Raw genomic sequence first — 57,212 nt, 5'->3', positions numbered from 1 at the left:
ATAAATGGTTTATCAAAATCTTCTTCTCGAACACCCGCTGCATGTAACAAACTCCGATGTGGTGCTCGATCAATACCTCGTTTAATCATATTGCTTCGCATGGGCTTAATCTCCTATCAACTCACTTTATTTTCTTCGTAAACTTTTTCACCATCCATAACAACTAGCTTACGGAATTCTTCTAATAAGCAGTTCGTATGATGACCAGGTTTTCCAATACCAATTTTTCTGCCATCAACATTGGTTACGGCAATTACTTCCGCTGCTGTACCTGTTAGAAACACTTCATCTGCCACATATACATCATGACGTGTAAATAACTCTTCTCGCACGTCATAGCCAAGTTTCTCACCAATTTCCATAATTGCATTTCGCGTAATTCCTTCTAACGCTCCAGCAGAACTTGGTGGTGTAATGAGTCTATTCCCTTTTATAATAAAGACATTATCACCAGATCCTTCAGCGACATATCCTTGTTCATTTAACATAAGCGCTTCTTGTACACCAGCTAACTTCGCTTCAATACGCACTAAAATGTTATTTAAATAATTTAAAGACTTCACTTGCGGTGGTAATACATCTGGACGATTTCGGCGCGTCGCAACTGTAATAATAGGAATACCTTTTTCATAATATTCAGCGGGAAATAGTGCTAACTGCTCTGCAATAATTACAACGTTTGGCTTTATACATGAGTCAGGATCTAATCCTAAGTTTCCAGCTCCTCGCGATACAACTAAACGAATATACCCATTCGTTAATTGGTTGCGGCGAATTGTTTCTAAGACAGTTGCGGTCACTTCTTCTAACGTATATGGAATTTCTAACAAAATGGATTTTGCTGACTCATATAAGCGAGTGAGATGTTCTTTTAAACGAAAAACATTGCCGCTATAGACACGAATTCCCTCAAACACCCCATCTCCATATAAAAAACCGTGATCATAAACAGAAACTTTTGCTTCATCTTTTCGGACAAATTCTCCATTTAAGAAAATCCATTGCTCGTTCACGGAAAAGCGCCTCCTATGTCCTGTAATTTTTTTATTGTTTCCTAGTTTACTATCCTTTGCAAATAAATCAAGGTAATTTTTAGAAAATTTATAATATTTAAACTTATAAACCTCCTTAAATATACTGATATATCAACAATGTTAGCGTTTACAAATTATAGAAAAAATATTTTCGACAAATTTTTTAACTAAAAATATTTGTGCAGGAGAAGGATTTGTAAAAAAAGATGCGAATCTATTGTATTCAAATAAACAGTCATTTTTATTCATATCTTGTCGTTTCATGCATTTGTCTTATTAACAAAATGAAACAACATAAATAAAATTGAATAAAAATAACAATCATATTTTTAACAAAGCAATCATATTTCTATTTTCAAAAAGCAAATTGTCAAACTAAGGAGGAGTTTTTATGGGATGCGTACAAATTAAAGGAACAAGAAAAGAAGTTATGGAGATGTTACAACTTTTCGATCAAATGGATACACAAGGTGCATCTAAATTTAAAAACCATGTGGAAGTACAAAAAGCAGATGAAACAACAAATGACGAATTCGTAGCTTCTTTTGATTTACAAGCATATGAATATGATGCACAAGATACATTTAATGACCAACTTGTTAGTCAAATGTTAACAGGTGTATATAACGACTAAACTATGCACTCATATAGAAAAGATCCGCCTTAAAAATACTTCCGTATTTTTCAAGGCGGATCTTTTCTATATCTCTTTTTACTTACATGCAAAACATAAATTACTCATTACACTTGTATAAAGTGACACTTCACTCAGTAGGGGTTTTCTTCATCCCCACTGAGTGTCAGCCCGACCAATCGGGCTTTTACGGGCTGTTTATCTCCCACCTAAACTTCTCTGAATCCTCTAAGTTTTGAGGTGGGAGTATTACAGCCCGCAAATAGCAAATAGCGGGATAAAAAAGAGCTGCCACATAGTCGGAATTCACCTTATGTGACAGCTCTTTTTCTATTCTTTATATTTACCAAACGGGAAGTAACATTACTGGATGAAAGCCCTGCCTCTCTCTCATCATTACGGTTCCGATGACCGCTCCTGATACACTAGTATGTGTACACACTTATAAACATAGATTATTCAGCACGATTCACTAAAGTTGCTGGCACTTACACCCGATCTTTAGCAAATAATTCGCTCTACGCTCAAAAGTAAGATTCAATCTATACTAGCTGTAACCGAGACACGAATTAGAATTCTATCACTTAATTATACATTTGTCAAATGTTTTTCTAGAAAATAAACAGACATGTAAAAAGTCTGTTTCCCTTTAGGACGCTTTGTCTTTTACAACATATACAACAAATCCGCTCACTAACATACATAAGCCAATAACAAAGTCTTTAATGTTAATCACAGTTTCCTCTCCCTTTGTTTTTCAAGATAGTATATATTCGTATATCCACCTTTTCCCTGTGGTGGAGTCTCTATTTTTGCTGTCTCATTATTCATTATGACGTATTCTCAAAAACACACTTTAACTAATATAGCATAATTTCCTTTAAATGCAAGTTTGCTGTCAAGAGCCGTTTGTTAATTTTTGAACAGCAACTGGAACTGTATCTAATGCTTTTTCCACAAGATGAGTTCCACTATGTAAATGCAGAACTTGCACGCCATTTGTCCCAACGACTAAAAACGCGATTGGATTAATCGAAACTCCTCCACCACTTCCCCCGCCAAATGGATGAGCTGATTGCACAACTTCTTTCTGATGTGTCTTCACTGCACTTGTATTTGACACTTCTCCTTTAAAATCACTACCACCTGCACCAAATCCAAATGCAACATTTGAAACTGTCAATATTACGTTTCCATCGGTTGTTGAAACAGGTTTTCCGACGATTTTATTGACATCAACCATTTCCTTTAAATTTGTCATTGCTGTTTTCATTAAATTTTCAATTGGATGTTGCGCCATCTTAAAACACCTCTTTTTCCTACTCAATTCTTTTTTATCGTATCCAAAAAAGAGGAAGTCATACCAAGTTTTACAACCTAATATTTTTATAAAAAAACAAAAAGACACCAATACTACTCATAAAACCTTGCATGAAAGGAGCACACCCTATGACAAACAAATATGACGAACAACCTATTAAAGAGAATACGTTTGATGAACAACCTAATAAAGAGAATGCTTTTGACGAAGAATATGCAGCAGAAATTTCACCTACACGTATGCATTTTGATAAGCGTTATGACGAGCGGAAAGAAGTAACAGCAAAAGCAGCCGGATCAACAGGTGGTTTCATTGCTCTTACACTTGCTGGCCTTTCTATCTTTGCATTTCCAACTGTATTTGGGCTTGTAGCTGTATTACTTGGTATTTACGCTTATAACAGAGGCGCTACCACAACTGGAAGCATCGCTGCCATTGTAGGAGGCATCACGGCGCTCTTTGCTTTATTATTCCGCATGTCTATTATCGCTGCATTTTTCTCTCTTTTTTCTTAAAGTGAAACCTCAATCAGTAAAGTGAAACTTCACTCAGTGGAGGTTTCTCCACTGAGTGTTAGCCCGACCAATCGGGCTGTTAATCTCCCCCCTAAACTTCTCTGAATCCTCTAAGTTTTGAGGGAGGGGTCTTACAGCCCGCAAATAGCGGGATAAAATATTACACCTCGTAAATAGCGAAAAAAAAGATATCTCGCTATTGCGAGATATCTTATCCTGTAAATACATCTTCCGATGGATAGCGAACTTTTTGTTTTCCCGGTCTTGAAAGTGAAAACACAAGAGTTAGCGGCCCAACTAATCCGCAAAACATAACAAACATAATAATGCATTTCCCAATATCTGATAGTTTCCCTGTAATCCCCATTGATAGACCAACCGTACCAAACGCTGAAACTGTTTCAAACAATAATTCCATAAAACTAAACTTTTCCGTAAGCATTAATATAAAAACTGCGCTAAAAATCAAGAATTGGCTCGCTACAAAAATTGCTAATGCTCGCGTAATTGTAGTCGTTTTGATAGTACGATGAAATAATACTACATTTTCTTTTTTCTTAAAAAACGCAATAACTGCTACCATCAAAATCACAAAAGTTGTTAACTTAATTCCACCACCTGTTGACACACTTCCTGCTCCAATAAACATAAGAATCATTGTAAATAACAATGTAGACTCTTCCATACTTCCGTAATCAAGTGTGTTAAATCCAGCTGTACGAGGTGTAATTCCTTGGAAAACAGCAGCCCATACTTTTTCTCCCAACGTTAAAGACCCCATCGTTTTCGCATTCCCATACTCTAATATAAACATAAAGATAATAGAGATAATTGTAATGACAATCGTACCAATAATCATAATTTTTGAATGAAGGGAAAGCTTTCGAAAACTTCTGCTATACCATATATCAATTAACACTGTAAATCCTAAACCACCAATAATAATTAAAGAACAAATACCGATGTTTATAATTGGATCCCCAACATAACGTGTTAAATTATCTGGCCAAAGTGCAAAACCCGCGTTGTTGTAAGCTGCAACAACATGAAAAATACTATAATGTAATCCTTTCGCAACCCCAAACTCCGGGATAAAACGAATTGCTAGAAAGATAACCCCAATTAATTCAATACATAATGAAAAAATAAACACACGTTTTACTAATTTTATTAAACCACCAATATGCGTCTGATTTAATGCTTCTCCAATTAAAAGACGATGACGTAATCCTATTTTTTTCCCGAGTATCCAAACGATTAAAATAGCAATTGTCATAAGACCAAGTCCACCTGTTTGAATAAGTAGCATAATGACAATTTGACCAAAGATTGTAAATGTACTTCCCGTATCAACAACTCCTAATCCAGTAACAGTTGCAGCTGAAGTAGCTGTAAAAAATGCATCAACCCAAGTAATTGATTCTTTTGTAGCAAATGGTAACTTTAATAATAACCCACCAACAACAATTAAACAGAAAAATCCCACCGCTAATATTTGAGGCGGACTTAATTTTATAAAACGATAATTCAAATCTCGTTCCTTTGTTGTTTTCATACTAGTAGCTCCTTGACTATATCATTCATATTATAACAATGTTGAGCATAATCCTTTTTCTATGTAATTTCAACTTTTTCTAAAAAGAAAACTAAGTAAAAAATTCATGCGCCCCTATTTCTATATCATCCACTTAAAATTTAGCCACATGTAACGAAACAAATCTATAAAAAAGAAAAATTCCTTACACTTTCACTTGAAGTTCACACTGATTTCACACAGTACGTTTATATTATAACTATCAAAGCTGTTCCTCCCTAATAACTGAGACACCCCCAATGTCTCGAACAGCTTTCTATCCCTAACTTACATTGACATATATTGTCCCCCCCTTCCTAGCCACCTTGCCGAAAAGGTGGCTATTTTTTTATGCTTTACGCTTTTATGAAACAATAAACGTATAGGATTTTCGCCAACTTCAAAAACTGAATATTAAGAAAATTTTTTATAAATTTTCAGAAAACATTGATAAATCTCTTTTCCATTTAGTACAATTAACAGATAACTATCATCTTACTAAGGAGGGAATATAGTGAAACAAACGAAAGCAATTCTACTTGCGCTTCTTCTCGGATTAGTTGTCGGCCTTGTTTTAAATGGAACTTCTATTTTCACACCGTTAAATGAATATTTTCTGTATCCGCTTGGGCAATTATTTATTCGCCTTATTAAAATGCTTGTAGTGCCTGTCGTATTCATTTCTATCGCTCTAGGGGCTGCTAGCCTCGGCGATCCGAAACAACTCGGTCGCATCGGTGTGAAAGCGATTTCTTTTTTCTTAGTAACAACAGCTATCGCCATTTCAATTGCTATTACACTCGCACTCATTTTCAAACCTGGTGAAGGCGGAGGATTTAAAACAGAAGGACTTAAATACGAAGGACCAAAATCAGAAACTACCATTGTTGATACACTCTTAAACATCGTACCTGACAACCCAGCTAATGCATTTGCGAGCGGTAACATGCTCCAAATCATCGCATTCGCGGTTTTCATCGGACTTGGTATAGCAATTCTTGGAAAACGCGTTCAAGGTATTCATTCATTGCTAGAGCAAGGTAATGAACTGATGATGTATCTTGTAAATCTTGTGATGAAATTAGCTCCAGTTGGCGCATTTGCTTTACTTGCATCTTCTGTTGGAACAATGGGAATGAAAAGTATTGAACTCATGTTCAAATATATGCTTCTCGTTATAGGAGCACTTCTTATTCATGGTATCTTTGTATACGGCGGTTTACTAAAACTATTAGCGAAGGAAAGTCTCTTCCGTTTTCTAAAATTATTTGGCCCTGTTATGGCAATCGCTTTTAGTACATCCAGTTCAAACGCAACACTTCCATTCGCTATGAAAACAGCACAGGAAAAGCTAGGTGTTTCCAAATCTATCAGCTCTTTCGTTCAACCACTTGGTGCAACTATTAACATGGATGGTACTGCTATTATGCAAGGTGTTGCAACCGTATTTATTGCACAAGTATACGGCGTTGACTTAACAATTACGCAATTAGCAATGGTTGTTTTAACAGCTGTATTAGCAAGTATTGGAACAGCAGGTGTTCCAGGTGTTGGGCTTGTTATGTTAACAATGGTGTTAAATCAAGTAAATCTTCCTGTTGAAGGAATTGCACTCATTATCGGTATTGACCGCATTCTTGATATGTCACGAACAGCCGTTAACATTTGTGGTGATGCGGTATGTGCAATGATTATTTCAAAATCAGAGGAGAAACATAATGCAGAAAGTTCAGCTGCTTCATAAAGTGAAACTTCACTCAATAGGGGTTTTCTTCATCCCCACTGAGTGTTATCTCGACCAATCGGGCTTTTACGGGATAAATCATCTATACTCTGTAGTCAAAAAAGGAGTGAGGGTCCCCCTCACTCCTTTTTTGATTTACTTCCTTTTTTAGAACGATACTCTTTTCCTTTATTATCATTACCAACTGTAATCTCCGCACCAAATTCTTGTTGATATTGCCCTTTTTTCGGTGCTCCTTGATTTCCGCTTCCTCTACTACCATTACGATTTGTCATATAGAACGCTCCTTATTAATGATTTTATCCCGCTATTTGTAGACTATAAGACCTTTACCAATCGAAATAAAGTGAAACTTCTCATAGTCTCTAGAAACCCACTTCATTAGTAGTATGTACTTCTTTCCTATAAATACGCAAAAAGCCTTCGCTTATGAAAGCGAAGACTTCTCCTTAACAGGCTCTTCTTTTATCGTTGTTCTAAGTGGAATTTCCTTTAAAAACACTGTAAGTATAACAGCAACAAACATAACGATACACCCTGTCCAAAACACACCAGAAATTGCATAATTCATCGCATCACGTAAATCCGTAATAATTGTTGTAAAAACTTCTTGTAACTCTGGTGGGAAGCTACGGTGAATCGCATCTAATTCTTTCGAATCCAGCAAAATTTGTGGGTTTTTCAACTCAGCAAATTGTGCTGCATACTCGGATGGAACTTGGAATGAGCCACTTGCCTTTTGCGAAAATTCTTCCATACGAGATGCCATATTTGTATTTAATACTGTGCTCATAATAGAAACTCCAACTGTACCACCTAATGAGCGAAACAGCTGAGACGAAGCAGTTGCTACACCTAACACACTGTAATCTACCGCATTTTGTACTGTGAGCGTAAATATAGACATCGCCACACCAAGACCAAAACCAACTGCTATTAAATAAACAACTAATACATATTGACTCGTCGTTACTTCTAAATGACTTAAAAATAACATTCCAATTGTTGAAATGATTAAACCAACAAGAGCTAAGTGTTTATATTTCCCGGTTCTTGAAGTAATTTGTCCGCTAATAATACTACCTACCACTAAACTTAACGTCAATGTCATTGTAAGAAAACTAGAATGCGTAGCTGAAAATCCAAGTACACCTTGAATAAAGAATGGTACGTACATTGCCGCACCAAACATTCCAACTCCAATTGTAAAACCGACAAGATTTGAAATTGCAAATGCACTATTTTCAAATAAATGTAGCGGGATAATTGGCGCTTTCACTTTTCGTTCAATCAAAATAAAAACAATAAGAGATGCAATCGCTCCGCTAAATAAACTGATAATCTCCACCGAGGCCCAATCATATTTTGTGCCAGCCCATGAAAACGCAAGTAACATAGGAACAATTGCACCTGTTAAGAACAGTGCACCAAAGTAATCAATAGACTGTTTCTCATTGTTCTGTACTTTCGGAAATAACATCCAAATTAATAAAAAGGCAACGATTCCAAGCGGCAAGAACACCCAAAATACCCAGTGCCAATCAAAATGATCAACAATATATCCACCCATCGTTGGACCAAACACACTAGATAAACCAAATACAGAAGCCATCAAACCGTTCCATTTTCCACGCTCCCTTGGAGAAAATAAATCTCCTACTGCTGAGAACGAAGAAGACATAATCATCCCTGCACCTAGTCCTTGAATACCACGGTATGTAATCAGTTGAAAAATATCTTGTGACATTCCTGATAAAAAGGCACCAACTGTAAAGATTAAAATACCAGTAAGTAAAAACGGTTTCCTTCCATACATATCAGAAAGACGCCCAACTAAAATCGTTGTCACAGCTGACGTTAACATATAAATAGTAAATACCCAGCTATAATAATCCATCCCGCCAAGTTCTGAAATAATACGCGGTAAAGCATTCCCAACAATTGTTTGATTTACAGAGGCGAAAAACATGGCCGCCATAATGGAAATCATAATAATTATTTTTTTTCTCTTATCTAAATGTTCCATACGATGCCCCCTCTACTTTCTAAAACAATCTGTTCTTTCATTTACATTAGCTTACTAGAAATAGAAATCATCGCCTCAATTTCAGAATCAGATAAAGTAGAAAATTTTTGTTTCAAATATATTTTCTTTTGCCTCTCCATTTCTGCTACTAATTCTTTTCCTTTTTCAGTAATCTCTAAATATACAACGCGGCGATCCGTTGTAGAACGTGAACGTGTTACAAATTCTTTCTTTATTAACTTCTCCGAAACAGCTGTAATATGACTATTCGATACGTGCAATTCACTTGCAACGCGAGATACCATTTCCTTTTCATTTTTTCCTAACACACGTAATACTAGAAACTCATTTAACGGGATATAATCCTCAAAAATTTTCCCTAAGTCGTTACGCAGTGTACGAAACATCGCAAAAAAGTTGATTGATAAATCTTCCATTAATTGTTCACGATTATTGGACATTGTTACATCCTCCATTTAGTTAATAAAGTTAAATAAAAACATTATAAATAATTTTAACGCACTTTTTCTATTTTGTCACTTTCTTATTTTCAACATGTATGCTTATCTTTGTATTTGGAAATGAATGATAAAGGTTGTTTTCAAATGTGCTGAAATTCACTTCAGCAATAAAAAGAGTGCAAAGATTATGCACTCTTTTTTTATTGGATAGAGCACCTGGCCATACATTGTAACGGTCAGGGCCTTTGACTGCCACGCGCAATGTTTCAACAAAAGAACGATGTGAGTTCATTTTTCGATTTTTATAACTATCGCCTCAAGCTTTCCAAATATCAAAATACCTTCGTATGTGTTAAAATATATAGAGAAAAAACACAAAATGAGGTGTTCAATATGACATTGCAACAATGGTTTGAAAAAGGCATGTCCTTTAATACATATGTCGAGAAAATGACGGTAAATCAATATGAATTACTTCACATTTATAACAATTTTCTAATTCCAAATGAGCTTCTTCCTGTTTTAGAAGAACGCCAAAGTGATAACTGGCGTGTTATCGTTTTAACAGCAGATTGGTGCGGTGATGCACTTCTTTGCGTTCCGGTTATGAAACGCATTTGTGAAGTTGCCAATATTGAAATGAGCCTCCTTATTCGTGATGAGAATTTAGAGCTGATGGATCAATATTTAACGAACGGTACAGCGCGCGCAATTCCAATTTTTATTTTTATTGATGAAAATGGAAAGGAACAAGCTGTTTGGGGACCACGTGCTCCGCAAGTACAAGAACTTGTCACATCATTACGTGCTACACTTCCTGAGAAAGATGATTCCGAGTTTGAGGAAAAGCAAAAGGCGATGTATGCAAGCTTCCGTCAAACATTAGCTTCTGATTCTTCTATTTGGGAACATGTCATGGAAAACATGCTTGAAAAGATTGTAAAATAAAAAAACTGCCGATTGGCAGTTTTTTTGCTTAATTCATAACAAAGAAATAAAATAACGCTGCAAGCGCGAAACGATAGTATGCAAATGGTGTTAGCTTTACACGTGCTAACAATTTTAAGAATGAAACAATTGCAAGCATCGCAACAACAAATGCTGTAATAAATCCAGTTGCAAATAACGGTATATCAGCTGAACTTAATATATCCCAGTTTTTAATTAAATCTAAACCTGTTGCGCCAAGCATCATCGGCACTGCCAGAATAAATGTATATTCAGCTGCTGCTTTATGTGATACACGAGCTAATAAGCCACCACTAATTGTAGAACCTGAACGTGAAAAACCAGGCCATAGTGCTAAACATTGGAACATGCCAATTGCAAATGCTTGTTTATACGTAATGTCATCTAATGTTTGTGCTGTACTCGGCTTTGAAAACTTCTCTGCAATGATCATTAAAATACCACCAGCAACTAAACTAATAACAACTGGCCCTGGACCAAATAAAATTTCTTTAATCTGATCATGGAATAAAAATCCAAGTATACTAGCAGGAATCATTCCAATAATAATGTGTAATAAATTTAAAGAAGGTCCTTCTGTTACTTTCCCAATACCTACTAATGACCATAATCGTTTCCAAAATAAAACGACTACCGCTAAAATAGATCCTAATTGTACGAAAACCTCAAATGTTTTCGCTTTTTCTCCTTCAAATCCAATTAAATGTCCTGTTAAAATCATATGTCCTGTTGATGATACTGGTAAAAACTCAGTCAATCCTTCAACAGCTCCCATGATTAAACCGATTAACCAATCAGCCATAGTGCTGCCTCCTCAATACTTTCAATACATTTTACTTTCTTATCATACAGCATTCTTCAAAAATCCGCATCGTATTTTCGAAAACTTTACATAAAGTGAAACTTCACTCAGTGGGGGCTTCATCCCCCACTGAGTGTTAGTTGAACGAATCGGGCTTTTACAGGCTGTTACTCTCCCACCTAAACTTCTTCGCTTTTTCTCAAATTTTAAGGTGGGAGTCTTACAGCCCGGCAAATAGCGGGATAAATAACATAATACGTATGCCTCTTTTTTAATTTGTCATTCAATAGTATGATGAATAAGTTCGCATTTGTATTCGGAAAGGAGTAAACATGAAAGAAACAACATCACTTTCGCAAAAGATTAAGCAATTTATACAACTTTTCTTCCCAATTTTTGTTACACAAATGTCCTTATTTGCTATGAGCTTCTTTGATACAACAATGTCAGGACACGCAAGTTCAATTGATTTGGCAGGAGTTGCAATTGGCACAAGCATTTGGATTCCAGTTAGCACAGGTCTAACAGGAATTTTAATGGCAACGACACCCATTGTTGCTCAGCTCGTTGGTTCCATGCAAAAAGAAAAGGTACCAAATATCGTAACGCAAGCTGTATATTTAGCAGTTTTTGTAAGTATAATCGTTATTGGCATTGGATTTTTAGTCGTATCGCCAATTTTACACTTTATGAATTTAGAACAACCAGTAGAGCAAATCGCTTCTCAATTTTTAAGTGTGATCGCCCTTGGTATCATTCCGTTATTTGTATACACTGTTTTACGTTGTTTTATCGATGCATTAGGAAAAACAAGAACAACGATGATTATTACATTACTCTCTTTACCCATTAATATCATCTTAAATTACATCTTTATTTTCGGTAATTTAGGATTTCCAAAGCTTGGCGGAGTTGGAGCAGCAATCGCTTCTACCGCAACATATTGGTGCATTTTATTCATCACGATATTCATTATCCGTACGAAAGAACCATTTTCTTCTTACGGTGTCTTTCAGCGTCTATACAAAATTTCTATTACAAGCTGGAAAAGCTTATTAAAACTCGGCATTCCTATTGGATTCGCTATCTTTTTTGAAACGAGTATTTTTGCTGCAGTTACATTAATGATGAGTAATTTTGATACAACAACAATTGCCGCTCATCAAGTTGCCTTAAACTTCGCTTCCCTTTTATATATGACACCGCTTAGTTTAGCGATGGCAATGACGATTGCCGTTGGGTTTGAGGTTGGTGCCTCTCGTTATGAAGCAGCAAAGCAATATAGCTTTATCGGAATTAGTATCGCTCTAGTATTTGCACTATTATATTCCGTTTTACTATTCTTCTTTGATGATTATATCGCTTCTATTTATACAAAAGATGAAGCAGTGCATCACTTGGCAAAGCAATTTTTAGTGTTTGCAATTTTATTTCAAATTTCTGATGCCATCGCAACACCAGTCCAAGGTGCGCTTCGTGGTTATAAAGATGTAAATGTAGCGCTAATTGCAACCCTTATCGCCTACTGGATAATTGGTTTACCACTTGGATACATCTTCGCTACGTATACAGATTTTGCTGCAAAAGGTTATTGGATTGGCCTTATTTTAGGATTAGCATTTGGTGCGTTTTTCCTTCTTATGCGCCTATTGAAAGTTCAAAAAACATACCAAATAGAAAAAACAAATTAGTTTACGTTATAAAAAATCTCTCTCTTAATCTTGTACAAGAGGGGGATTTTTAGAATTCCTTCCTTTTACATAAATCATTTGATGTATAATAACAAGGAAGAGATTGGATGTTTTACTAAAGAAAGGGGAAAGATATGAATTTATTTTTAAACTTCTTCACGTATGCAGGAACTGGTCTTGCTTTATTATGTATCGGTTTTCTTCTATTTGATTGGACAACAAAAACAAAAGAATTTCAATTAATCGCCAAAGGGAACCAAGCTGCTGCAATGTCAATAGGTGGAAAGTTACTCGGCCTTGCATTTGTACTTGGATCATCAATTGCTAACTCTGTTTCCCTTTTAGATATGGTCATTTGGGGTGCTATCGGGATTGTTACCCAAATTATTGCATTTTATATTGCGGAGCTTGTTACAATTCGCTTTAGCATTAAGCAAGCAATTGAAGAAGATAATCGTGCAGTTGGCCTTATTATTCTATTATTATCCGTTTCTATCGGATGGGTACTAGCGCAATGCCTAACATACTAAACGTATAGTTTCAGCTTTTATAGCACACGCTACATCATAGACGCACATCATGCAGTCTATACTAAGCAAAGGAGACGCACGTATGGACAAAGAGAAAAAACAACAATCATATGAAGAAGAATTTGCACCGGAAATTTCACCAAATTATCGGCAAGATGTACATAAACCACCGCGTTATACACACTCAGCATTTCTCTTTGGCATTGTTATTTTTGCCATTGCGCTGCTTATACTTATTACTTTCGTCTATTTTTAAAAAAGGAATTCCATTTCAAAGGAATTCCTTTTTTTATAAAGTGAAACTTCAATCGGTGGGGGTTTTCTTCATCCCCCACTGATTGTTAGCCCGACCAATCGGGCTTTTACGGGCTGTTAATCTCCCACCTAAACTTCTTTGCTTTCCCTCAAGTTTTGAGCTGGGAGTCTTACAGCCCGTTAATGCGGGATAAAGTGAAGCTTCAATCAGTTGTTCTGTTATAAAAATGTTTTATACCGAACATTTTTGGTCTAATTAGATTTCCCTATTCTTATTTTTCTACATTTGTAAAATAAAGATTTAGACTAATGACTAAGTTTCATTTCGTGAAGAAAGTTTTTATTAAAATAAAGTATTAGACTATATGGCAACTTCACATGTATACGGTATACAGGATTTCATAACTCAATATAGAACATTAAAAGAGTGTTGATATACTAAAAAAGGGGAAATATACATGAAACTCACAAATGATGTCAAAGCTATTGTCTTAGATCTCGATGGAACTTTATTAAATTCACAAAAAGAAGTGTCTGAAAGAAGTAAAAAAGCCATTTTGACAGCTCATGAAAAAGGTCTTGCTATTATTTTTGCAACAGCAAGACCACCAAGATCTGTTAATGACTTTTTATGTAGAGAGCTTCAGGAAATAGCATCTGTTGTTTATTATAACGGTGCTTTATCCGTAGATAATCAGTTAGGCAGAAAACATTACCCAATTGAACAGATATTGACGGAAGAAATTCTAAACTATATACATACAAATCAGCCAGATGCTTATATTTCTATAGAGTCTGAAGACGTTTGGTACAGCAGCCAAACTTTAGACTATAAGCAGGTCATGAAAGTTACAACAAACCCTACAGTAATAACCATTGATGAACTAAGAAAGACACAAGCTTCCAAAATACTGATTTCTCAATGCTATGACTATAAAAATTTACAGGCACTCTTTGCAGATAAAGTTAACATCATATGTACTGACTCGGGAAGCTTGATTCAAATTATGGATAAAGATGTGTCGAAAGAGCGTGCTGTTATTGATATCTGTGCAGCTAAGAGAATACCTATGGATTGTGTTATGCCTTTTGGGGACGACTGGAATGATTTTAACTTATTTAGGGAAACTGGATTACCAGTAGCAATGGGTAATGCTATTCCTGAGTTAAAAGAAATTGCATTTTTTGTTACCGGAAACAATGATGAAGAAGGTGTGGCACAGGTGTTAGAACAAATAATCTTTGCTGCCAATCCAAGTAAAAACTAATGTGAATGGAAAGTCCCTTCAGTTCTTCTAAAGGGACTTTTAAAGGTTTTGCGATACTTTGATTTTATGTTAATAAAAGGTGTTTTCATATCTAAAAAACATTTTCAGTCTACAACTATTTTTTAACAGTCTAATACTTTATTCTATAGTCTAAAACATTTTTTTAATAAGGCATCAGTGCGGTGTTCTCCATCCCCCCTTGATTGTTAGCCCGACCAATTGGGCTTTTACGAACTGTTAATCTCCCGCCTAAACTTCTGCGTGTGTTCTCAAGTTTTAATATAGGAATCTTATATCCCGCAAATGGAGAGATAAATCAGCTCTGTCATATTTACAAGAAAATCCTATATTTCTTCCTGCGTTTTCTTTTCTAACTCCATTATTTTTTTATCCATCTCAACTACGAGTTGATACATTTGAAATGCTTGGAAAATGTGTAATCGTACTGAAAAAGGAGCCTTCTGGTCATCTAACCACTGAAACACTTCTCGTTCACCATACATAAAAAATTCCTCCTCTTCATTTACTTTTTGCACAAGTATCGTAATCGATGAAACGCTTTTCATGTCAACAACAAAAAAAGGCGCAATTCCGCGCCTTTTTTAATGTAATATATTATTATTTTCCCGATCATTTGATTCACATTCTTTTCGAAACGCACATTCTATACATTGAGAGCCAAATGTACGCTTCGTATAATACCCCGGTTCCTCTAACATTTCTTTCATCATTTGCAAATCTTTCATTCCACTTAACACATCTTCTTGTTTTGGAATGACCATACGTTTCGTTCCTTCGATAATATCAATCATTTCAATTCTTTCCGGTAAGCTGCCAAAGGCTTTATAGCAAAATACAGTTGTTAACTTTTGAAATAAACCCCATACTGCTTCATCTGCATCCACTACATATTTTTTAATTACAAAAGATTGTTCCGACCACTTCCCAACTTCGAAAGTTAGCGAAATGTGAACACCTAGCTCTTCCATATATGTTTGTAATTTTTCATACAAAAATAATGGTGGCTCAGTTCCGTCATCTTCTTTTATATACTGAAGCAGATGATCCGTCACCTTCGCAAGTACAATATAATACTCTGCCTTAGAAGAAAAATGACGAATACTTACTTTTTTCCAATGTTTTTCTAAAACTTCAAGCAAAAAAACTGCTGTGTGCTTTTTTACAGGTGCTGTATAATATTCACTTACAACTCGATTTACAATAATTTGAACAATTTGCTTCCACTGCAAAGATGATTGTTCTCTTCCCTTTATATACCGAAAATAAAACTTATAAGGACAACGTATAAAATCATGCAAATGATAATCCGTCATCGTTTTAATTTGAATTTTCTCCTGCACCCCGTCCTCATCCCCTTGTTGCCATTAAGAAAGATGCTTTACAAACTCAGCGCCAAAACGAAGGCACTGTTCAACATCTTCATCTTCTGGCGTTAATTCTACTTTTAATCCTTCTAACACAACTTCTGCTCCGCGCTCTTGTAACTTTTTCACTAAAATATCAACAGCTTCACAATACTTTGGATATGCTGTATCACCAGAACCAAACACCGCTGCCTTTTTTCCTGTTAAATCAACGTTATCCATTTCATCATAAAAATCTAAAAAATCGTCTGGTAAGTCTCCGTCACCCCACGTATAAGCCCCAAGTAAAATGCCATCATACTCTTCTAAAATAGATGCTTCTGGTGCATCCATAATATCAATTACTTCAATTTCTTTTCCTGCTTCACGAATGGATCCAGCAATATGATCTGCCATTTCCTCTGTATTTCCACTCATACTTGCAAAAATCATTACTAATTTACTCATGTAATTCTCTCCTCTATTATGTACATCTCTTTCTATATGAAGCGATGCAATGTGATGCTTGCTCCGCTATTTTACATAACACCTTACTGATAATTGTTATCAATTATTGTCATACAACTAGATTAATTGATAGTGATTATCAAAGTCAATAACTTTTTTTTAAAATTAATGAAAAGGTACAAGCTTGTCCGGTAAAACTTCATATATTATAAATGAGCATAGTTCTTTCTTAACCCTCTCTGACGGAAAGAAATAGAAGCAACTGCGATATTTCGCAGTTGCCTTTTTTTATCCCGCATTAACGAGCTAACACTCAGTGGAGGATGGAGACCTTCCCACTGCGTGAAGTTTCACTTTATGCTTTTAATAGTTTCATTGTCGCTTGAAGAAATAGTTGTGCCCCGCGAACTAATGCTGTTTCATCTACATCAAACTTAGGATGATGGTGCGGGTAACCCGTTCTTGTTTCTTCATTCTTTGTGCCTAATTTCCAAAAGCATCCCGGTGCCTTTTGTAAATACGCTGAAAAATCTTCACCTCCCATGGAAGGTGATAGAAATACAATTTCCGCATCTCCAAATAATTCCCTCGCACTTTCTTCTACTACTCTTGTTACATATGTATCGTTAATGACAGGGTTATAGCCGTAACGATACGTATAAGAATACGTTGCATCATGAGCTGTCGTAATTCCTTTTACAATTTGTTCAATCATTTTTTCTGATTCCTGGCGAAGTGAATGATCAAAACAACGTACTGTCCCCATAATATGGGCTGTTTCTGGAATAATATTATCAGCTGTTCCAGAATGAAATTGTGTTACTGAGACAACACGTTGTTCAAAGGCATCTGTTCTTCTAGATACAAGATGCTGTAAATTTGTAACAACTTGTGCACCAATCAAAACGGGATCCACCGCTGATTTTGGATGAGCAGCATGCCCCCCTTTCCCTTTTACTTCAATCGTAAATACATCTGGGGAAGCCATCATTGGACCATAAGTAATTCCCACTTTTCCACTTTCAAGCCCAGACATCACATGCAATCCAATTACATAATCAACTCCATCCATTACACCCGCTGCAACCATCTCTTGTCCGCCACCTGGATATTGCTCTTCAGCATGTTGAAAAAAGAGACGAATTTCTCCTGGAAAATCATCATCGTATTTCGCTAACGCTTCAGCTACACCTAACAAAATTGCTGTATGTGCATCATGACCGCAAGCATGCATCACTCCCGGGACAACCGAAGAATATGACTGACCTGTTTCTTCTTGAATTGGCAATGCATCCATATCTGCCCGAATTGCAATCGTCTTACCTGCTCTATTTCCTTTTCGTACTGCCATTACACTATATTTCGTTGGCTTTACCACATGAAAATACGAAAAAGAACAAAGAGTTTCGTATACAAATTTTGACGTATGTTCCTCTTGAAAGGATAGTTCGGGATGCTGATGTAAATATCTTCGCCACTGTTGAATGTTTTCTTCTGAAATATATGACTTCCATTCAAATTGTGATCTGTCCATTCCCCCCTCAACTCCTTTACAATTTGTAACAATCTTATTCTGTTATTCTCAATATATGTGTTCATAAAAAAAACAACGATATAAATCTCTATGAAAAGACAACAGAAACACTTTTAGATGAAATGAACAAGGATTGAAGAATGAAAGTTAGAATATATTTGAGGGTAGGAGGTGTATGATGCAAATTCCAGCTTCTTTACAAAACGGCGATACCGTCATGATTATCGCTCCAGCTGGTCCACCAACGCAATCTCATATTATTACTGCAAAACAGAAGCTAGAGAAACTTGGCCTTTCTGTTATTCTTGGTAAAAGTGTTCAAACAACACATGGTTATTTAGCTGGGGAAGATTCCATTCGTCTTCTCGATTTACACGAGGCTTTTTGTAACCCTAATGTAAAAGCAATCTTTTGCGCAAGAGGTGGATATGGAAGCGGTCGTCTTCTCGATTATATTGATTATGACCTCATTCAAAGCAATCCTAAAATTTTTTGGGGATATAGTGATATTACCGCATTGCATATTGCATTTGGACAACACGGAAATCTTGTAACCTTCCACGGTCCAATGATGGAAGAACTCGGAAAAGGACTCGATTCTTTATCGCTTTCTTCATTTGAACAACTTTTTCACCCTTATTCCATGATCATTCGAGCAGATGAATGTATAAGTAACGTTTATCCCTCTATTACAGCGGTCCTTACTGGCGGAAACTTGAGTGTCATCACGAGCACACTAGGTACTCCATATGAAATTGATACAAACGGAAAAGTTTTATTATTAGAAGACATCGGTGAAGAACCGTATCGCATCGATCGCATGCTTAATCAACTACGCTTAGCAGGAAAATTTTCACATTGCCGAGGTGTATTTTTTACAAGTTGTTATAAATGCACAAGCTCGAAATCATCTTTATCACTGCAACATATATTGTATGATTATATCGTGCCATACAATATTCCACTGTTGATTGGCGCCCCAATCGGTCATGTAAAACCAAATATCGGTATTCCGTTACATGTTCCCGTCACACTGCATAGCAAAAATAAGACAATGACAATTCAAGCTGGCATAGATATAAACTAAAAAAGAGAAGTGGTATTTTCACTTCTCCTTCTTTATTATCTATCGCTTTTTTTTCTTGTTATTGTTTACTTTTGGTTGCTGCTGCTTATTTTTATTATTGTTTGTTGTTGCCTTTTTCTTCGTGTTTTTGTTCTTCGCCATATTGCCCCATCCTTCCTTGGTCAAACTACTAATACTATATGACTCATCAGAAAAACGGCGACAACTTTTTATCCCGCATTAACGGGCTGTAAAAGTCCGATTGGTTCAACTAATACTCAGTGGAGGATGGAAAAAACCACTGAGTGAAGTTTCACTTTATTTATAGTAATTAAAAATTCTTCCAGAGGCGATATCTGCAATTTCTGGTGGTGAAAATGTTTTCGTAAATTCTGTTTCAATGTTTAATACCGCTGTTGCTTCTTTATCTATGCTCTGAAACAGTTCTTTACCACGAATTGAAATAATCGGAGTACCTTCAGGTAATACACCTTGTATGAACTTCATTTGCGTAAAGAACGGTAAAATCCATCGTCCTTCTCCTTGAAAATGGCGTAAATGAACGATTCCTTCTTTTTTATTTTCTTGTACATCTACCGAGCCTGGGGCATAAAACTTTGTTGTTAATAATGCCTCATAAAATTCCTTTTGTTTTTGTTTATTATCTTGTGCTAACAATACTAACGTCTCTACTTTTTTTACTGGAATATGTCCCATCCACTGCCACCCCTACTTTTTAAATGTTGTAATACACATTATACAAAATATTCTTACTTTTTTCTATAAAATTATTTTCCTTTTTTTATTAATATAATACTTCTCATAAATGTTTCTCGCTCAAAACCTTATCCATCAAAAGATATTTTCTATTTAAAAATAACAATTGTACCTTGAGTTATTTTTGAAACATACTAAAATTCGTTCTTTATGATTCAGGTTGTAATTGAAACAAATAACCCATTTGCTGAGATGCCGTAATAAAGCAAACATATGTACAAAGCTCTATAATTTCAGCTTCGCTCCAATGCTTTTGTAACGTTCGAAAAACATTATCGTCTATCATAGAACGATTTTGAACGAATAACTGTGCAAATGTTACTGCAATACTTATCTCTTCTGCTTGCTGCACATCATCTGGTTTTCCTTTTGCCATACAATATGGACATTCATTTCCAAAAGCAAGTGTTCTTCTAACTTGCTCCTTTAGTTCGGGAGATAGCGTCCCCTTCTGGTGAAAAGTCGCTTCTAACTCACTCCAGCTTTTCAATATATGCGGACTATGTCCAAGTAATCTCTCAAACTTTGTTGCTCCAACATTTGATAATGAAATTCTCTCCATTGTATCCTCTCCTTCTTTTTTATTGTAAAATAAAATTACAATTTATCACATTCCATATACATGTAATTTCATTTATATTATTTTCATATGTAATAGTTTTAAAGAAAGAAGGGTTGCAAATGCAATTAGACCGTATTGACCGTAAAATTTTAAACGAATTATATAATGATAGTCGCTTATCAATGCGTGAATTATCAAAACGTGTAAATTTATCAGCTCCGTCTGTAACAGAACGCGTTCGTAAATTAGAAAACGAAGGTGTCATTCAAAAATACACAATTGATATTAACTACAAAAAAGCTGGACTGGTTTTAGATTGCATTTTAGAAATCACATTAAAAAACGGTGATAATTCCCGCTTACAACAATTTATTCAATCGTATCCAACCGCTAGTTTTTGTTATCGCGTCACCGGTAGCCTTTGTTACATCGTCAAAATCTCCGTTCCATCATTAGTTGAGTTAGAAGAGTTTATTAACGATGTTTTACTATACGCAACAACCGTTTCTCATATTGTATTGTCTGAAGTATCACTTACCCCAAATATTGAAGATGCATTTTCACAACAACCAAATTAATTTTTATTCAAAAACACAGGCAAAAACCTTTTACAAATAGCATAAAAATGTTTTATGATGTATTAAAATACAAATATTAAAAGAGGTGCTTAGTCGTGAAAATTTGGTTTTATGAAAAGACAAAAAAATATGATGACTTACTTGGCATTTGGGATAATGTTCCTACAATCCCCCGTATTGGGGAAAAGGTAGAAATTTCAAAACAAGTTCGTACTGTCAGTGACATTACGTATGTGAAAAACGGAAATAAATTTCATGTCGAAATCGTAATCAACTAAAAAACTCTCCCTTACACAAAAGGAGAGTTCTTTTTTATTCTATTTTTGTTATAACTACTTTCTCACCATCTAATTGTATGTCTACATAATCATTTTCTTCTAATTGTAAGTGATTCACAATTTCATCAGGCAATTCAATTGCCATGTGTCGTTCTGTTAAGACAACGCGATTATATATACTTCCCTTTGATTCGTGTTGTTCTCCATCAATTAAACGTAACGACGGTAGCCCTGATTCCTTTACAGTGCGCCAATGACGTCTAATAAACGGAATCATCCATATTAAACTAATTATAATAAGAATGGCACCAACCCATAAATTACTTTCCGCTTGGAAATCCTTTATGTTAATTGCTTCACTTTCTCCTGAACTAGTAAATTGTATAATTGTAACAATTGTATTATTTAGCGCATGTACGATAATAGCCGTCCATAAACTTTTCGTCTTTATGTACAACAAACACATAATAACACCAAATAAAAACGCACCAATTACATCGATATGACCGAAACCAAAAATGAGAGAAGAAACGATAATTGCTGGCTTAATTCCCCACTTATACGCCATTCGATTTAAGAAAAATCCACGGAAGATTACTTCTTCCATAATCGGTGCAAATATACAAACTGAAATTACACCTAACACTTTAGAAAATGTAGAAGTTGTATCAATGATGTCACCTTCTGTTAAAAGCTCTACTAAAAAATCAGGAATTAACTGAGCCAATATGTAAAATTGAATCATTGATATCCCAAATGCAAACACCATTCCCATTGCAGTTGCAATTAAAATAAGTTTCCAAGAATATGAACTTGGTTGATCAAAAAAACTTGTAAATCTGACATTATGCTTACGTGTTTTATAAAATAACCATAGTAGTGGAAAAGCAAAAAAGATTAAAACTTGTAGCACAAACTCAAACGCATTATCTCCTGCACCTGCAATTGATAATGGAATAAGTGTCATAATTACCCCTAACATCATCCATCCAAAAAAGCTGCGTAAGCGAATACTCGCAAATGCCATATTAATAACAAACACCTCCAAGCTAACTATAACTATATTGTATTATGAATGACTAAAAATTACTTCCTATTTTTCACTGTTTCTTTTCATAGTACTTTCTTTTAAACTATATGATACAAATCCTACTTTTTTACAATTTCCTCTTTACAAGTTTTTCTGCTATAATGTTAAATGTCGCTTTTTATACTTAAAATTAGAAAACATATTATCTCTATACGAATAAGGAGGATTGAATACATGGATTTCATTCAAGATGTAATTACTCCCATTCATACATTGATTACAACAACTAACGAATATTTATGGGGTTATATTTTAATTGCTCTATTAATTACAGTAGGATGCTATTTCACATTCCGAGCAGGGTTTGTGCAATTTCGTTACATCGGTGAGATGATTCGCTTACTCGGCGATGGAGCTAGCTCTTCTACACGTAAAGCCCAAAAAGAAAAACATGGTATTTCTTCATTTCAAGCATTTTGCATGAGTACAGCATCTCGCGTTGGTACAGGAAACTTAGCCGGCGTTGCGATTGCCATCTCAATGGGTGGACCAGGTGCAGTCTTCTGGATGTGGCTGATCGCCATGATTGGTGGTGCTTCTGCTTTCGTAGAAAGTACACTTGCTCAAATTTACAAAACAAAAGATGGAAAAGAATTCCGCGGTGGACCAGCGTATTATATGGAAAAAGGTTTAAATAAACGCTGGATGGGAGTTATTTTCTCCATTTTAATTACAGTTAGTTTTGGCCTTGTATTTAATGCTGTACAAGCAAATACTGTAACATCTGCATTTGAAGGTGCTTTTGATGTGAATCCAAAAATAGTTGGATTAGCACTTTCTGCCTTACTTGCAATCGTTATCTTCGGCGGTGTAAAACGCATTGCACGCGTGGTTGAAATGATTGTACCAATTATGGCACTTATTTATGTAGGTGTAGCACTGTTTGTTGTTATTACAAATATTACGTTAATCCCAGAGCTATTTAAAGAAATTATGTTACACGCGTTTGGTTTTAAAGAAGTTGCAGGTGGAAGCCTTGGTGCCGCAATCTTACTTGGTGTAAAACGCGGACTATTCTCAAATGAAGCTGGTATGGGTAGTGCACCAAATGCCGCTGCTTCTGCAAACGTAACACACCCAGTTAAGCAAGGATTTATTCAAACACTTGGTGTATTTACAGATACATTATTAATATGTAGCTGTACAGCGTTTATTATCCTTCTATCTGATGTACATCATGCAACAGATTTAAATGGTATTCAATTAACACAAGAAGCATTAAAAATGCATATCGGAGCATGGGCTCCTACATTTATCGCTGTTGCTATCTTCCTATTTGCTTTTAGTTCCTTAATTGGTAACTACTACTACGGTGAAACAAACATCGAATTTTTAAAAGGAAGCAAAACAGCACTTACGTTATACCGCATTGCTGTACTCGCTATGGTCTTCTTAGGTTCTGTCGCAACCATTCAAGTTGTATGGGATTTAGCTGACTTATTCATGGGTGTTATGGCAATCATTAACTTAATTGCGATCATATTCTTAAGCAAATACGCATTTGCTGCTCTAAAAGATTACACGAAACAGAAAAAAGCTGGACAAGATCCTGTCTTCTACGCTGATAGCATTCCTGGTTTACAAAATACAGAGTGCTGGGAACGTGATGAAAAACAAGAACAAGCGAATTAATAAGAAACTCCCTGTTAATTAAGCAGGGAGTTTCTTATTATATTATAGTACATCTCGTTTTTGGAACAGAACGCCTGAAGCAATCAGTAACAATGCAAAATGCACAAGTACAAACAGTAGTGAAGTTGTAAAATCAAACTGCGGAAACGGCGGCTCGAACCCACCACTTAGAAGTGGATTGCTACTATACACACTAAAATCTAAGTGAGAGAACACAAAGAATTTCGCATATTTTTCTGCAAACACTGAGAGAAACATACTAATCGTTCCATGCAAAAAGAATATAAATAATGTAATAACAAGTGGTAAAACAGATTTTCTAAAAATATTAGCTAAGAAAAAGGCAATCGTTACAAAGAAAAAAGGTGATACAAGTTGATATAACATCTCTTGTAATACTATTCCTAACGTTAACTCTGTTTTCCCACCATCCATGATAATTACTCCTGCTATCATGGAAAAAATCGTCCCTATTACAACAATTAACACAACTGTTAATAATACCGTAATGTACTTCGAAAACAAAACAGTCATTCGCTTACGTGGACGAATTAATAATTGTTTTACCGTTCCATGCTGAAACTCTTCTGTAATTGTGCGGGCTGCGATTGTAATTCCAAAAACTGTCGCGAGTAAAGTGATTAACGAAAGCTCTCCAAATGTATGATCTAAAGCGGATCCTATTTTTGCTTTTGAATCCCCAAATTTTAAAATTAGAAACACACCAAGCCCTTCTAATAAAGCAAGTACACCAAGCAAAATATATAAACCTTTTTTCGCATGTAACTTTAAAAATTCATTTTGAATTAAATTGATCATTACGCTTCTTCTCCCTTAGTAATTGCTAAAAATTCATCTTCTAACGTTTTATTTTGAACCGTTACACCATATACAAGTGACTCGTTGCGAACAAGCTCTTGCACAAGATGAGGAATTTCTTCTTTCATTACTGACGTCACAATTGTATGTCCTTCGATTTTTCCATTAATGACTTTACCAGCCTTCTCAGCATCATCTACCTCAAATACAACTGTAACCGTTTCATTACGCTCCGCTTGCTTACGTAAGCTATACTCTTGTACAAATTGACCATCTTGAATAATAACAACGCGGTCACACATTAATTCCACTTCACTTAATAAGTGACTCGATACGATAACCGCGATATTTCCTTCCTTCGCTAAACGCTGTAAGTAATCACGAATTTGACGGATACCAGCTGGGTCTAACCCGTTCGTTGGTTCATCTAAAATTAACACTTTCGGGTTGTGTAACAATGCTTGCGCAATACCAAGGCGCTGTTTCATTCCTAACGAGTACGTCTTTACTTTCTTATGAATCGCGTGCTCTAAATCAACAAGCTTCACGATTTCACTCACACGCTCCTTTGAAACACGTGTTACAGCCATATTTGCAAAATGCTTTAAATTTTGCATACCAGTCATATACTCATACAATTCTGGGTTTTCAACAATCGCACCGATATTCTCTAACGCTTTTTCACGTTCTGTACGAATGCTATGACCACAAACTGTAATCTCACCTTCTGTTACCGAAATCAGGCCGGTAATCATACGAATTGTTGTCGTCTTCCCGCTTCCATTTGGTCCAAGGAAGCCGTATACTTCCCCTTCTTTCACCTCAAACGAAAGACCTTTTACGATTTCTGTGCGTCCAATTTTTTTATGGACGTTTTGTAATGTTACTACTACATTTCCCAACTGTTGTTCCTCCTTCTAATTCTGTAGTTGCTAATTTTATCCCGCTATTTGCGGGCTGAAACTCAGTGGGGGATGAAGCCCTCCACTGAGTGAATCTTCACTTTATACTTCTATTTTTTTATCGATTATTCGAGCTGTTATGTGGATTAAAAATAACGATAACACAATAACAAAGAGTAGATTGTATACATTTATCTCTCCATGTTTATATATAGTGAAAAAGAATGTTTCATTTGTAGCCACTTTTTCATTTGCCAAAATTACAATCTTTCCTGACGAAAACAGATTAAATATTGATGAAAATAATGAGCAAATTTGATTAAAAATTAAAAATCCTACTACAATAAAAAGAACTTGCAACTTGCGTCTTCCAATCAAAATTTTACCAATTGTGATAAACAATATAAGCTGTAACATAACACATATTGACTCCATAAAGTCAACTACCACTACTACAATTCCCTCTATTGTTGTGCTCGTTTGCCAAATTTCTTTTATGATTGCACCTACTCCTGATTGCGGAATTGCTATAGAACTAGCAATATAACATACTCCCATTAGTATAACTTGTCCAATTATACTGATAAGACTTAAAAGGAAAACCGTCGCATAAATGTATTGTTTTCCCCGCATCGGCGTCAGACGTAACAGTGGATTTTTTAATGATTTTCCATAAGCTTGAATAATTTGTAGACTTAGTAAAAAATAAGATATCACACCAACCGTCAATGCGATAATAAATAAAACTTCTTGTTTCACTGCCGCTGCACTACTTAGCTTTACATTCATTTGCCAAAGTAAAAACGCTTCTATAATTAAAAACACAAGGAATGTAATCATTAGCTTTCGTTTACTTATATCCCACAAATACAACATAATTGGCTTCACGTACGAAACACCTCCTTAAACAGCTCGTGCACTGCTTTCCCTTGCTCAAAACGAAGGTCTTCTACAATTTCATGAAGAACAACTTCACCTTTTTTTAAGAAGATGACTTCATCAAATATGTTTTCAATTTCACCAATTAAATGAGTTGAAATTAAAATGGTGCAATCCTCTCGATAAAACTGAAGAATAAGCTGTAATACATGTTCTCTTGCAACGAGATCAATTCCGCCAAGCGGTTCATCTAATACATATAATTTCGCATTTCTTGAAAATGTTAAAATAAGCTGTAACTTTTCTACCATTCCCTTTGATAACGTACTGATGTTTTCTTCAAGTGGAATTTTAAATTCAGCGACTGTATCTACTGCTTTTTGAATATCAAAGTCATCGTAAAAATTACGATAAAAAAATAGCGCATCTTTCACTGTCATCCACTCATCAAATGGAGGACGATCCGACATGTAAGACACGATTTTTTTCGTTTCTAGTCCTACTTTATGACCAGCAATGAAAATTTCACCTTCTGACGGGTGTTGTAAACCTGCAATCATTTTAAGCAATGTTGTTTTCCCGCTACCATTATCACCAACAAGACCAACAATTTTTCCTTCTGTAATTGTCAAGTTCACATCACGCACCGCTGCTTTTATATCGTAACGTTTCCACAAGTTTTCAATTTTCAAAAGTTCCATTACTCCTCCCCCTCTCGTTCTTGTAAGGATGAGCGAAGAATTGAAATAATTTCTTCTTCTGTAAATCCTAAGTTTCCCATTCCATGAATGAAAGAATGAAGCAGCTCCTTCGCCATTTCTTTGCGCAGTTCCATAATTTTCTCCCCTTCACTCGTTACATATCGTCCCATTCCTCTACGTGTCACAACGATACTTTCTCGTTCTAACTCTTGAAATGTACGCTGAATTGTATTTGGATTGACTTGTAATTCACTCGCAAGTTCACGTACGGAAGGAATTTTATCCCCTGGTAATAACCGACCGGTTACAATTTCTTTTTTTATGTATTCCATCACTTGAATGTAAATGGGTATGTTAGCCGCAAACTCCAGTTTCATCTCCGTCCTCCTATCGTCTTAGTGTATTAGTTAAATAGTACACCGTTACATAAAAGTTGTAAACCCATAATTGGAAATTTGTTTCCTTTAGCATGCATTTTCAAACGAGATAACAACATTATGTAAACTTGTTCCCATGCAAAAAAGATGTCCTATTACGCATAGGACACCTTCACTTATTATTAAAACTCAAATACAAAGTCATTATCTGATAATTTCTCAACATTTGTTGCTTTTACATAACCGTTTCCTTTTACGGAGAAGAAATCATGGTTTTTCGTATCTGTACGTAATCCATTTAATACGATCGGGTTAATTTCTTCCTCTTCAAAGTGTGGCTCTAATCCTAAGTTCATCAGTCCTTTATTCGCATTGTAACGAACAAAGCGATTTACATCTTCCACAAGACCGATTGATGTGTAAATTTCTTCTGTATACGCTGTTTCAATTTCATATAACTTCAGTAACAGCTCTTTCGTTTCTACTTGTACTTCTTGCTGCTCTTCTTGGGAAAGCTCTGCAAAAATTTGCTGCGCTAAAATACCAACGAAGACACCGTGAATTGATTCATCTCTAATGATCAAGTTAATAATTTCTCCACTCGCAGTTAACTTTCCTTGTCCTGCTAAGTAAAGCGGATAGAAGAAACCACTATAGAATAAGTAGCTTTCTAAAAATACGCTCGCTACCATTGCCATATATAACTCTTTCTTCGTTACTTCTGGCTTTAATAAGCGGCGGTAGTAAGATGTAATCATACCTGCTTTTTTCTCAAGCAGCGGGTGTTTATCAACCCACTCGAAGATTTCATCAATTTCCTCTTCACTTGCAAGCGTCGTAAAAATGTGGCTATAACTTTTCGCATGCACTTCTTCCATCGCACCCATAAACGCAAGTACACTTTTCGCTTGTAAATTCTCTAAATGTACAAGTACAAGTGGCATCCCTTCGCCGCCCTGCTTCGTATCTAAAAGTGTTAATCCACCTAGTACACGCTTATACGCAATTTGCTCTTCTTTTGATAATTGTACCCACGTATTTTTGTCAGAAGATACGGCGATCTCTTCTTCTGTCCAAAACTGAGCGATATTTTGCTTCCAAAACATTAAACTAAAATCATCTTCTTTTTTATTCCAGTTTACCGCGCGCATTGAACCGCTCCTTTATTCATAGAATTGCACCGTCCTACCGTGCGGTAAAATTCCCATATCATAATGAAAATCTTACCGCACGGTAGGACGGCAATATATGAGCAGGGTCAGAAACCCTGCTCATGATGTGAAATCTCTTATCGCAAATGTATTACTACATCAGTATTTAAATCGATAAAGTGAAACTGCACTCAGTGGTGGTTTTCTTTATCCCCCACTGAGTGTTAGCCCGACCAATCGGGTTTTTACGGGCTGTTTATCTCTCACCTGAAAAAGAAAGGTTTTTCAGTATTTTATATACTTATACCGTACAAGCAACGCACTCTTCCACGCTAAGCTTACGTGTTCTCGTATAATACAAACTCTTTAACCCTTTTTTATGAGCATAAATATAATAACGCGCTAACTCACGTGTTGAAATATCGCTATTTACATATAAAATCGTACTAATTCCTTGATCAATATGCTCTTGAATTTCCGCAATTAAATCAATGAGCTTAAATTGATTCATATCATAAGAAGATTTATAGTACCAGAACGTATCTTTCGATAAGTACGGCATTGGATAATATGTCGTTGCATTCGCATACGTTCTTGATTCGATTTGACTTACAATCGGCATCACGCTTGAAGTCGCATTCTGGACATATGAAATTGATTGTGTTGGAGCGATAGCTAAACGATCCTGTTATACCCTCTCTTTCGAGATACTTTGACACTTCATACGCGAAGTGGGAGTAGACTATTCCATACTCTTAATTGAACCATTAAGAATCGGCTATGGTAGTCGTTGAGGGTTTGCCTTGTCCATTTGATTTAGGCACTTCCCTGCAGATCACCCAATTTCTTTCCTTTTTACCATACCTTAGGCATTACCCTTCGCCATACATACATTTCTATATGTACTTGGTAGAAAGAACTCTCAGGGCTTTCCTGCATATAAGCCGTTTTCCTCTAAACATCACTATCTAGGGGCGCTAATTGTTAACGCATTGTATAAACCATGCTCCATTACTTGTTGTTTCAATTGACTCCAATCTTCTTTTGTTGGAATATGAATTCCTTCAAATAACTGTATTACTTTCTCAGTGACTGGACTGTAGCCATTTTCTTCATACTTCTCAAAGTATGTGCCGTTTGCATAATCAGACTTATCAAAGTCTTTAAATGTCTCATTCTTCTCTTTCGCAAGTTCCATACTCTTTTCAATGGAGTAGTAATTTAACATCATAAAGAATGTACGGACAAATTCTTTTGCTTCTGCACTTTCATAAGCAATTTTATTTTTAGATAAATACCCATGTAAGTTCATTGCCCCAAGCCCAACAGAATGAAGCTCTTCGTTCGCTTTTTTAACCGTTGGTGCATTTGGAATTACCGTCATATCAGAAACTGCTGTTAAAGCTTCCATACCAGCATGAACTGCTTCACGAATCTCTTTATTTTCCATCACGTTTACGATATTTAAAGAACCTAAGTTACAGTTAATATCACGACGAATGATGTCGCCTTTTCCGTAATCGTTAATTTCGGATGTTTCTTGCAGTTGAAAAATCTCTGTGCACAAATTCGACATCTTCACAGTTCCAATATCTTTTAACGGATGCTCCTTGTTTGCATTTGACTTAAACATTAAATATGGATAACCAGACTCAAGCTGAATCATTGCGATTTTAATCAGCATATCTCGGGCACTTAAATCCAATGCCTTTTTCTTTACTTTCGGGTTGTCCATCAATTCGTCATACATTTCATCAATATCAATATCATCTAAATGTTTTCCGTACTCTTTATACACTGTATATGGTGCGAAAACATGAAGTGGTTCATTTTTCTCAGCAAGCTCAAAGAACTTACTTGGAACGATAATTCCGATAGAAAGAGACTGGATACGGCTCTTCTCATCGGCATTTATTTTTTTTGTATCGAGGAACTCGATAATATCCCAGTGGAAAATATTTAAATATACTGCTCCTGCACCTTTTCGTTGCCCCAACTGATTCGCATACGAAAACGAATCTTCAAGCAATTTCATAACCGGTACAACACCACTTGCTGCATTATCGATTCCTTTAATTTGTTCACCGCGTGCGCGCAGTTTTGACAAGTTCAAAGCGACGCCTCCGCCAATTTTACTTAACTGCATCGCAGTGTTAATGTTAAAACCGATGGAATTTAAGCTGTCGTCCATCTCTAACAAGAAACAAGACACCATTTCCCCTCTTCTGCTTCGGCCGGCATTTAAAAAGGTTGGTGTCGCTGGTTGGTAGTTTTGTTTGACAATCATACTTGCAAATTGCTTCGCTTTCTCCGCGTTACCACGCCCTAAGTATAACGATACAATTGCTACACGGTCTTCGTAATGTTCTAAGTATTGTTTTTGATCATCCGTTTTTAACGCATAGTCTTTATAAAACTTAGATGCAGCCATGTACGATTGGAATTCAAATTTTTCGCTATATGCTGCGTCGTATACAGCTTCAATTTCCTCCATCGTATATTCGCCTAGAACGTCATAGTAGTAGTCATGATTCAACATGTACTGAATGCGTTCTGCCACGCTATGAAAATGAACGGTATTCTCTCTCGCCTCTTCCATAAAAACAGCTAATGCTTCTTTGTCTTTATGCAGCTGATAGAAACCGTCCTGCATTTGCGTGATTTCATTATTCAATTCAATATGTCGCAATCTCCAGCACCCTCTCTTTAAAGTATTCCACATCTTTATTTGTTCCAGATAACTCAAATTTTGATACAACCGGCACTTCATACTGTGATGAAATTTTATCCGCACTTGCACCAAACATAGCTCCCCAGTTGCGATTGCCACTAGCAGAGACTCCTTTAAGGCTTGTGTGATTACGCTCTAAAAACTTTGAAACACGTTCTGGCACACTTCCAAAGCCTGTTGTATACGTAATAAGAACATATTCTTCGTCCATTACAATATCTTCATCAATTTGGACGGCCGGCATATTTAATTTTTGAATAAAACGCTTGACGTTTCCTGTCATAGAATCATATGCAACTAACATTCTCCGACCCCTCCCTTTTTTAACATCTTGTTGTATGTCTTTTTATTTTCTCTACATATTGTATTATGTTTAAAGGAAGGACACAAGATATATGTACGAATTCTTTATTTTTAAATTTCGACATAACCGTCAACTTTTTTAAAGTACAAAGAATATGAAACAACATTCTAAAACTCTCGTCAATAAAGTGTATTTCAAAAAAGTTGTCAACGGATTTAACTACATTTCAAAAAAAGTTAATTGCATATTTTTGTAAAAAAAGCGAAAATGCCGTAGAAATTTTCCCGCGAATGCAACAACAAAAAGAACAGATTCCAATATGAAAACTGTCCGTAATTTGTTACATAATTTATAAGAACATGATATATCCTAACTGTATACATCTTCACCAAACTAATTATGCAACAACAAAAAACCTCAATTTGCGAAAAGAGGCTTTTCTCATGAACGATACTCGATACGCAACACGTGCTCAATAAAAATATGATGAATATGATCGTCCATGCCTTGTAAAGTAAACACCGGTGCATCTTCATCAAAATGCACAATTTTTCCTTCTATTTTCCGAAATGTATGTTTATACTTTACAGATAAAATCAATTCAAGCTCTCTCTCGTATGCTTTTTGTAATTGCGCTATTGTTTTTTTCACTTGTACATGTTTTTCTGTATGTAATACCATACCAACAAGTCGTTTACCAGATTTATCTTTCCACATATAGTCCCAGTGTGGTAAAATCCCTTGTTTAAAATCTCCCATAACGCTCCTCTCCTTTCCTTTTTTATTAAGAACGTGCCTCTTCTATATAAGTATAAATGATTTTTCCACTATGCTGTGCATTTCCACGAAAATGCTTAAAGTCTTCATGGTTTACTACTACTTCACGAAATATATAAAAATCTTCTTTCTCTAAAACATACTCCTCAAGTTCACCATTTTTCAATTGCGCTAAAATAGCATTTGCTCTTTCTTTGTCCACGTTCCTCACCTCTTTAAAATATTTTATATGAACTTTTCAATGACTACAACGTTATTTTCAAAATGTAACGAAAGAAATATAGTAAACTCATGTTACAATAAGAGAGACTTACAAGAACGGCTAGGAGGCTTACTATGATTCGAAAAGCAAAACAAACGGACGCAAAAGCAATTGCACCGTTACTATACAACGCCCTTCATGAAATTGCAGAAAAATTAACAGGAAAAACTATAAAGCATGAAGTACTAGAAGGACTTGAGTATTGGTTTACAAAAGAAGGAAACCGCCTTAGTTATGAAAACTGTCTTGTAAAAGAACAAGACGGATTAGCAGTAGGCATTATCGTTATCTACCATGGTAGCAATGCCAGTACACTGGATGAACCGATTGTTACACATTTACGTGAGATGAAGCAAGATTCTTCTATTACATTAGAAAAAGAAGCTACTGACGATGAATACTACATTGATACATTATCTGTTTCTTCTTCGTACAGTGGACAAGGAATTGGATCGCAGCTCATTAAAGCTGCTGAATCATATGCTTACGAGCAAGGTCATGACAAAATCGCTTTATTAGTGAACCTAGAAAATCACCGTGCATTTTCCCTTTATAAAAAACTTGACTATGTGCAAGATAAAACGCAAATGCTCGTTGGAGAAGCATACGCTCACTTAGTGAAACATATATAAAGCAAAACTTCAAACAGCGAGCGACATAAAAACGCACAGGCCATTTTTACTGAGTTGTGCGTTTTTATGTGAATGTTGCTTTTAACATATCTCCTTCAATTGCTTTATGGAATGTATACACTGTACATCCCCATGGCTTCGCTTGAAAAATAGGCGGCCCACTCCACCCTCTTGCTCGTAATTCTAATCCAATTAGCAGATTAAAATAACTATGTCCGACAAGAACGATGTGCTGAAACACCATTGCATAGCCAATCAATGTATCAGCTGCTTGCTTTGCACGGATTTTCACCTCATCATATGACTCTACACCTTTAGCATGTCCCATAATCCATAGAGTTCGTCCAAAAGTGATCCATGCTCTTCGCTTACACTTAAACCACTTTGGAGCTGGTAACTGCGATGGAATCAGCGCTTCACGAAATAACGGACTTTGTATAAATGAAAACGAATCCGTCAATTTCACAGCGGATTGAATGGTTTGCTTACTATCACTTGAAACAACAAGTTTTGCATTACGAATGACTTGCATCGTCCTCTCTGGTACATAAGTGGTTTGTTTAATATTGCTATCATTATATGTTTCCAGCCATTGTTGAAACTGCGTGGCCGTTATTGCTTCATTAGCCGCATCAAGAGGACCATAACGAATAAATGAAATTTTCATTTTCACCACACTCCACACCGTATTCATTATTATTATATGCCTTTCTACTAAAAAAGCCCTAGTCTTCCACTCAAATAATGGAATGTAACTTGTTGCAGATTAAAATAACAGCGGTTACAACTTTTGTATAAATATGAAATAAGTAATAGAAATTTTTGATAAAAATTTAGTATTTTTTCCAAAAAAATCTCATGGAAACATTTACAAAATGAGAAATATAGTTCAAAATAAAGGAAAATAAAAAAGAACGAATCTTGTTCTCTTTTTTTATAAAACTGTAACAAGGAGAGTGGCTTATGAAAATCGCAGAAGCTGGGGATATTATTGAATTTAAAGAGGGAATACAAGGCCGTGTTCAAAAAGTAAATAAGAACTCGGTAATTGTTGACGTGACGATTATGAAAAACTTCAGAGAGCTAGATATGGAGCCTCTCACTGTTGTTAATCACAAAAACTATACAATTATTAATCAACATGCTTAATATAATAGAAAAGAAGGATCTACGTTATACGGCGTAGATCCTTCTTTTTTAGCGATTATCAATTGTTTCAGGATATAAGTCATGATTCATTAGGCGATAAGAAGCCATTTCCTCATATTTTGTGCCTGGCTTTCCATAGTTACAGTAAGGGTCAATTGAAATTCCACCGCGTGGCGTAAATTTCCCCCATACTTCAATGTAACGTGGATCCATTAGTTTAATTAAATCATTCATAATGACATTCATACAATCTTCATGAAAATCACCATGATTACGGAAACTAAATAAATATAACTTTAATGATTTACTTTCCACCATTTTTTCGCTAGGAATGTAGCTAATATAAATTGTTGCAAAATCAGGTTGCCCTGTTTTTGGACATAAACTTGTAAATTCTGGACAATTAAATTTCACAAAATAATCACGGTTTGGGTGATTGTTATCAAACACCTCTAAAATCTCAGGACTATATTCAAATAAATATTTTGTATTTTGATTTCCTAATAACGTTACTTCTTTTAAATCTTCGTCTTTTCTTCCAGTCATTTGTAAACTTCCTTTCATGATAAAGTGAAACTTCAATCAGTGGGAGTTTTCTTCATCCCCCCACTGATTGTTAGTTGAACGAATCGGGCTATTACGGGCTGTTTATCTCCCACCTAAACTTCTTCGTTTTCTCTCAAGTTTTGAGGTGGGAGTATTACAGCCCGCAAATAGCGGGATAAACTTTCTTATTGCTTACAACAAAGCAATGTTACACACCTCGTTTATTTCCCCAAACAAGCGCGTGAAGCTGCGGTAGCACCTTCGCATCATTCATTTCTTTACAGTGAACTGCTTTTTCAATAAGCCATTCGTACTTTTGTAGTAAGCGACTAACGAGAGCCGTATCATCCGTCGTAACTGTATCATCATTTCCTACTTGTAGGAAAAAGGGTACATGTGGATAACGTTCATGTATTTCTTTCGCATACTCAAAATCCACCTCATCAAATACAACAACTTTTAAACTGAAATCTTTTCCTGCTAATTTATGAATAACAGTATCTAACATTTCAAAATTTGTTTTCATCGTAGAACTCGGTGGTTTTGGTGAGATTGTAACTTCATCAACCTGTAACAACCAATCTTGCCACTTGCTACCTTGCGTTTCAATTGCAGTGCGAATACCTTTTTCTTGTAACAAAGTAAGAAACGCATCTAATTTCTTCAAAAGAACTGGATTTCCCCCTGAAATAGTTACATGAGAGAAATTCCCCCCACCTAATTCTACAAGTTCATTCCAAATCTCTTCCGGTCCCATTTGACGAATTTGCTCTTTTGCGGATCCATCCCACGTAAAGGCTGAATCACACCAAGTACAGCTATAATCACAACCTGCTGTACGTACAAACATCGTTTTTTGCCCAACGACCATTCCTTCACCTTGAATAGTTGGTCCAAACACTTCTAATACAGGAATGTTACTCACCGAGCATCCACTCCCGTCTTACTTCTGCATAGCTTGTTGGTGTCTCAAACAAACGAACAAATTCAACACGCGCACCTTTATATTCATTTTGACGCTCTTCAGTTAGCAACGCTTCTTCCATTTTCTCAAAAATCCATACGACCATATTTTCAGCTGTCGTATTCATCGCTGGTAACGTTTCATTTAAATAGCGATGATCTAAATAAATTTCAATCTCATTTTTCCAAATATCTTTTATATCTCCAAAGTCGATCGTCAGACCAATTTCATTTACATAACCGCTAATTCCAAAGACAACTTTATACGTATGTCCGTGGAGATTTTTACATTTCCCTTCATAACAATGCAAGTGATGTGCTGCATCGAAGGTAAACTCTTTGCTTACCATAACACGCTTGTTATGGTACTTTAGTTGTTCTCGTCCAATGTCTGTATCAATTTTTTGTAAATTTTCTACAACGCGAAATCCAAAGAAGTTATTTTCCATTATGCTTTCTCTCCTTCTCGCTCTTGTAAATACGTATCAAGACCTGCTTTACGTAATTTACATGCAGGACATTCACCGCAACCATCACCAATTATTCCATTATAACAAGTTAATGTTTTTTCTCTGACATATTCAAATGCACCAAGGTCATCTGCTAATTTCCATGTTTCAGCTTTATCAATCCACATCAGTGGTGTATGAATGACAAATGGATAATCCATTGATAAATTTAATGTTACATTCAATGACTTCACAAATATATCACGGCAATCCGGATAACCACTAAAGTCCGTTTCGCATACACCTGTAACAATATGGCGCGCACCAACTTGTTTTGCGAATACACCTGCAAATGATAAGAACAATAAATTTCGTCCATCTACAAATGTAGAAGGTAACTCCCCTTCTGTTTCTGTAATATCAATGTCTGTTCTCGTAAGTGCATTTGGTGCTAATTGATTTAATAAACTCATGTCTAGCACTGTATGTTTTACACCTAATTCTTTTGCAATTGCAGCAGCACAATCTATCTCAAGCTTATGACGCTGATTATAATTAAACGTTACCGTCTCCACTTCAGCAAATTGCTGCATTGCCCAAAATAGACATGTTGTACTATCTTGTCCACCGCTAAACACAACAACGGCTTTTTCTTTTTTCATATTCATTCTCCTTCTTTGTTCATACTAAGAAGAAAGAACGTTCTTGAACTATCACAATAAAAAAACAAAACAATACCCAAGGATATTGTTTTCTCCTTAGTTTTTTATAGAGGGAGTTCGCGAACCTCTCCCGTGCTAAACACGGATTTTCTTCTTCAAGTTTCATTTATATTGTAGCATAATATCTACATACAGTAAAAACAACTTTGATTACGTATCAACATACGTGTCATCATTTTAACATAAAAAAACGTGATGTCACCATCACGTTTTTTTCGTTTCATCTACAAGCTCTGCAAAGGTTTTCACTTTTCCATGTGGTTGCTGATTTTCTTTACGTGCTTTCCACTCACGTTCTTGTTCACGCTTTTTATGGCTCATTTGATTCATCTCCTTCTTCCATCCTCTCTTATATGTTCTAACAGATGAAAAAAGATTATACATCATAAGATTCCTACCTCAGAAAGCACTCACCTTTTGTAAATGGAATATTTCGCTTCTTTTAATTGCGTTAAATGGCGCTGCTCATGCAAATCAAGTACTTGTATCCATTGATATAAGTTCAAATCATGAAATACTGGATGCCTTAAGGATTTCTCTATTAAATCTTTTTCGTTCACAACCGTATGAAGAGCGTTCACTAAGGCTTCCCTAGAATTGCGGAGCAATTGAATCATTTGTTGTTTTTTCATTAATGTTTCAGTTGGTTCCATGTGCTGAGGTGCTTCTCGTTTTGCTGTTCGGTCTAACATAATTTGGAGATTCTTATGCGTAACTGGATTTCTTTCGTTTTTATGCAAACCATATAAAAGTGCCGAAGTAACAGATTGCTCAACTAAATGAAGATGATGTAAGATTTGTATAATGCTCCATTTATCACGGCGTGGTTTTGTATTTACCTCCGTATCTGTTAACATTTCAATTTCAGATAAAATAGCTGTTCTTGTCACTTGTAATCCTTGTAGTAACATTTCTATACTCATATTTGCCTTTGATTGAACCATATTCATAATCCCCTCCTTTAGTTAGTTGGTGAAAAAGAGGCGCTTCTTTTGAAGAAACACCTCTTTAATAATCTGAATTTTCTTTATTATCTCATGTTCATCTTTATATGTCGATTGTAGATTTATAAAAAAACTTGCATATTATTTACAATTTTGTGTCATCCACTTCATTTAACCACGATTTAATATCACGAATTACACTTTGTACACAACCATCTGCAAATGGTGAGATTAAATTCGCTGTTTCTACTAGCTGTAAAAACGACTGACTGCCACCTTCACGACAAAGGTGAACATAATCCTCCCATGCCTCTTGACGATTCTCTCTTGCACGCTTCCAAAATTGTAGTGCACAAATTTCTGCTAACGTGTAATCAATATAATAAAATGGATTTTCATAAATATGTGCTTGTTTTTGCCAAAATCCACCGTTCTCTAAATATTCATTTCCTTCATAATCACGTGTCGGCAAATATTTCTTCTCAATATTACGCCATGCTGCCTTACGCTCAGCTGGTGTTGCTTCTGGATTTTCATACACAAAATGCTGGAATTCATCAACAGATACACCATATGGTAAAAATAGAAGTGCTGAGCTTAAATGTGAGAAGTAATACTTCTGAGCATCTTCTTCAAAAAATAATTCCATCCACGGCCAGGTGAAAAACTCCATACTCATAGAATGAATTTCACAAGCTTCAAATGTAGGCCAATTATACTCTGGTATTTCAAAACGACGACTTTCATACACCTGAAATGCGTGACCTGCTTCATGTGTTAAAACATCAATATCACCAGCTGTTCCGTTAAAGTTTGAGAAAATAAACGGCGCTTTATAATTTTCTATATATGTACAATAGCCCCCGCCAGCTTTTCCTTTTTTCGCAACAAGATCGAGCAGATCATTCTCTAACATAAAACGGAAAAATTCGTCTGTTTCTTCTGATAACTCTTTATACATTGTTTTTCCATGGTTAATAATCCAATCTGCATCTCCCTTTGGCGTTGCATTACCAGACATAAACTCAAAATTCTCATCATAATATGTTACCTTTTCAACCCCAATACGTTGTTGCTGCCTTTTTCTAAGTTCAGTCGTGACAGGAACAATATAATCTAGTACTTGCTTTCTAAAGTTTGCAACCATTTCCGCATTGTAATCTGTACGATACATACGTGCATAGCCAAGTTCAACAAAATTTGAAAATCCAAGTTTCTTTGCAATTGCTGTTCTTACTTTCACAAGTTCATCGTAAATACGATCTAACTCCGCTTCATGCTCAGATAAATAACCGTAGTACGCTTCGCTAGCTTGCTTACGCATATTACGATCCTTATTCTGCATAAATGGAATAAGCTGAGATAAAGTTCTCTCTTCACCTTCAAACTCAATTTTAGCTGCCGCTAATAGCTGTACGTATTGCGAAGATAATTTATTCTCTAACTGCAAATCTCCTACCACTTCATCTGAATATGTTTTTAACTCACATGCCGCCAGTGCAAATAATTGTTCGCCGTAATATGTTTCTAGCTCTACGCGAAACGGCGATTGCATAAGCGCCTCATAATACTTTGTCACATAGCCTTTTACAATAGGAGAAGACTCATCAAAAAATTCATTTTCTTCCTTATAAAATGCATCTGTCGTATCGAGCGTATGACGTATGTAGCATAAATTATACATCGTATTAAAATCATTACGGATTTCATTTATATATGAAATCACCTTTCGTTGATCCTCAGCTGTTCCGGCATTTGTAAATTGTACAATCGCCTCTTTAAACTTCCCCTCTAACTCTTCCATACTCGGACGTTTATACTCATAACCTTTAAATGACATATATGTACCTCTTTTCTCTATAATATTCTCTTACTATAATTCCACCTCTTTGAAGAAATACCTTTTTTAATAGTCAACAATAATAAAGTAAAACTTCAATCAGTGGGGGTTTTCTCCATCCCCCACTGATTGTTAGCCCGACCAATCGGGCTTTTACGGGCTGTTTATCTCCCACCTAAACTTCTCTGAATCCTCTAAGTTTTGAGGCGGAAGTCTTACAGCACGTTAATGCGGGATAAACTTTCCACATCACGATTACTTTCTTTCATACTTCCCCACTTTCTTTAATAACTGTAACAGATCATCCTTTTCCTGACCTGTTAACATATGCAAAGAATCGTGTATAACTCGTTCATGATTTGGAAAGATATCACTAATTACTTGTGTCCCTAGTTCTGTTAAATATGCATAAATTACACGCCTATCATTTGGGCAATTTTTTCTTTGCACAAGTTTCTTTTTTTCTAATTTGTCAACAACATACGTAATACTACCACTTGCAATTAAGATTTTCTCGCCAATTTGTTGCAAAGGTTGTGTCCCTTTATGATATAACAGTTCTAATACTGCAAATTCAGTTGGATTCAATCCATAAGCTTGAATTGATTTATGCGAGACATCCATTACTGATCGGTGCGCACGTGATAATGCAATAAACACTTTCAGTGACATTTTTATATCTTCAATATCACAATTTCTTTCCATAAAACCCCTTCTCTCACTTTCATTCTTTTCAAACATGGATATTATAACAACTTTAAAATAAAACAATTATCTAAATATTAATATTCGTTACGAAAAAGCTATTATTTGAACTGGATTTATATATAATGTATATTGAAACTTCTATAAATGAAAACAATTTATATCCTATGTAATATATAAAAATTGAAAAACTATTTATAAGATTAGCTAAAGAAGGAGTCACAAATTTGAAAGGAAAACTACGTAGCATTTTGTTATACTTTTCACTCGTTATATTACCTACTCTTGGAATTAGTACACTCTTTTTCTCTTATCATTGGCATAAAATGCATCAAGAAAACAAAAAGACTGCACATTCTGTATTATTCCTATATAGAGACTACTTAGATCACCACATCGGTGAAGCTTCTTCTGCATTAGAAATGTTAGCAATGGTTTTTAGTGCCAAAGCGCCTACAAGTAATGAAGAAATCGCACAACTTTTGCAAGGTACGTCGAAAACAGATGGACGTTTTTCCGGCCTTTATTATGCAGATCCAAACGCAATAATTACTGTCGCATCTTCACCACTGCAAAAACCAATTGATGTGTCTGACCGACTGTATGCGAAAGAAGCATTAAAAACGAAAGAAACAACTGTATCCTCCGCAATTACAGATCGCGTATTAGGGCATCGTGCCATTCTCATTGGAACTCCTATTCTTGATCAAAGCGATAATATAACAGGGCTATTAATGGCTAGCTTAGAATTTGACCATCTTGCAACAGCATTAAACGCGATTAAACCGAAATTTCACTTTGAAGTAACCGATCAGTATAACATTACATTTTTAGAAGATGACAACGGCTTGGATGGACAAAGTAAAAGTAAAGTAACGACTCATTTGAGCAATTTACCATGGAAAGTGTCTGTCTATCCACAGCAAATTGATACCATGCTTTTATATCGAATCGTATTTACTGAAAGCTTAATTACGCTATTTTTAATAAATATTCTTTTTTTAGTGATGCAAAATGCATTATTAAAGCGTCAAACAGAATTAGAAAAACGTCAAAATGAAGCGAAAAAACTCGAGTTAGTGGGTACATTAGCAGCTAGTACAGCTCATGAAATTCGCAATCCTCTTACTGGTATTAAAGGTTTTATTGCTCTTTTAAAAGAAAAACATAAACATGAACAAGACCAACTTTATTTTTCTATTATTGAACAAGAAATTGAACGGATTAACGAGATTGTGAGTGAATTTTTAATTTTAGGAAAACCAACTGCTGTTATCGAAAAAACATATGATTTACGAGAAGTTGTTAGAGAAGTATCATTAATTATTCAATCAGAGGCAAATTTATATAGTATCGAATTTGTAACACATATGCCTGAACAGCCGATTCTCATCCGATGTTCAAAAGATCATATTAAACAGGTTATTTTAAATATCTCAAAAAATTCTCTTGAAGCGATGTCTTCTGGTGATAAACTAACGATTGATGTAAAGAAAGATGGCTCAAAAGCACAGCTACAAATTATAGATACAGGAAAAGGAATGTCAGAACAAATCCAAAACCAAGTGTTCGAACCATTTTTCACAAATAAAGATACAGGAACTGGGCTTGGGTTAGTGATATGTAAACGAATTATTGAAATGTATAAAGGACAAATTGCAATTGATAGTAAAGAACATGAAGGTACAGTTGTCACTATTACATTGCCACTTCATTCTGCCTAATCATCCATTTTTGATGATTAGGCTTTATTTCATAAAGCCAGTCACTAATATTCTCCAAAAGATACTCGACTTTCTATTCCTATATTCTTTTTCATAAAACCGTTTTTTCATAAAAAACAGTTTTATAATGTTTTGTTCTTTATAATTTTGATATTGTAAAATGAGCCTGTCCAGCTCTTGACTTACTCGAATTGTCTCTAGATTATTCAAACCATTTTCTATACCAAGATGAATCATTTCTTGACGTTTCACATGAATATCTTTCAATAACTTTTCCATTTCATACTTACGCCTTACTATAAACATCTATATCCCCCTCATTTTTTATCTATCAGTAAAATTCTTATCAAAAATATTCAATCCCCTAAATTGGTAATCTTAAGCCTCACCTTGAGAATTATTACAAATTATTCTATCTTTGTAAATACATTCGCAATAATAGACATTTTTTTCATTTCATTTTTTACCAACTTTCTATAAAATACGCTCTTTCTTCTTTTTAATTCTTATCACTTCGACATTTTATGCGTTTAAATTCATACAAAACGCAAACGATAAAGGTACATATTATATTTTAAAAGGAGAATACTTTTATGCGTAAACATATCCTTACACTCTTCATTTTCACTTTGCTTTCCGTTGTCTTGTTTTCATCATCCATTTATGCACAAACAAACAAAGTAGCTATCGTGATTGATGACTTTGGAAACAATATGAAAGGGACAGAGAAAATGCTATCACTCCCTATCCCATTAACCGTTGCTGTGATGCCTTTTCTTCCTTCAACAAAACAAGATGCCATTGCTGCTCATAAAAAAGGACATGAAGTTATTATTCATATGCCAATGGAACCTGTTAAAGGAAAGAAAGAATGGTTAGGTCCTAAAGCTCTTACTACTGATTTAAGTGACGAAGAAATTACGAAACGTGTAGAAGAAGCCATCGCAGACGTTCCACATGCAATTGGAATGAATAATCATATGGGGTCAAAGGTAACTGCTGATGAACGAATGATGCGGATTATTTTATCTATATGCAAAAAACATGGACTTTTTTATTTGGATAGTAAAACAAATCCAAACAGTGTGGCAAAAAAACTCGGGAAAGAATTAGGCATTCCTGTTGTCGAAAACAATCTCTTCTTTGATGATGTATATACTTCTTCCCATGTGACAAGACAAGCAAATGTGTTACTCAAAAAATTACAATCTGAACCCGTCGTTATCGCAATTGGACATGTTGGACCTCCTGGCGAAATTACTTCAAGTGTCATTCAATCTTATGTTCCAAAAATAAGAGAAAAGGCAGATTTTATTTTCCTATCAGATTTAGTCTCTCCTCAACCACCTGTTTCTGCTCTACAAAAGTGAGACTTCAATCAGATGACTAGAGCCTATTCCGCCAAGATTTTACAGGATAAAAAAATAGGGAGAGGCATTTTGCCTCTCCCTATTTTTAAATACGATCTACATGACTTACTCTAAACCCCTTTTTTTCCAAACTCGAAAGCAATGTTTCCAATTCTCTCTCTAAAAGTTCGTCACATATATTTACAATAATCCTTCGAATATATTGATCTCCATTATCTAATGTAAATAGGCCGCCAATGTTATAAGTTTTTAATAACGCCCCAAGCTCTTTTATCGTTCCTTTATTATCGTGTGTCGCTAATGTTAATATGTACCCACCTGTCTTCATTCCAAACGAATCTTCAATCACATCAAATACATTTGAGTGTGTTAAAATACCAACGAATTCATCATAATCATTTAATACTGCTAAAAACGGTAGTCTACGAATGGTATAAAAAGCGCGGAAAAATGAATCTCTCTCAAAGATAAATGCACTTGACTCCTGTAATAATGCCGTTACATTTACAACTTCTTCATGTTCACATATATGTTCTAGTACGTCTACTTTATAAATAATTCCTTTAAATTTTTTATCAGCTTCTCCAATTACCGGTATCGCACGATATCCACTGTCGTTCATTTTTTCTAATGCTATATTTACGTTATCATTCTCAAAACAACAAATCACTTGCTGTTTTGGAAGAAAATGATATTTAACTCGCAAAATACGTTCCTCCTCATATAACGACATATAATCTATATATAATAAGAACGAACGTATTTTATGATTAAAATCATTTTTAAAACGCTTTCATTTTTAGGAATCGGTTGATAATAACACTTCTCTCTCTTAGGCTTTATTTAGCCTAAAGAGAGATCTTACTTATATAACTGAGCTTTTCGTACCTTTAATCATTAATAATTTCACATGATAATTCATTAAATACTCTAATCCTTCTAACCACTTTTTCGTATCTTCAGGTGATGCTCCCCATACGAATAAACCATAGTTATGAACAAGCACCGCTCCGCCACCTTCAGTGAAACTCGGAACACCTTCCTCTAATAAATTCGCTAGACTACTCTCATTTTCTACAATTGGAATTGTAATCTGTGTAATACCTTCTTTTCCAAAAACTCGTTCCACATTTCTTTGTTCAAATGTTACTTCGCCCTCTTTCTCATATAACTCGGACATTAAATGACTATCAACGGTCTGCACTTGTAAAATACAATCCGCCTCACTCTTTTTATAAATATCTGCGTGTAGACATGATTCAACTGCTGGTTTTTCCTTACAAACAAACACAGGCTCACATGAACTATTTACAACCATAAAATCCTCGTCTGAAAGTAAACCTTTATCTTTCCCTTCGACATTAATTAAAAATGTAAGTGGATCCTTTGACGTTCTCATTGACAAACTAATTTTCGTTCCATAAAACCAATCACGAAGAGCTAACTCCATTTTAATTTCTTGCAGTTCTTTCCATTTCTTTAAGAAAAACAACATAGTGTCACCCCCGTATTGTTATGTCCAAAAACCCCTTCTATGTAAAAAGTCTATTTTTTGACAATTCTAAAAATTTAATTGAATTATCACATGATAATCCTTTTTTGTCAATATGCATTTGCCTTGCTATATAAAAAAAAGAGCCTTTATTTTATAAAGCTCTTTGCCTTCATCACAGATTGTAAAATCTCTTTTTTTTCTTTCTCATTAATGATTCTTAATTTTTGTAACACATGTACATATAAAAATAACTTATCGTACATACGCTTCCTCACCTCTTCCCCTTCTTTCCCTTAACCAACTTTTTTTATGTTGGTAAATTATATGATAAAAACTAGAAAATGTGTCCTTCTTTTTGTACAAATCACATATTTTTCTCACATTGTATTTTAAAGCGCATACGCCTATACTAGACAATGTGATTCTAATTAAAGTTGAGGTAAAAATATGAAAGCAATTGTAAGTACGTTAAATGCTAAGTACATTCATACAAACTTAGCTATTCGTTATTTAAAAGCATATGCTCAGCCAGAGTTTAACTTAGAACTGGCAGAGTACACAATTAAAGACCCAGCCATGAATATCGTGACAGATTTACATAGACGTCAACCAGATGTCCTTGGCTTCAGCTGCTATATCTGGAATATTGAAGAAACGATTCAAGTTATTCAAATGCTGAAAAAAATTAACCCAAACTTAATTATTTTTGTTGGTGGGCCAGAAGTAAGTTACGATGTGAAGCACTGGCTAGAACGTGTTCCCGAAATTGATTTTATTATTGTCGGAGAAGGCGAGGCATCTGTCAAAAACCTTTTATTTGAGCTACAAGGAGAAAAACAATTTGAAAAGCTCCATGGTATTGCCTTCCGTAAAGAAGACGGGACGTGTGTTATAAAACCACAACGTGAAAAGTTGAATTTAAAAGAACTTCCGTCTCCTTATCGTTTCCCAGAAGATATTCCACATTTAAGTAAGCGTATTACATATATTGAAACAAGCCGGGGTTGTCCGTTTAGTTGTCAATTTTGCTTATCTTCTATTGAAGTTGGAGTTCGTTATTTCGACCGTGAACGAATTAAAGATGACATTCGTTATTTAATGAAAAATGGGGCGCATATTATTAAGTTTGTTGATCGTACATTTAATATTAGCCGTAGCTATGCGATGGACATGTTTCAATTTTTAATTGATGAGCACCTACCAGGAACAGTATTCCAATTTGAGATCACAGCTGACATTATGAGGCCTGAAGTTATCGAGTTTTTAAATAGAAATGCACCACCTGGATTGTTCCGATTTGAAATTGGCGTACAATCAACAAACGATAACACCAATGATCTTGTAAAAAGACGTCAAAACTTTGAAAAGTTAACACGTACGGTTACGATGGTTCGTGATGGTAAAAAAATTGATCAACATTTAGATTTAATTGCTGGACTTCCAGAAGAAGATTACAATTCCTTTAAGAAAACGTTTAATGACGTATTTGCACTACGACCAGAAGAGCTACAGCTCGGTTTCTTAAAACTACTTCGCGGGACAGGACTTCGCGTTCGTTCAAACGATCATCAATATGTCTACATGGATCACGCTCCTTATGAAATGTTAAGTAATAACGTTCTATCTTTTGATGATATTGTTCGTATTAAACAAGTAGAGGACGTTCTTGAAAAATATTGGAATGCGCATCGAATGGATCATACAATTGAATATATTATTTCATCTGTATTCGATACACCTTTCGACTTTTTCCAACAATTCGGAACGTACTGGGATACACAAGGATGGATTCGAATTGGTCATCAATTAGAGGATTTATTCCAGCGTCTATATCAATTTTTACAAGCAGAAGAAGTACGAAATCTATCACATGTTGCAGGGCTTATGATCGTTGATTATTTACAAAATCATAATCATCGCCCTCGTAAATCTTGGAAGCAAACGCAAGTAAATAAAGATGAATCTAATGACTACTACAAACAAATTATTCAAAATCCATCTTTACTTGGGGAAGAATTTACTGCGCTACAATTAAGCGAGAAAGATTTATATAAACATACCATTTTAGAAATTTTACCATTTGATTATGCACACTATGCACAGTATAAAGAAATCTTGGCAACTCCTTCTATACTTGTTGCGTACTATAATCAAAAATCAAAACAATGTGAACTATATAGTACAACAAAGATGTTATAGGACATCTTATATACAATAAAAATGAGGTGCTTATAAGCGCCTCATTTTTGTTTCCCTTTTTTTGCATTTCGATTTGCATATTTCGCTACATTTTCACCTTCATATTCTGCGGCAAATTCCGCATCTGGTAGGCTTTCCTTCGGTGTTTTATTATGATTCGCTGCTGCATTTTGCTTTACTTTTCTTTTCATAAAAAACATCATTCTCCTGTTCATTTATAATCACACTTACACCATTAGTATGAAAAAACAAAACAAAATTATAGATGGTAACTGTTAACAAGAACAGAACGCTTTAGAAAGAGAAATACTATACTTGTATAAGAAAGGAGCTAGAGGAATGAAAGAAACACCAAACAATTCACCGATTTTAGATGAAACTCTCCCACATCAAATTAATTTTCCTTCCTTTAAAGGAACTGGGATAAAAATGCAACCACCCTTTACAAATGAATATGGCATTGTAATTGGTGATAGTTTATATAATTCAACAAATAGTCCACTGAATAACTGGAGTGATGAAGTTGATCCTGCTATTATGTCTGGCGATCAATGGGTTCATCCTACTAATGATATTGGATGGATTACTGAAGAAAATAGAGAACTACTACAGCACAAAGAGGATGATCAAGAGGAGCGCTTTATGCATCCTCAGTTTGGTATTAACGATTAAAAAAACTCATTCTATCTTCTTAAGATAGAATGAGTTTTTTTATTATCCAATGATTATACGCTCTTTCGGATACTTATAACGCGGTGGTTGCTCTCTTCCGCCAATAGCTAAAATAAATGTTAATATTCCAATTCGTCCAATAAACATCAGTACGATAAGGACTAATTTTCCAACTGTTGTTAAATCTGAAGTAATTCCAGTCGAAAGGCCCGTTGTTCCAAATGCAGAGCACACTTCAAATACTAAGCTCATAAGAGATGCATCTTCTGTCATACATAATATAAAGAGCGAGCCTGCACAAAGTAAAATCCCCATCGTTAATACAACAAAGGATTTTAAAATATCTTCTTCATGTAACTGCCTTTTGAACACACGAACACTTCTGCCACCTTTTGCAAATGTATATAACACAAGAATATTAACAGCGAACGTCGTAGTACGTATTCCCCCTCCAACAGAGCTAGGCGAGGCACCAATGAACATTAAAAAGCTCATAAAAAGTAAAGTCGCTTCTGAAAATTCACGAACATCCATCGTTGATAAGCCACCACTTCGCGTTGTGACAGATTGAAATAGTGTATAAAATAAAGTTTCATGCCAATTTTTATCTGCTAAAAATAAATTTCTCTCTAATAAGAAAATCACAATTGTACCAACTGTAACAAGTAGAAAGAATGTTGTTGTTGTTAATTTTGTAAACAAAGAAAACCGAAATAATTGCTCCTTCTTCCTACTAAAATATTGCTTCACTTCAATTAACACAGGAAAACCAATTGCCCCTAAAATAATAAGAAGCATATGTATAATCTGAACAACATAATCTTGCTTGTACGGAATCAGTGATTGCCCCGTTAAATCGAAACCACCATTTGTTGTGGCACTGATAGCTGCAAAAAAACCATGAAAATAAGCATCTTTCCAATCAGGAAAATAAAGCAGGAATCGCGTACCAAGTAGTAAGGCACCTACAAGCTCAATAGAAATAATTAATATTAAAATAGACCGCATTAAATGTACAAGCCCTGATAAGTTTCCTTGGTTTTGATCCGCCATAATAAGACGTCTTTGATGAAGTCCAATCTTCCTGCCAGTTACCATCCATACAAATGTACCAAGTGCCATAATTCCTAATCCACCCAGTTGTAAGATAAGAGCTAACACGACAATCCCTGCTGTATTAAATGTATCAGGAATCGATACAACCGATAGCCCAGTTACACTTACTGCACTGACCGATATAAATAGGGCATCAATGAAATTCCAATCAACTCCCGACTTTATGAAAAATGGCATACTTAATAAAGTAACCGACACAAGTACAGCTATCACATAAAATAAAACAATTAACTGTACAGGCCTTAATTTGTGTAAAAATTTTCTTATTCGATTCATTACATCACTTCTTCTACTTTTTTTCTACCTCTGAAATAAACAAAAATCTGAACTTTTCCCATGTGTAAACAGTTCTTGAAATATTTTTGCAAATACCATCGCATATACTGTACCATTCCCACCATATGTAAGGGCATAATACAAATTTGGTATTTCTTTATCCTCTCTTAATGTAGGTAGCCCATCACGACTTCCACCAAAAATTGCTCCCCAGTAATATTCAGCTCGAACATCCGTGAAAAATGGAAACATTTCCTTTACACGCTCCACAAGCACATCCCTTTTATATAACAATCTATTTTCCGCATACTTGTGTAGTATAAATGGTTCATCTAATCCACCGATAATAACTCGGTCTTTATATGTACGGCAATATAAATACGGACGAGCAGTTTCCCAAATTAATGATTTTTCATACCATCCGTCAAATTGTTTTTGAACATTTGTCACAATTGCATATGAAATACTTAGCTCTACGTTTGGATTTCGGTTCACAAATTGCGATTCATACCCCGTTGCCATAATTACCGATTTTGCTTTTATTATCTTTCCATTGCTCAAATAACAATAAATCTCACCTAATATACGCTTCATATGAACAACTTCTGTATGCTTAAATACCTGTGCTCCCTGCTCTTTTGCTTTTTGAAGCAAACTGTGTGCTAACAAATACGGATTCACTTCCGCGTCTCCTGATGTATATAATGCCGCTTCTTTCCTAAAGGAATACCGCTCGCTAACTTGTGCAGATGATAAAAACTCCACAAGAAAACCGTAACGTTTTAACGTATTATATTCTTCTTGTACAAGTGAAATATCCTTTTCGTCACTTGCATAATATAAGCTTCCTCGCAATTTAAACACAGGATCAATAGAGAGTTCTTTTACAACATTCTCTAACGTTCTTAACGCCTCATAACATAATTGATATGCGCGTACGCCTCTTTCTTCACCAAATGTATGAATCAAAGAAGTTAAAGATTTATCCTGTGAAAACTGTAACAATCCTGTATTAGCAGCGGTACTCCCATGTGCTATTTCTCGCTTATCAATCACCGTAACATCCATGCCAATTTTTGATAAAAAATATGCTGTATGGGCACCGACAGAACCACTCCCAACAATAAGCACATCACATATCATATCATCTTCTAATGCAGTATAACAAGGTGTAGAAACTCCTTCATTCCAGAACAACTTTCCTAACTTTAACTTCATAAAGCACGCTCCTAAAATAAAGTGAAACTTCAATCAGTGGGGGGGTCTCCATCCCCCACTGATTGTTAGTTGAACGAATCGGGCTTTTACGGGCTGTTAATCTCCCACCTAAACTTCTTTGCTTCTCTCAAGTCTTGAGGTGGGAGTCTTACAGCCCGTTAATGCGGGATAAAGTGACATTGCTCCATATGTATTAACAATTATGCCTAAAAAGCAAGCCTGCCATTTATATGTTGTCCCTTTATTTTTTGTTGTTTTCCATAAAAAAATCCAGTTAGTATTAAACTAACTGGATTTTCTACCATGTATGCTGCATAAACGAGCTAACAATTGAGGTGCACAGCCTATTGAAGTTTCAGTTCATCCCGTATTAACGGGCTGACAATCAGTGAGGATGAACCCCCCACTGATTGAACGTTTCGCTTTATTTTGAACGCTCTTCAAGCCAATTCCCAATCGTTGGATATGTTTGTTTTACAGCAGTTCCTCCGTATACAATTGACATATGTCCGGTCGGCAAACATACATATTGTTTATCGATACTAGAAATATGCTCTAACAATGCTTCTACTTGACAAGGAAGTGCGATATGATCACGGCTTGCAGAAATATTTAATACATTCGCTTTAATATTTTCTAGCTTCACTTGTTGACCGCGAATGACAAGCTCACCTTTTACTAGCTTATTGCCTTGATAAAAGTCACGAATCCATTGACGATATGACTCGCCTGGGAACGGAATTCCATCCGTTACCCATTTTTGAACGAGTTTCCAGCTTTCAACAAATCGTTCATTTTCAGAGCGATCAAGTAAGGCAACGTACGGTCCAACAAAGTTTGAAATCGGCTTTAACATTTTATTTCCAAAGTCAATCATCTCTGGTGGGATATTTCCAAATGTATCCACCGCTTTATCTAAATTGAAATACTTTTCATCTAATAATGGCCCATATAAGCCTGTATCTGAAAAGTCAAACGGGCTTGTCATAAAGATTAAGTTACGAATTGGCATATGAGGATGGAGCGCAGCATAAATAGACGTTAATGTTCCGCCCATGCAGTAGCCAAGTAAAGAAATTTCTTCTGCCTTTGCAGTACGTAATACTTTCTTCACTGCTTTTGCAATGTAATCAAACACGAAATCATCAAATTTCAAATGACTATCTTCTAATCCAAATGTACCCCAATCTAGCATATATACATCAAAACCACGATCTACTAGGTATTCCACTAAACTATTTCCTGGCGTTAAGTCCATAATATATGGCTTATTAATCAGTGCATAAATAAGTAAAATTGGAACAGATTGTGTTTTTTCTTGTTTTGGAACATAACGGTACAATTTTGTTTTATTTTTTGTCCAAATGACTTCTTTTGGCGTTAACCCAACTTGTGGTTCTGGTTCACGAAGTAAAACATCACTAGCTCTCTTGAAACGACGATATGCTTTTTTATACTCTTCTGGGTACAATTCCAATTGCTTTTCCCATTCTTTTACGAATGTTGTCATTTTCATATCCCCTTTTTGTATAGTTCTTTTTGAAAGAAAGAAGTGCACTCCTTCTATGGACATGCACTTCTTTACTGCTATATTACATATATAATCCGCCGTTAATATTTAACTGTTGTCCTGTAATGTACGCGCCGTCTTTACATAAGTAAACAACGCCCTTTGCAATCTCATCTGCTTGACCGAAACGTTTCTTCGGAATTTTTGCAACGATTTGCTCGCGAACATTTTCAGGAACTTCTGCCACCATCTCAGTATCAATGAAACCTGGGCAAATTGCATTTACTGTTACATTCGTTCTTGCAAGCTCTAATGCTAATGATTTTGTAAAACCAATCATACCAGCTTTTGCAGCGGAGTAGTTTGTTTGACCAAATCCACCAGCTTGGCCAATAATAGAAGAAATACTAATGATTCTTCCCTCTTCCGCCTCTGTAATATGAGGAAGCGCAGCACTTGTTGTATTAAATACACTACTCAAGTTTACATCGATTACACGATCCCAATCTTCACGATTTAATTTTTTAAACGTGCGGTCTCTTGTAATACCAGCATTGTTAACTAAGATATCTAGCTTTCCGAAATGCTTTACTGTTTCTTCAACAAGACGCTTTGCATCTTCTAATTTCGAAACATCTGCTTGGCAAGCATATACATCATGGCCGTCTTTCGCTAGCTCATTCACAAGGTTTTCAGCTGCATCTTTACTGCTGTTGTAGTTAATCACTACTTTTACGCCGTCTTTTACTAATGCCTCTGTAATTGCTTTTCCAATTCCTTTCGCTCCACCTGTTACAATTGCTACTTTTCCATGTAATTGAGCCATGTGTGCTCCCCCTTTGTTATAATGTGCGGTTATATCATACAACTGAAATTTATATGTACTAACACCGCTATGCATAATAAAAAATATTTATATGATATATCGTTATAAAAAGTAGTTCTCCCTTCTACTTCCTAAATCGATATATATCACACTTCCATTATTTTTTAGGTTCTGGTTTTGCTGGTGATTGTAATTTTTCTAATACTGCGTTTTGCTTTTCTAACAACTCTAACACTTTATCCATTTTATTTTCTAATACGCGCATATCTTGTTTTACTTTTGTAACATCGCGCTTTAAAGCTGAAGATTGCACAAGAAGATCTTCTTTCTCCTCTAAAAACTCTTCAATGTTATCAACTTTACTTTCTAAATTAATAACAAGCGAAGCTACTCTTGCAACATCTTCTTGCGTTGGCATATTCACTTTATCTAAATAATTTTTTGTTACATCATTCATCATCTTTTGGTAAAACAAATTCAAATCAAGGACGCTACCCATCCATGCTGAATACTCTTCTGTCTTAATTGTTTCATTGAGCGCTTTTCCCCAAAAATTCTCAGTTTGTTCATAAACATCTTTCCATGCTTGTAGTGGATCGAGTTTTTGATCAATCACTTCGTCGACACTCCTTTTACTATTTTTGTGAAACAATTCAACCTATTCATTATTTTCTAATATTCTGAACAAATACGCAAGTCCTTTATTTACATTTTACATTTTCTATTTTTTAATAAAACTATTGACAAAATAATCAGATAAGTGTAAATTGCACATATAGGCAATACAATTACCATCGAACTGATTCATGAGGTGATGAAAAATCATGCTACACAATGAACCAGAACAAAAAGAGCTTAACGAAAATGCTCAAACAAAACAAAAAAACTCCATGCCAAAAAACTTCTTAGTTCCTTTCCTACTTCTCTGTCTTAAAGATTGGAGTCTTCACGGCTACAAACTTATTCAAATGCTAATGGATATTGGCTTTTCCTCTATTGATCAAGGTAATGTATATAGAACTTTACGCAAACTTGAAAAAGAAAACCTCATCACTTCTACTTGGGATACAAGTGAGGGAGGTCCAGCAAAACGAATCTATTCATTAACTGATTATGGAGAAAAGTATTTAGCATCTTGCGCTACTTCTTTTGAACAATACCAAAATATGTTACGCACCTTTTTCACCCTATACACCAATGCATTCTTTCCATTTTCCACTTCTAAAGAAAAGGATGAAAAAACAGATTCCTCTTCACCTGGTGACACAGCAGAATAGTCTGCGTTCACAATATGTAAACTAAACATTTGGAGGTCAAATCATGGAAACTAAACCATACGAACTGGTCGATGCATTTTGGAAAAACTGGTCAAACTCCCTTTCCCTCTTCACTTCAGCTGGGAAACAATTTGAAGAACTTACATTAGAGACGATGAAGCAACAGCAAGAAGCTTTGAATAAACTAACAGAAGGTATGGATGAATTCGAAAAAGAAATCCAACAATTTAATAATCAAGTGAATAACCAGTATGCAGATTACATGAAGCAATTTGCTGGAAATTCCTTAAACAAACAAATTGATGAATGGCAATCAAAATGGACTGAGATCTCCAGTCAAATGCATCAGCTTACTGTATCACCTTCAAAAACATCGCTAACATTACTTACACAAACAAGCGGACAATTTGAAGAAGCAATAAGACAAATGATCACACAACAACAATCTCAACGTGAAGAGGTACAAAAACAAATGGAAAGTTTTTTGGAAGAATTCAAATCCATGCAATTGGATCTCGTGAAAAAGTTCGAGGAAAACTCAAAAAATCTATTTACTTCCATGAAATAAGAAAAATGTGGTACCTTACAGCAAAGAATACCCGTCTTCTTCTTTCTCCTATTACATCAGGATGGCTACCCTTTTTCACCATGGAAACAAAGGAGGAAGAAATGAATCCTTTTAAGGAAGCCGAATCTGTTCAAGAGCTGTACTATGATGACATTCAAGTTGGTGATCAAGCCTCTTTAACAAAAAAAATTACAGAAGACGATATTATTTCCTTTGCAAAGCTTACTGGTGATGTAAATCCGATTCATTTGCTTGATTCGTTTGCAAAAACGACAATGTTTAAAGAACGCATTGCACATGGTATGCTCGTTTCTAGCTATATTTCGACTGTGCTTGGCACAAAATTACCAGGTAAAAATACCATTTATCTATCACAAAATGTAGCATTTCGTGCCCCTGTTAAGATTGGTGATGTTGTCCGTGTTGTAGCTGAAGTTACATCAAAACGAGATGATAAACGAATTATTACGATACAGACAAATGTATATAACCAATCAAATACAATCGTTGTAGAAGGAACGGCAACTGTGATGAAAAAGGAGTAACTTATAAGTTACTCCTTTTTCTTGTCCAATAAATTCTAATATGTCCGGTTACTTCCGGGTATCGCTAAGAAAATAGAACATACAATAAAGATACCAGTTCCTATACTGGAATATAAAAAAGGAAGTGCACATTATGGCTAGAACAAATAAATTACTTGTTCCAGGTGCTGAGCAAGCACTAGAACAATTCAAATATGAAATTGCTCAAGAATTTGGCGTAAGCTTAGGATCAAACACAGCATCTCGTTCTAATGGTTCTGTAGGTGGAGAAGTAACAAAACGTTTAGTATCTTTAGCACAGCAACAATTACGTGGTTAAATTATATAAAATGGCATAGAGACAGAGTCCTTCTGTCTCTTTTTATCATTTCAGCCAAGAATACTCCTTCCTTAAGGAACGTGAAGGGTGTAGCTCAGTGAGTAGGTGGGAGATGAATTGGCTTCGGACAAGGGATGGATTCTTTTTCATCTCGATTGTCCGACTGTTCGAGTGCTATTTGTAATGAATGAAAAAAATTTGGATACGAGTACCGAAACCTTTTCGGTCTTTGTATTCATCTCCCCTTTTTAAAAGCGTTTGCTTTTCTATAAAAACCTCCTAATAATATACAAATTGCATCGAGATTGATAAAATATGTATATCGTAACAGAAAGGGAGGTGAAAGTCATGATTATCAATAAAGCGTTTAAATTTCGTATCTATCCAAATAAAGAGCAAGCAACTTTAATCAATAAAACAATTGGATGTTCTCGATTTGTATTTAATCACTTTTTAACAAAATGGAATCAAACTTATAAAGAAACAGGACAAGGATTGACGTATGGTATATGTTCGGCTGAACTTCCTGCAATGAAAAAAGAACTTGCTTGGTTAAAAGAAGTAGATAGTATTGCTATGCAATCATCTATTAGAAATCTTGCAGATGCGTTTGCCCGTTTTTTTGAGAAACAGAATGACGCACCACGCTTCAAATCCAAAAGGAACAAAGTACAGTCCTATACAACGAAACACACGAATGGGAACATTGCAATTAGTGGCAATACAATTAAACTACCGAAATTAGGTCTTGTTCGTTTTGCGAAAAGTCGTGAGGTAGAAGGACGTATTTTGAATGCAACCATTAGACGGAATCCAAGTGGAACATACTTTGTATCTGTTCTTGTGGAAGTAGAAGTTCAGAAACTCCCTAAAACGGGTTCATCTGTTGGAATAGATGTAGGTATAAAAGACTTCGCTACACTTTCAACCGGTGAAGTATTTGGGAATTTGAAATGGTTTCGTACATTGGAAAAGAAGTTAGCTTATGCACAGCGTATTCTTTCCAGGCGTAAACAACTGGCACCGAAACGAAACTGTAAGTTAGATGAAGCTAAGAACTATCAAAAGCAAA

Annotated in this window: 67 protein-coding genes, 2 pseudogenes and 1 riboswitch (1 of these 70 running past the window's edge); of the genes and pseudogenes, 23 read left to right on the top strand and 46 right to left on the bottom strand. The window is 35.4% G+C overall.

Annotated elements, in window-relative coordinates:
- Both ilvD and ilvE read right to left on the bottom strand, forming a co-directional pair.
- On the bottom strand, window positions 1-101 hold the 5' end (the start) of the coding sequence (gene ilvD, locus BAMA_RS04320; protein ID WP_034636453.1) for a dihydroxy-acid dehydratase. Its footprint begins 1,567 nt before the window's first position; the window shows 101 of its 1,668 coding nt (coding positions 1-101); its start codon is at window positions 99-101; its stop codon lies beyond the left edge, outside the window.
- Window positions 102-116: 15 nt separating this feature from the next.
- On the bottom strand, window positions 117-1,013 hold the full coding sequence (gene ilvE / locus BAMA_RS04315) for a branched-chain-amino-acid transaminase (RefSeq protein WP_034636451.1): 897 nt from the start codon (window positions 1,011-1,013) through the stop codon (window positions 117-119).
- Window positions 1,014-1,425: 412 nt separating this feature from the next.
- On the opposite strand from ilvE, the gene BAMA_RS04310 reads away from it, so the two are divergent.
- Window positions 1,426-1,668, top strand: a complete 243-nt coding sequence (locus BAMA_RS04310) for a DUF3911 family protein (protein ID WP_034636449.1) — start codon at window positions 1,426-1,428, stop codon at window positions 1,666-1,668.
- A 649-nt stretch (window positions 1,669-2,317) separates the two neighbouring features.
- Here BAMA_RS04310 and BAMA_RS04305 read toward each other — a convergent pair.
- Together BAMA_RS04305 and ytfJ are read right to left on the bottom strand one after the other, a co-directional pair.
- Window positions 2,318-2,404, bottom strand: coding sequence for a hypothetical protein (locus tag BAMA_RS04305; protein ID WP_034636447.1), 87 nt, complete (start codon window positions 2,402-2,404; stop codon window positions 2,318-2,320).
- A 162-nt stretch (window positions 2,405-2,566) separates the two neighbouring features.
- A complete protein-coding gene (ytfJ, locus tag BAMA_RS04300; RefSeq protein WP_034636445.1) occupies window positions 2,567-2,968 on the bottom strand; it encodes a GerW family sporulation protein in 402 nt (133 codons plus the stop codon).
- A 131-nt stretch (window positions 2,969-3,099) separates the two neighbouring features.
- On the opposite strand from ytfJ, the gene BAMA_RS04295 reads away from it, so the two are divergent.
- Window positions 3,100-3,504 carry an imidazole glycerol phosphate synthase gene (locus BAMA_RS04295; RefSeq protein ID WP_084157873.1) on the top strand — a complete coding sequence of 135 codons (405 nt, stop codon included), beginning with the start codon at window positions 3,100-3,102 and terminating at the stop codon, window positions 3,502-3,504.
- Between the two features lie 211 nt (window positions 3,505-3,715).
- On the opposite strand, the gene BAMA_RS04290 is transcribed toward BAMA_RS04295, so the two are convergent.
- The gene (locus tag BAMA_RS04290) at window positions 3,716-5,059 is read right to left on the bottom strand and encodes a TrkH family potassium uptake protein (RefSeq protein ID WP_034636441.1); all 1,344 of its coding nucleotides are present in this window, start codon (window positions 5,057-5,059) and stop codon (window positions 3,716-3,718) included.
- 532 nt (window positions 5,060-5,591) lie between these two features.
- Between BAMA_RS04290 and BAMA_RS04285 the strand changes: the two genes are divergently transcribed.
- Window positions 5,592-6,821 carry a dicarboxylate/amino acid:cation symporter gene (locus BAMA_RS04285; RefSeq protein WP_034636439.1) on the top strand — a complete coding sequence of 410 codons (1,230 nt, stop codon included), beginning with the start codon at window positions 5,592-5,594 and terminating at the stop codon, window positions 6,819-6,821.
- Between the two features lie 119 nt (window positions 6,822-6,940).
- Here the strand turns inward: BAMA_RS04285 and BAMA_RS04280 are convergent, their stop codons facing one another.
- From BAMA_RS04280 to BAMA_RS04270, 3 genes are all read right to left on the bottom strand, one after another.
- Window positions 6,941-7,096 carry a hypothetical protein gene (locus BAMA_RS04280; RefSeq protein WP_034636437.1) on the bottom strand — a complete coding sequence of 52 codons (156 nt, stop codon included), beginning with the start codon at window positions 7,094-7,096 and terminating at the stop codon, window positions 6,941-6,943.
- A gap of 152 nt (window positions 7,097-7,248) precedes the next feature.
- The gene (locus BAMA_RS04275; RefSeq protein WP_034636434.1) at window positions 7,249-8,847 is read right to left on the bottom strand and encodes an MDR family MFS transporter; all 1,599 of its coding nucleotides are present in this window, start codon (window positions 8,845-8,847) and stop codon (window positions 7,249-7,251) included.
- Between the two features lie 41 nt (window positions 8,848-8,888).
- Window positions 8,889-9,308 carry a MarR family winged helix-turn-helix transcriptional regulator gene (locus BAMA_RS04270; RefSeq protein WP_034636432.1) on the bottom strand — a complete coding sequence of 140 codons (420 nt, stop codon included), beginning with the start codon at window positions 9,306-9,308 and terminating at the stop codon, window positions 8,889-8,891.
- 393 nt (window positions 9,309-9,701) lie between these two features.
- Here BAMA_RS04270 and BAMA_RS04265 point away from each other — a divergent pair, with 393 nt between their 5' ends.
- Window positions 9,702-10,256 carry a thioredoxin family protein gene (locus tag BAMA_RS04265; RefSeq protein ID WP_034636429.1) on the top strand — a complete coding sequence of 185 codons (555 nt, stop codon included), beginning with the start codon at window positions 9,702-9,704 and terminating at the stop codon, window positions 10,254-10,256.
- 28 nt (window positions 10,257-10,284) lie between these two features.
- Here the strand turns inward: BAMA_RS04265 and bacA are convergent, their stop codons facing one another.
- On the bottom strand, window positions 10,285-11,079 hold the full coding sequence (gene bacA, locus BAMA_RS04260) for an undecaprenyl-diphosphate phosphatase (protein ID WP_034636426.1): 795 nt from the start codon (window positions 11,077-11,079) through the stop codon (window positions 10,285-10,287).
- 332 nt (window positions 11,080-11,411) lie between these two features.
- Between bacA and BAMA_RS04255 the strand changes: the two genes are divergently transcribed.
- The 4 genes from BAMA_RS04255 (at window position 11,412) to BAMA_RS04240 (ending at window position 14,823) form a co-directional block, all read left to right on the top strand.
- Window positions 11,412-12,770: an MATE family efflux transporter gene (locus tag BAMA_RS04255; RefSeq protein WP_034636423.1), complete on the top strand. Its 1,359-nt coding sequence runs from the start codon at window positions 11,412-11,414 to the stop codon at window positions 12,768-12,770.
- 134 nt (window positions 12,771-12,904) lie between these two features.
- Complete coding sequence (locus tag BAMA_RS04250) at window positions 12,905-13,300, top strand: DUF350 domain-containing protein (RefSeq protein WP_034636421.1); 396 nt, start codon at window positions 12,905-12,907, stop codon at window positions 13,298-13,300.
- Between the two features lie 82 nt (window positions 13,301-13,382).
- Window positions 13,383-13,556 carry a hypothetical protein gene (locus BAMA_RS04245; RefSeq protein WP_034636419.1) on the top strand — a complete coding sequence of 58 codons (174 nt, stop codon included), beginning with the start codon at window positions 13,383-13,385 and terminating at the stop codon, window positions 13,554-13,556.
- Between the two features lie 457 nt (window positions 13,557-14,013).
- Window positions 14,014-14,823, top strand: coding sequence for a Cof-type HAD-IIB family hydrolase (locus BAMA_RS04240; protein WP_034636417.1), 810 nt, complete (start codon window positions 14,014-14,016; stop codon window positions 14,821-14,823).
- A gap of 344 nt (window positions 14,824-15,167) precedes the next feature.
- Here BAMA_RS04240 and BAMA_RS24860 read toward each other — a convergent pair whose 3' ends face one another.
- The 4 genes from BAMA_RS24860 to BAMA_RS04220 form a co-directional block, all read right to left on the bottom strand.
- Window positions 15,168-15,326 carry a hypothetical protein gene (locus tag BAMA_RS24860; protein ID WP_034636415.1) on the bottom strand — a complete coding sequence of 53 codons (159 nt, stop codon included), beginning with the start codon at window positions 15,324-15,326 and terminating at the stop codon, window positions 15,168-15,170.
- A gap of 99 nt (window positions 15,327-15,425) precedes the next feature.
- Complete coding sequence (locus BAMA_RS04230) at window positions 15,426-16,184, bottom strand: PD-(D/E)XK nuclease family protein (RefSeq protein ID WP_034636413.1); 759 nt, start codon at window positions 16,182-16,184, stop codon at window positions 15,426-15,428.
- Between the two features lie 24 nt (window positions 16,185-16,208).
- Entirely contained in the window at window positions 16,209-16,655 is a 447-nt protein-coding gene (locus tag BAMA_RS04225) for a flavodoxin (RefSeq protein ID WP_034636411.1), read from the bottom strand.
- A gap of 355 nt (window positions 16,656-17,010) precedes the next feature.
- A complete protein-coding gene (locus tag BAMA_RS04220) occupies window positions 17,011-18,189 on the bottom strand; it encodes a M20 metallopeptidase family protein (RefSeq protein ID WP_034636408.1) in 1,179 nt (392 codons plus the stop codon).
- A 178-nt stretch (window positions 18,190-18,367) separates the two neighbouring features.
- Between BAMA_RS04220 and BAMA_RS04215 the strand changes: the two genes are divergently transcribed.
- Window positions 18,368-19,276: a S66 peptidase family protein gene (locus BAMA_RS04215; RefSeq protein ID WP_034636405.1), complete on the top strand. Its 909-nt coding sequence runs from the start codon at window positions 18,368-18,370 to the stop codon at window positions 19,274-19,276.
- 297 nt (window positions 19,277-19,573) lie between these two features.
- On the opposite strand, the gene BAMA_RS04210 is transcribed toward BAMA_RS04215, so the two are convergent.
- Window positions 19,574-19,972, bottom strand: a complete 399-nt coding sequence (locus BAMA_RS04210) for an SseB family protein (protein ID WP_034636403.1) — start codon at window positions 19,970-19,972, stop codon at window positions 19,574-19,576.
- Window positions 19,973-20,180: 208 nt separating this feature from the next.
- A complete protein-coding gene (locus BAMA_RS04205) occupies window positions 20,181-20,594 on the bottom strand; it encodes a carboxymuconolactone decarboxylase family protein (RefSeq protein ID WP_034636400.1) in 414 nt (137 codons plus the stop codon).
- A 119-nt stretch (window positions 20,595-20,713) separates the two neighbouring features.
- On the opposite strand from BAMA_RS04205, the gene BAMA_RS04200 reads away from it, so the two are divergent.
- A complete protein-coding gene (locus BAMA_RS04200) occupies window positions 20,714-21,172 on the top strand; it encodes an Lrp/AsnC family transcriptional regulator (RefSeq protein ID WP_034636398.1) in 459 nt (152 codons plus the stop codon).
- Window positions 21,173-21,267: 95 nt separating this feature from the next.
- The gene (locus tag BAMA_RS04195) at window positions 21,268-21,450 is read left to right on the top strand and encodes a DUF3913 family protein (RefSeq protein WP_034636395.1); all 183 of its coding nucleotides are present in this window, start codon (window positions 21,268-21,270) and stop codon (window positions 21,448-21,450) included.
- A gap of 34 nt (window positions 21,451-21,484) precedes the next feature.
- Here the strand turns inward: BAMA_RS04195 and BAMA_RS04190 are convergent, their stop codons facing one another.
- Window positions 21,485-22,483 carry a type II CAAX endopeptidase family protein gene (locus BAMA_RS04190; protein WP_157405960.1) on the bottom strand — a complete coding sequence of 333 codons (999 nt, stop codon included), beginning with the start codon at window positions 22,481-22,483 and terminating at the stop codon, window positions 21,485-21,487.
- Window positions 22,484-22,714: 231 nt separating this feature from the next.
- Here BAMA_RS04190 and BAMA_RS04185 point away from each other — a divergent pair, with 231 nt between their 5' ends.
- A complete protein-coding gene (locus BAMA_RS04185; protein ID WP_034636389.1) occupies window positions 22,715-24,172 on the top strand; it encodes an alanine/glycine:cation symporter family protein in 1,458 nt (485 codons plus the stop codon).
- Window positions 24,173-24,214: 42 nt separating this feature from the next.
- Here the strand turns inward: BAMA_RS04185 and BAMA_RS04180 are convergent, their stop codons facing one another.
- From BAMA_RS04180 to BAMA_RS04130, 11 genes and pseudogenes are all read right to left on the bottom strand, one after another.
- A complete protein-coding gene (locus BAMA_RS04180; protein WP_034636386.1) occupies window positions 24,215-24,991 on the bottom strand; it encodes an ABC transporter permease in 777 nt (258 codons plus the stop codon).
- Entirely contained in the window at window positions 24,991-25,893 is a 903-nt protein-coding gene (locus tag BAMA_RS04175; RefSeq protein WP_034636384.1) for an ABC transporter ATP-binding protein, read from the bottom strand. Before BAMA_RS04175 ends, BAMA_RS04180 begins: the two co-directional genes overlap by 1 nt.
- 102 nt (window positions 25,894-25,995) lie before the next feature.
- Window positions 25,996-26,781 (bottom strand): hypothetical protein, encoded by a 786-nt coding sequence (locus BAMA_RS04170; protein WP_034636381.1) that lies wholly within the window; start codon window positions 26,779-26,781, stop codon window positions 25,996-25,998.
- Window positions 26,778-27,473 carry an ABC transporter ATP-binding protein gene (locus tag BAMA_RS04165; RefSeq protein WP_034636378.1) on the bottom strand — a complete coding sequence of 232 codons (696 nt, stop codon included), beginning with the start codon at window positions 27,471-27,473 and terminating at the stop codon, window positions 26,778-26,780. The genes BAMA_RS04170 and BAMA_RS04165 overlap by 4 nt, the downstream gene beginning before the upstream one ends.
- Window positions 27,473-27,850: a GntR family transcriptional regulator gene (locus BAMA_RS04160; RefSeq protein ID WP_034636375.1), complete on the bottom strand. Its 378-nt coding sequence runs from the start codon at window positions 27,848-27,850 to the stop codon at window positions 27,473-27,475. The genes BAMA_RS04165 and BAMA_RS04160 overlap by 1 nt, the downstream gene beginning before the upstream one ends.
- 182 nt (window positions 27,851-28,032) lie before the next feature.
- Window positions 28,033-29,001: a class 1b ribonucleoside-diphosphate reductase subunit beta gene (gene nrdF, locus BAMA_RS04155; protein ID WP_034636372.1), complete on the bottom strand. Its 969-nt coding sequence runs from the start codon at window positions 28,999-29,001 to the stop codon at window positions 28,033-28,035.
- Window positions 29,002-29,302: 301 nt separating this feature from the next.
- Window positions 29,303-29,683, bottom strand: a pseudogene (locus BAMA_RS04150) (hypothetical protein); the annotation flags it as partial.
- 303 nt (window positions 29,684-29,986) lie between these two features.
- Window positions 29,987-31,690 (bottom strand): annotated as a pseudogene (nrdE, locus tag BAMA_RS04145) (class 1b ribonucleoside-diphosphate reductase subunit alpha); the annotation flags it as partial.
- On the bottom strand, window positions 31,677-32,036 hold the full coding sequence (gene nrdI / locus BAMA_RS04140) for a class Ib ribonucleoside-diphosphate reductase assembly flavoprotein NrdI (RefSeq protein ID WP_034636360.1): 360 nt from the start codon (window positions 32,034-32,036) through the stop codon (window positions 31,677-31,679). The gene nrdI and the pseudogene nrdE, both read right to left, overlap by 14 nt.
- 441 nt (window positions 32,037-32,477) lie before the next feature.
- Window positions 32,478-32,795, bottom strand: a complete 318-nt coding sequence (locus BAMA_RS04135) for a hypothetical protein (RefSeq protein WP_034636356.1) — start codon at window positions 32,793-32,795, stop codon at window positions 32,478-32,480.
- Window positions 32,796-32,820: 25 nt separating this feature from the next.
- On the bottom strand, window positions 32,821-33,015 hold the full coding sequence (locus BAMA_RS04130; RefSeq protein WP_034636353.1) for an abortive infection protein: 195 nt from the start codon (window positions 33,013-33,015) through the stop codon (window positions 32,821-32,823).
- A 134-nt stretch (window positions 33,016-33,149) separates the two neighbouring features.
- Between BAMA_RS04130 and BAMA_RS04125 the strand changes: the two genes are divergently transcribed.
- Window positions 33,150-33,707, top strand: a complete 558-nt coding sequence (locus BAMA_RS04125) for a GNAT family N-acetyltransferase (protein ID WP_034636350.1) — start codon at window positions 33,150-33,152, stop codon at window positions 33,705-33,707.
- A 64-nt stretch (window positions 33,708-33,771) separates the two neighbouring features.
- Here the strand turns inward: BAMA_RS04125 and BAMA_RS04120 are convergent, their stop codons facing one another.
- Entirely contained in the window at window positions 33,772-34,374 is a 603-nt protein-coding gene (locus BAMA_RS04120; RefSeq protein ID WP_034636347.1) for a hypothetical protein, read from the bottom strand.
- Between the two features lie 296 nt (window positions 34,375-34,670).
- Here BAMA_RS04120 and BAMA_RS04115 point away from each other — a divergent pair, with 296 nt between their 5' ends.
- Window positions 34,671-34,856: a YkvS family protein gene (locus BAMA_RS04115; RefSeq protein WP_034636344.1), complete on the top strand. Its 186-nt coding sequence runs from the start codon at window positions 34,671-34,673 to the stop codon at window positions 34,854-34,856.
- A 48-nt stretch (window positions 34,857-34,904) separates the two neighbouring features.
- Here the strand turns inward: BAMA_RS04115 and queF are convergent, their stop codons facing one another.
- From queF to BAMA_RS04075, 8 genes are all read right to left on the bottom strand, one after another.
- Window positions 34,905-35,402 (bottom strand): preQ(1) synthase, encoded by a 498-nt coding sequence (gene queF / locus BAMA_RS04110; RefSeq protein ID WP_034636342.1) that lies wholly within the window; start codon window positions 35,400-35,402, stop codon window positions 34,905-34,907.
- Window positions 35,403-35,610: 208 nt separating this feature from the next.
- Window positions 35,611-36,327, bottom strand: a complete 717-nt coding sequence (gene queE / locus BAMA_RS04105; RefSeq protein ID WP_034636341.1) for a 7-carboxy-7-deazaguanine synthase QueE — start codon at window positions 36,325-36,327, stop codon at window positions 35,611-35,613.
- Window positions 36,320-36,814, bottom strand: coding sequence for a 6-carboxytetrahydropterin synthase QueD (gene queD, locus BAMA_RS04100; protein ID WP_034636339.1), 495 nt, complete (start codon window positions 36,812-36,814; stop codon window positions 36,320-36,322). Before queD ends, queE begins: the two co-directional genes overlap by 8 nt.
- A complete protein-coding gene (queC, locus tag BAMA_RS04095; RefSeq protein ID WP_034636336.1) occupies window positions 36,814-37,476 on the bottom strand; it encodes a 7-cyano-7-deazaguanine synthase QueC in 663 nt (220 codons plus the stop codon). The genes queD and queC overlap by 1 nt, the downstream gene beginning before the upstream one ends.
- Window positions 37,477-37,566: 90 nt before the next feature.
- Window positions 37,567-37,610, bottom strand: a riboswitch (PreQ1 riboswitch).
- 130 nt (window positions 37,611-37,740) lie between these two features.
- Window positions 37,741-37,857, bottom strand: a complete 117-nt coding sequence (locus BAMA_RS25090) for a DUF6254 family protein (protein WP_034636335.1) — start codon at window positions 37,855-37,857, stop codon at window positions 37,741-37,743.
- A gap of 89 nt (window positions 37,858-37,946) precedes the next feature.
- Window positions 37,947-38,480: a DinB family protein gene (locus BAMA_RS04085; protein WP_034637127.1), complete on the bottom strand. Its 534-nt coding sequence runs from the start codon at window positions 38,478-38,480 to the stop codon at window positions 37,947-37,949.
- A gap of 145 nt (window positions 38,481-38,625) precedes the next feature.
- A complete protein-coding gene (locus tag BAMA_RS04080) occupies window positions 38,626-40,320 on the bottom strand; it encodes a M3 family oligoendopeptidase (protein WP_034636332.1) in 1,695 nt (564 codons plus the stop codon).
- Window positions 40,321-40,575: 255 nt separating this feature from the next.
- Entirely contained in the window at window positions 40,576-41,025 is a 450-nt protein-coding gene (locus tag BAMA_RS04075) for a MarR family winged helix-turn-helix transcriptional regulator (protein ID WP_034636329.1), read from the bottom strand.
- A 227-nt stretch (window positions 41,026-41,252) separates the two neighbouring features.
- Here BAMA_RS04075 and BAMA_RS04070 point away from each other — a divergent pair, with 227 nt between their 5' ends.
- Window positions 41,253-42,749, top strand: a complete 1,497-nt coding sequence (locus BAMA_RS04070; RefSeq protein ID WP_034636327.1) for an ATP-binding protein — start codon at window positions 41,253-41,255, stop codon at window positions 42,747-42,749.
- A gap of 24 nt (window positions 42,750-42,773) precedes the next feature.
- Here BAMA_RS04070 and BAMA_RS04065 read toward each other — a convergent pair whose 3' ends face one another.
- Window positions 42,774-43,055, bottom strand: coding sequence for an aspartyl-phosphate phosphatase Spo0E family protein (locus BAMA_RS04065; RefSeq protein WP_034636325.1), 282 nt, complete (start codon window positions 43,053-43,055; stop codon window positions 42,774-42,776).
- Window positions 43,056-43,342: 287 nt separating this feature from the next.
- On the opposite strand from BAMA_RS04065, the gene BAMA_RS04060 reads away from it, so the two are divergent.
- Window positions 43,343-44,119, top strand: coding sequence for a divergent polysaccharide deacetylase family protein (locus BAMA_RS04060; RefSeq protein ID WP_034636324.1), 777 nt, complete (start codon window positions 43,343-43,345; stop codon window positions 44,117-44,119).
- An 85-nt stretch (window positions 44,120-44,204) separates the two neighbouring features.
- Here BAMA_RS04060 and cbpA read toward each other — a convergent pair whose 3' ends face one another.
- The 3 genes from cbpA to BAMA_RS25355 form a co-directional block, all read right to left on the bottom strand.
- The gene (cbpA, locus tag BAMA_RS04055; protein WP_034636322.1) at window positions 44,205-44,825 is read right to left on the bottom strand and encodes a cyclic di-AMP binding protein CbpA; all 621 of its coding nucleotides are present in this window, start codon (window positions 44,823-44,825) and stop codon (window positions 44,205-44,207) included.
- Window positions 44,826-44,984: 159 nt separating this feature from the next.
- On the bottom strand, window positions 44,985-45,614 hold the full coding sequence (locus BAMA_RS04050) for a class II aldolase/adducin family protein (protein ID WP_034636321.1): 630 nt from the start codon (window positions 45,612-45,614) through the stop codon (window positions 44,985-44,987).
- Window positions 45,615-45,760: 146 nt separating this feature from the next.
- Window positions 45,761-45,889 (bottom strand): hypothetical protein, encoded by a 129-nt coding sequence (locus BAMA_RS25355; RefSeq protein ID WP_265182703.1) that lies wholly within the window; start codon window positions 45,887-45,889, stop codon window positions 45,761-45,763.
- A 172-nt stretch (window positions 45,890-46,061) separates the two neighbouring features.
- Here BAMA_RS25355 and BAMA_RS04045 point away from each other — a divergent pair, with 172 nt between their 5' ends.
- The gene (locus BAMA_RS04045; RefSeq protein WP_034636320.1) at window positions 46,062-47,813 is read left to right on the top strand and encodes a B12-binding domain-containing radical SAM protein; all 1,752 of its coding nucleotides are present in this window, start codon (window positions 46,062-46,064) and stop codon (window positions 47,811-47,813) included.
- 41 nt (window positions 47,814-47,854) lie between these two features.
- On the opposite strand, the gene BAMA_RS24715 is transcribed toward BAMA_RS04045, so the two are convergent.
- The gene (locus BAMA_RS24715) at window positions 47,855-48,004 is read right to left on the bottom strand and encodes a hypothetical protein (protein ID WP_034636319.1); all 150 of its coding nucleotides are present in this window, start codon (window positions 48,002-48,004) and stop codon (window positions 47,855-47,857) included.
- Window positions 48,005-48,152: 148 nt separating this feature from the next.
- Here BAMA_RS24715 and BAMA_RS04035 point away from each other — a divergent pair, with 148 nt between their 5' ends.
- On the top strand, window positions 48,153-48,485 hold the full coding sequence (locus BAMA_RS04035) for a DUF3905 domain-containing protein (protein WP_034636318.1): 333 nt from the start codon (window positions 48,153-48,155) through the stop codon (window positions 48,483-48,485).
- A 42-nt stretch (window positions 48,486-48,527) separates the two neighbouring features.
- Here the strand turns inward: BAMA_RS04035 and BAMA_RS04030 are convergent, their stop codons facing one another.
- The 5 genes from BAMA_RS04030 to phaR form a co-directional block, all read right to left on the bottom strand.
- Window positions 48,528-49,877 carry a TrkH family potassium uptake protein gene (locus tag BAMA_RS04030; RefSeq protein ID WP_034636317.1) on the bottom strand — a complete coding sequence of 450 codons (1,350 nt, stop codon included), beginning with the start codon at window positions 49,875-49,877 and terminating at the stop codon, window positions 48,528-48,530.
- 24 nt (window positions 49,878-49,901) lie between these two features.
- Window positions 49,902-51,095: an NAD(P)/FAD-dependent oxidoreductase gene (locus BAMA_RS04025; RefSeq protein ID WP_034636316.1), complete on the bottom strand. Its 1,194-nt coding sequence runs from the start codon at window positions 51,093-51,095 to the stop codon at window positions 49,902-49,904.
- A 424-nt stretch (window positions 51,096-51,519) separates the two neighbouring features.
- Window positions 51,520-52,605 (bottom strand): class III poly(R)-hydroxyalkanoic acid synthase subunit PhaC, encoded by a 1,086-nt coding sequence (gene phaC, locus BAMA_RS04020; RefSeq protein WP_034636313.1) that lies wholly within the window; start codon window positions 52,603-52,605, stop codon window positions 51,520-51,522.
- A gap of 82 nt (window positions 52,606-52,687) precedes the next feature.
- Window positions 52,688-53,431 (bottom strand): acetoacetyl-CoA reductase, encoded by a 744-nt coding sequence (phbB, locus tag BAMA_RS04015; RefSeq protein WP_034636311.1) that lies wholly within the window; start codon window positions 53,429-53,431, stop codon window positions 52,688-52,690.
- 157 nt (window positions 53,432-53,588) lie between these two features.
- Window positions 53,589-54,047 carry a polyhydroxyalkanoic acid synthase subunit PhaR gene (gene phaR / locus BAMA_RS04010; protein ID WP_034636309.1) on the bottom strand — a complete coding sequence of 153 codons (459 nt, stop codon included), beginning with the start codon at window positions 54,045-54,047 and terminating at the stop codon, window positions 53,589-53,591.
- A 208-nt stretch (window positions 54,048-54,255) separates the two neighbouring features.
- Here phaR and phaQ point away from each other — a divergent pair, with 208 nt between their 5' ends.
- The 5 genes from phaQ to BAMA_RS03985 all read left to right on the top strand — a co-directional run.
- Window positions 54,256-54,708, top strand: coding sequence for a poly-beta-hydroxybutyrate-responsive repressor (phaQ, locus tag BAMA_RS04005; protein ID WP_034636307.1), 453 nt, complete (start codon window positions 54,256-54,258; stop codon window positions 54,706-54,708).
- A gap of 43 nt (window positions 54,709-54,751) precedes the next feature.
- Window positions 54,752-55,276 carry a polyhydroxyalkanoic acid inclusion protein PhaP gene (gene phaP / locus BAMA_RS04000; RefSeq protein ID WP_034636304.1) on the top strand — a complete coding sequence of 175 codons (525 nt, stop codon included), beginning with the start codon at window positions 54,752-54,754 and terminating at the stop codon, window positions 55,274-55,276.
- Window positions 55,277-55,377: 101 nt separating this feature from the next.
- On the top strand, window positions 55,378-55,821 hold the full coding sequence (locus BAMA_RS03995) for a MaoC family dehydratase (RefSeq protein ID WP_034636301.1): 444 nt from the start codon (window positions 55,378-55,380) through the stop codon (window positions 55,819-55,821).
- Window positions 55,822-55,954: 133 nt separating this feature from the next.
- Window positions 55,955-56,140, top strand: coding sequence for an alpha/beta-type small acid-soluble spore protein (locus tag BAMA_RS03990; RefSeq protein ID WP_034636298.1), 186 nt, complete (start codon window positions 55,955-55,957; stop codon window positions 56,138-56,140).
- 348 nt (window positions 56,141-56,488) lie between these two features.
- A partial coding sequence (locus tag BAMA_RS03985; protein ID WP_034636295.1) for an RNA-guided endonuclease TnpB family protein occupies window positions 56,489-57,212 on the top strand: 724 nt, incomplete at its 3' end.

It is taken from the genome of Bacillus manliponensis (assembly GCF_000712595.1).
Classification (GTDB): domain Bacteria; phylum Bacillota; class Bacilli; order Bacillales; family Bacillaceae_G; genus Bacillus_A; species Bacillus_A manliponensis.
The sequence above is the reverse complement of the archived record's forward strand: the minus strand, read 5'-3'. Positions and strand labels throughout refer to the sequence as shown.

Coding starts and splice junctions, on each gene's coding strand:
- queD (WP_034636339.1), bottom strand. CDS start 36,814: ATGGAAAATAACTTCTTTGGATTTCGCGTTGTAGAAAATTTACAAAAA.
- BAMA_RS04045 (WP_034636320.1), top strand. CDS start 46,062: ATGAAAGCAATTGTAAGTACGTTAAATGCTAAGTACATTCATACAAAC.
- BAMA_RS04185 (WP_034636389.1), top strand. CDS start 22,715: ATGGATTTCATTCAAGATGTAATTACTCCCATTCATACATTGATTACA.
- BAMA_RS04125 (WP_034636350.1), top strand. CDS start 33,150: ATGATTCGAAAAGCAAAACAAACGGACGCAAAAGCAATTGCACCGTTA.
- nrdF (WP_034636372.1), bottom strand. CDS start 29,001: ATGCGCGCGGTAAACTGGAATAAAAAAGAAGATGATTTTAGTTTAATG.
- BAMA_RS04025 (WP_034636316.1), bottom strand. CDS start 51,095: ATGAAGTTAAAGTTAGGAAAGTTGTTCTGGAATGAAGGAGTTTCTACA.
- BAMA_RS04215 (WP_034636405.1), top strand. CDS start 18,368: ATGCAAATTCCAGCTTCTTTACAAAACGGCGATACCGTCATGATTATC.
- BAMA_RS04060 (WP_034636324.1), top strand. CDS start 43,343: ATGCGTAAACATATCCTTACACTCTTCATTTTCACTTTGCTTTCCGTT.
- BAMA_RS04115 (WP_034636344.1), top strand. CDS start 34,671: ATGAAAATCGCAGAAGCTGGGGATATTATTGAATTTAAAGAGGGAATA.
- BAMA_RS04135 (WP_034636356.1), bottom strand. CDS start 32,795: ATGGGAGATTTTAAACAAGGGATTTTACCACACTGGGACTATATGTGG.
- BAMA_RS04180 (WP_034636386.1), bottom strand. CDS start 24,991: ATGATCAATTTAATTCAAAATGAATTTTTAAAGTTACATGCGAAAAAA.
- BAMA_RS04250 (WP_034636421.1), top strand. CDS start 12,905: ATGAATTTATTTTTAAACTTCTTCACGTATGCAGGAACTGGTCTTGCT.
- phaQ (WP_034636307.1), top strand. CDS start 54,256: ATGCTACACAATGAACCAGAACAAAAAGAGCTTAACGAAAATGCTCAA.
- bacA (WP_034636426.1), bottom strand. CDS start 11,079: ATGGCTGATTGGTTAATCGGTTTAATCATGGGAGCTGTTGAAGGATTG.
- BAMA_RS04205 (WP_034636400.1), bottom strand. CDS start 20,594: ATGGAGAGAATTTCATTATCAAATGTTGGAGCAACAAAGTTTGAGAGA.
- BAMA_RS04160 (WP_034636375.1), bottom strand. CDS start 27,850: ATGAAACTGGAGTTTGCGGCTAACATACCCATTTACATTCAAGTGATG.
- BAMA_RS04080 (WP_034636332.1), bottom strand. CDS start 40,320: ATGTCATTTAAAGGTTATGAGTATAAACGTCCGAGTATGGAAGAGTTA.
- BAMA_RS04255 (WP_034636423.1), top strand. CDS start 11,412: ATGAAAGAAACAACATCACTTTCGCAAAAGATTAAGCAATTTATACAA.
- BAMA_RS04240 (WP_034636417.1), top strand. CDS start 14,014: ATGAAACTCACAAATGATGTCAAAGCTATTGTCTTAGATCTCGATGGA.
- BAMA_RS04245 (WP_034636419.1), top strand. CDS start 13,383: ATGGACAAAGAGAAAAAACAACAATCATATGAAGAAGAATTTGCACCG.
- BAMA_RS04050 (WP_034636321.1), bottom strand. CDS start 45,614: ATGTTGTTTTTCTTAAAGAAATGGAAAGAACTGCAAGAAATTAAAATG.
- BAMA_RS04270 (WP_034636432.1), bottom strand. CDS start 9,308: ATGTCCAATAATCGTGAACAATTAATGGAAGATTTATCAATCAACTTT.
- BAMA_RS04120 (WP_034636347.1), bottom strand. CDS start 34,374: ATGAAAATTTCATTTATTCGTTATGGTCCTCTTGATGCGGCTAATGAA.
- queF (WP_034636342.1), bottom strand. CDS start 35,402: ATGACTGGAAGAAAAGACGAAGATTTAAAAGAAGTAACGTTATTAGGA.
- BAMA_RS04200 (WP_034636398.1), top strand. CDS start 20,714: ATGCAATTAGACCGTATTGACCGTAAAATTTTAAACGAATTATATAAT.
- BAMA_RS03995 (WP_034636301.1), top strand. CDS start 55,378: ATGAATCCTTTTAAGGAAGCCGAATCTGTTCAAGAGCTGTACTATGAT.
- BAMA_RS04265 (WP_034636429.1), top strand. CDS start 9,702: ATGACATTGCAACAATGGTTTGAAAAAGGCATGTCCTTTAATACATAT.
- phaC (WP_034636313.1), bottom strand. CDS start 52,605: ATGACAACATTCGTAAAAGAATGGGAAAAGCAATTGGAATTGTACCCA.
- BAMA_RS04290 (WP_034636441.1), bottom strand. CDS start 5,059: ATGAAAACAACAAAGGAACGAGATTTGAATTATCGTTTTATAAAATTA.
- BAMA_RS04310 (WP_034636449.1), top strand. CDS start 1,426: ATGGGATGCGTACAAATTAAAGGAACAAGAAAAGAAGTTATGGAGATG.
- BAMA_RS04210 (WP_034636403.1), bottom strand. CDS start 19,972: ATGGGACATATTCCAGTAAAAAAAGTAGAGACGTTAGTATTGTTAGCA.
- ytfJ (WP_034636445.1), bottom strand. CDS start 2,968: ATGGCGCAACATCCAATTGAAAATTTAATGAAAACAGCAATGACAAAT.
- BAMA_RS04295 (WP_084157873.1), top strand. CDS start 3,100: ATGAAAGGAGCACACCCTATGACAAACAAATATGACGAACAACCTATT.
- phbB (WP_034636311.1), bottom strand. CDS start 53,431: ATGGCTCAATTACATGGAAAAGTAGCAATTGTAACAGGTGGAGCGAAA.
- nrdI (WP_034636360.1), bottom strand. CDS start 32,036: ATGTTAGTTGCATATGATTCTATGACAGGAAACGTCAAGCGTTTTATT.
- BAMA_RS04220 (WP_034636408.1), bottom strand. CDS start 18,189: ATGGACAGATCACAATTTGAATGGAAGTCATATATTTCAGAAGAAAAC.
- BAMA_RS24860 (WP_034636415.1), bottom strand. CDS start 15,326: ATGTATGGTGAACGAGAAGTGTTTCAGTGGTTAGATGACCAGAAGGCT.
- BAMA_RS04225 (WP_034636411.1), bottom strand. CDS start 16,655: ATGAGTAAATTAGTAATGATTTTTGCAAGTATGAGTGGAAATACAGAG.
- BAMA_RS03990 (WP_034636298.1), top strand. CDS start 55,955: ATGGCTAGAACAAATAAATTACTTGTTCCAGGTGCTGAGCAAGCACTA.
- BAMA_RS04030 (WP_034636317.1), bottom strand. CDS start 49,877: ATGAATCGAATAAGAAAATTTTTACACAAATTAAGGCCTGTACAGTTA.
- BAMA_RS04065 (WP_034636325.1), bottom strand. CDS start 43,055: ATGTTTATAGTAAGGCGTAAGTATGAAATGGAAAAGTTATTGAAAGAT.
- BAMA_RS25090 (WP_034636335.1), bottom strand. CDS start 37,857: ATGAGCCATAAAAAGCGTGAACAAGAACGTGAGTGGAAAGCACGTAAA.
- BAMA_RS04280 (WP_034636437.1), bottom strand. CDS start 7,096: ATGACAAATCGTAATGGTAGTAGAGGAAGCGGAAATCAAGGAGCACCG.
- BAMA_RS04275 (WP_034636434.1), bottom strand. CDS start 8,847: ATGGAACATTTAGATAAGAGAAAAAAAATAATTATTATGATTTCCATT.
- queC (WP_034636336.1), bottom strand. CDS start 37,476: ATGAAAAAAGAAAAAGCCGTTGTTGTGTTTAGCGGTGGACAAGATAGT.
- phaP (WP_034636304.1), top strand. CDS start 54,752: ATGGAAACTAAACCATACGAACTGGTCGATGCATTTTGGAAAAACTGG.
- BAMA_RS04085 (WP_034637127.1), bottom strand. CDS start 38,480: ATGGTTCAATCAAAGGCAAATATGAGTATAGAAATGTTACTACAAGGA.
- BAMA_RS04075 (WP_034636329.1), bottom strand. CDS start 41,025: ATGGAAAGAAATTGTGATATTGAAGATATAAAAATGTCACTGAAAGTG.
- BAMA_RS04035 (WP_034636318.1), top strand. CDS start 48,153: ATGAAAGAAACACCAAACAATTCACCGATTTTAGATGAAACTCTCCCA.
- BAMA_RS04165 (WP_034636378.1), bottom strand. CDS start 27,473: ATGGAACTTTTGAAAATTGAAAACTTGTGGAAACGTTACGATATAAAA.
- BAMA_RS24715 (WP_034636319.1), bottom strand. CDS start 48,004: ATGAAAAGAAAAGTAAAGCAAAATGCAGCAGCGAATCATAATAAAACA.